General features: G+C 63.3%; 49 protein-coding genes (1 of these 49 running past the window's edge). 38 read left to right on the forward strand and 11 right to left on the reverse strand.

The window, feature by feature from the left end; all coding sequences use genetic code 11:
• The 7 genes from GRX31_RS15365 to GRX31_RS15390 form a co-directional block, all read right to left on the reverse strand.
• Nucleotides 1-730 carry the 5' portion of a hypothetical protein gene (locus tag GRX31_RS15365; protein WP_237426687.1) on the reverse strand. Its footprint begins 323 nt before the window's first position, so the window shows 730 of its 1053 coding nt (coding positions 1-730); its start codon is at nt 728-730; its stop codon lies off the left edge, out of view.
• Nucleotides 731-768: 38 nt separating this feature from the next.
• Nucleotides 769-1524 carry an ERF family protein gene (locus GRX31_RS15370; RefSeq protein ID WP_160853417.1) on the reverse strand — a complete coding sequence of 252 codons (756 nt, stop codon included), beginning with the start codon at nt 1522-1524 and terminating at the stop codon, nt 769-771.
• An 84-nt stretch (nt 1525-1608) separates the two neighbouring features.
• Entirely contained in the window at nt 1609-1767 is a 159-nt protein-coding gene (locus tag GRX31_RS30570) for a hypothetical protein (protein WP_202396596.1), read from the reverse strand.
• Complete coding sequence (locus tag GRX31_RS15375; protein WP_160853419.1) at nt 1764-1973, reverse strand: hypothetical protein; 210 nt, start codon at nt 1971-1973, stop codon at nt 1764-1766. The genes GRX31_RS30570 and GRX31_RS15375 overlap by 4 nt, the downstream gene beginning before the upstream one ends.
• 13 nt (nt 1974-1986) lie before the next feature.
• Nucleotides 1987-2328, reverse strand: a complete 342-nt coding sequence (locus GRX31_RS15380) for a hypothetical protein (RefSeq protein WP_160853421.1) — start codon at nt 2326-2328, stop codon at nt 1987-1989.
• 575 nt (nt 2329-2903) lie between these two features.
• Nucleotides 2904-3242 carry a hypothetical protein gene (locus GRX31_RS15385; protein ID WP_160853423.1) on the reverse strand — a complete coding sequence of 113 codons (339 nt, stop codon included), beginning with the start codon at nt 3240-3242 and terminating at the stop codon, nt 2904-2906.
• 4 nt (nt 3243-3246) lie between these two features.
• On the reverse strand, nt 3247-4077 hold the full coding sequence (locus tag GRX31_RS15390; protein WP_160853425.1) for a S24 family peptidase: 831 nt from the start codon (nt 4075-4077) through the stop codon (nt 3247-3249).
• A 305-nt stretch (nt 4078-4382) separates the two neighbouring features.
• Between GRX31_RS15390 and GRX31_RS15400 the strand changes: the two genes are divergently transcribed.
• From GRX31_RS15400 to GRX31_RS15440, 9 genes are all read left to right on the forward strand, one after another.
• Nucleotides 4383-4712 (forward strand): hypothetical protein, encoded by a 330-nt coding sequence (locus tag GRX31_RS15400; RefSeq protein WP_237426688.1) that lies wholly within the window; start codon nt 4383-4385, stop codon nt 4710-4712.
• Nucleotides 4690-5622, forward strand: coding sequence for a DUF1376 domain-containing protein (locus tag GRX31_RS15405; protein ID WP_160853429.1), 933 nt, complete (start codon nt 4690-4692; stop codon nt 5620-5622). Before GRX31_RS15400 ends, GRX31_RS15405 begins: the two co-directional genes overlap by 23 nt.
• 3 nt (nt 5623-5625) lie before the next feature.
• Nucleotides 5626-6165 carry a hypothetical protein gene (locus GRX31_RS15410; protein ID WP_160853431.1) on the forward strand — a complete coding sequence of 180 codons (540 nt, stop codon included), beginning with the start codon at nt 5626-5628 and terminating at the stop codon, nt 6163-6165.
• Nucleotides 6162-6365 (forward strand): hypothetical protein, encoded by a 204-nt coding sequence (locus GRX31_RS15415; RefSeq protein WP_160853433.1) that lies wholly within the window; start codon nt 6162-6164, stop codon nt 6363-6365. The genes GRX31_RS15410 and GRX31_RS15415 overlap by 4 nt, the downstream gene beginning before the upstream one ends.
• Nucleotides 6362-7072 carry a hypothetical protein gene (locus tag GRX31_RS15420; protein WP_160853435.1) on the forward strand — a complete coding sequence of 237 codons (711 nt, stop codon included), beginning with the start codon at nt 6362-6364 and terminating at the stop codon, nt 7070-7072. Before GRX31_RS15415 ends, GRX31_RS15420 begins: the two co-directional genes overlap by 4 nt.
• Nucleotides 7069-7515 (forward strand): hypothetical protein, encoded by a 447-nt coding sequence (locus GRX31_RS15425; protein ID WP_160853437.1) that lies wholly within the window; start codon nt 7069-7071, stop codon nt 7513-7515. The genes GRX31_RS15420 and GRX31_RS15425 overlap by 4 nt, the downstream gene beginning before the upstream one ends.
• On the forward strand, nt 7508-8008 hold the full coding sequence (locus GRX31_RS15430) for a recombination protein NinB (protein WP_337193923.1): 501 nt from the start codon (nt 7508-7510) through the stop codon (nt 8006-8008). Before GRX31_RS15425 ends, GRX31_RS15430 begins: the two co-directional genes overlap by 8 nt.
• Entirely contained in the window at nt 8008-8574 is a 567-nt protein-coding gene (locus GRX31_RS15435; protein ID WP_160853441.1) for a nuclease domain-containing protein, read from the forward strand. Before GRX31_RS15430 ends, GRX31_RS15435 begins: the two co-directional genes overlap by 1 nt.
• A gap of 83 nt (nt 8575-8657) precedes the next feature.
• The gene (locus tag GRX31_RS15440) at nt 8658-8978 is read left to right on the forward strand and encodes a hypothetical protein (protein WP_160853443.1); all 321 of its coding nucleotides are present in this window, start codon (nt 8658-8660) and stop codon (nt 8976-8978) included.
• Nucleotides 8979-9017: 39 nt separating this feature from the next.
• On the opposite strand, the gene GRX31_RS15445 is transcribed toward GRX31_RS15440, so the two are convergent.
• Nucleotides 9018-10049 (reverse strand): YaaC family protein, encoded by a 1032-nt coding sequence (locus GRX31_RS15445; protein WP_160853445.1) that lies wholly within the window; start codon nt 10047-10049, stop codon nt 9018-9020.
• Nucleotides 10050-10382: 333 nt separating this feature from the next.
• On the opposite strand from GRX31_RS15445, the gene GRX31_RS15450 reads away from it, so the two are divergent.
• The 9 genes from GRX31_RS15450 to GRX31_RS15495 all read left to right on the forward strand — a co-directional run bounded on the left by GRX31_RS15450 (nt 10383) and on the right by GRX31_RS15495 (nt 19333).
• On the forward strand, nt 10383-10661 hold the full coding sequence (locus GRX31_RS15450) for a hypothetical protein (RefSeq protein WP_160853447.1): 279 nt from the start codon (nt 10383-10385) through the stop codon (nt 10659-10661).
• Nucleotides 10662-11337: 676 nt separating this feature from the next.
• The gene (locus tag GRX31_RS31105; RefSeq protein ID WP_227472676.1) at nt 11338-11682 is read left to right on the forward strand and encodes an IPTL-CTERM sorting domain-containing protein; all 345 of its coding nucleotides are present in this window, start codon (nt 11338-11340) and stop codon (nt 11680-11682) included.
• A 1438-nt stretch (nt 11683-13120) separates the two neighbouring features.
• Nucleotides 13121-13789 (forward strand): hypothetical protein, encoded by a 669-nt coding sequence (locus GRX31_RS15465; protein ID WP_160853453.1) that lies wholly within the window; start codon nt 13121-13123, stop codon nt 13787-13789.
• On the forward strand, nt 13786-15129 hold the full coding sequence (locus tag GRX31_RS15470) for a PBSX family phage terminase large subunit (protein WP_160853455.1): 1344 nt from the start codon (nt 13786-13788) through the stop codon (nt 15127-15129). The genes GRX31_RS15465 and GRX31_RS15470 overlap by 4 nt, the downstream gene beginning before the upstream one ends.
• An 84-nt stretch (nt 15130-15213) precedes the next feature.
• The gene (locus GRX31_RS15475; RefSeq protein WP_237426689.1) at nt 15214-15582 is read left to right on the forward strand and encodes a hypothetical protein; all 369 of its coding nucleotides are present in this window, start codon (nt 15214-15216) and stop codon (nt 15580-15582) included.
• A complete protein-coding gene (locus GRX31_RS15480) occupies nt 15569-17932 on the forward strand; it encodes a portal protein (RefSeq protein WP_160853459.1) in 2364 nt (787 codons plus the stop codon). The genes GRX31_RS15475 and GRX31_RS15480 overlap by 14 nt, the downstream gene beginning before the upstream one ends.
• Entirely contained in the window at nt 17929-18255 is a 327-nt protein-coding gene (locus tag GRX31_RS15485; RefSeq protein WP_051940719.1) for a hypothetical protein, read from the forward strand. Before GRX31_RS15480 ends, GRX31_RS15485 begins: the two co-directional genes overlap by 4 nt.
• Nucleotides 18252-18830 carry a glycoside hydrolase family protein gene (locus GRX31_RS15490; RefSeq protein WP_160853461.1) on the forward strand — a complete coding sequence of 193 codons (579 nt, stop codon included), beginning with the start codon at nt 18252-18254 and terminating at the stop codon, nt 18828-18830. Before GRX31_RS15485 ends, GRX31_RS15490 begins: the two co-directional genes overlap by 4 nt.
• Nucleotides 18827-19333 carry a hypothetical protein gene (locus GRX31_RS15495; protein WP_160853463.1) on the forward strand — a complete coding sequence of 169 codons (507 nt, stop codon included), beginning with the start codon at nt 18827-18829 and terminating at the stop codon, nt 19331-19333. Before GRX31_RS15490 ends, GRX31_RS15495 begins: the two co-directional genes overlap by 4 nt.
• Before the next feature lie 23 nt (nt 19334-19356).
• Here the strand turns inward: GRX31_RS15495 and GRX31_RS15500 are convergent, their stop codons facing one another.
• The gene (locus tag GRX31_RS15500) at nt 19357-20427 is read right to left on the reverse strand and encodes a DUF262 domain-containing protein (protein WP_160853465.1); all 1071 of its coding nucleotides are present in this window, start codon (nt 20425-20427) and stop codon (nt 19357-19359) included.
• Nucleotides 20427-21011, reverse strand: a complete 585-nt coding sequence (locus tag GRX31_RS15505) for a hypothetical protein (protein ID WP_160853467.1) — start codon at nt 21009-21011, stop codon at nt 20427-20429. The genes GRX31_RS15500 and GRX31_RS15505 overlap by 1 nt, the downstream gene beginning before the upstream one ends.
• A gap of 324 nt (nt 21012-21335) precedes the next feature.
• Here GRX31_RS15505 and GRX31_RS15510 point away from each other — a divergent pair, with 324 nt between their 5' ends.
• The 15 genes from GRX31_RS15510 to GRX31_RS15580 all read left to right on the forward strand — a co-directional run bounded on the left by GRX31_RS15510 (nt 21336) and on the right by GRX31_RS15580 (nt 34839).
• On the forward strand, nt 21336-22313 hold the full coding sequence (locus GRX31_RS15510) for a hypothetical protein (RefSeq protein WP_160853469.1): 978 nt from the start codon (nt 21336-21338) through the stop codon (nt 22311-22313).
• Between the two features lie 8 nt (nt 22314-22321).
• The gene (locus GRX31_RS15515; protein ID WP_074932133.1) at nt 22322-22528 is read left to right on the forward strand and encodes a hypothetical protein; all 207 of its coding nucleotides are present in this window, start codon (nt 22322-22324) and stop codon (nt 22526-22528) included.
• Between the two features lie 60 nt (nt 22529-22588).
• Entirely contained in the window at nt 22589-23704 is a 1116-nt protein-coding gene (locus tag GRX31_RS15520) for a N4-gp56 family major capsid protein (protein ID WP_013803292.1), read from the forward strand.
• A gap of 26 nt (nt 23705-23730) precedes the next feature.
• Complete coding sequence (locus GRX31_RS15525) at nt 23731-24180, forward strand: hypothetical protein (RefSeq protein ID WP_160853471.1); 450 nt, start codon at nt 23731-23733, stop codon at nt 24178-24180.
• 81 nt (nt 24181-24261) lie between these two features.
• Complete coding sequence (locus GRX31_RS15530; RefSeq protein WP_160853473.1) at nt 24262-24645, forward strand: hypothetical protein; 384 nt, start codon at nt 24262-24264, stop codon at nt 24643-24645.
• Nucleotides 24646-24673: 28 nt separating this feature from the next.
• Nucleotides 24674-25270: a hypothetical protein gene (locus GRX31_RS15535; protein WP_197065141.1), complete on the forward strand. Its 597-nt coding sequence runs from the start codon at nt 24674-24676 to the stop codon at nt 25268-25270.
• Nucleotides 25261-25893 (forward strand): phage adaptor protein, encoded by a 633-nt coding sequence (locus GRX31_RS15540; RefSeq protein ID WP_047472187.1) that lies wholly within the window; start codon nt 25261-25263, stop codon nt 25891-25893. The genes GRX31_RS15535 and GRX31_RS15540 overlap by 10 nt, the downstream gene beginning before the upstream one ends.
• Nucleotides 25894-25984: 91 nt before the next feature.
• Entirely contained in the window at nt 25985-26401 is a 417-nt protein-coding gene (locus GRX31_RS15545; protein WP_047218288.1) for a phage tail fiber protein, read from the forward strand.
• Between the two features lie 3 nt (nt 26402-26404).
• On the forward strand, nt 26405-27451 hold the full coding sequence (locus GRX31_RS15550; RefSeq protein WP_160853475.1) for a phage fiber-tail adaptor protein: 1047 nt from the start codon (nt 26405-26407) through the stop codon (nt 27449-27451).
• Between the two features lie 2 nt (nt 27452-27453).
• A complete protein-coding gene (locus GRX31_RS15555; protein WP_160853477.1) occupies nt 27454-28959 on the forward strand; it encodes a hypothetical protein in 1506 nt (501 codons plus the stop codon).
• Between the two features lie 104 nt (nt 28960-29063).
• A complete protein-coding gene (locus GRX31_RS15560; protein ID WP_160853479.1) occupies nt 29064-29417 on the forward strand; it encodes a hypothetical protein in 354 nt (117 codons plus the stop codon).
• 43 nt (nt 29418-29460) lie between these two features.
• Nucleotides 29461-32040: a hypothetical protein gene (locus GRX31_RS15565; protein ID WP_160853481.1), complete on the forward strand. Its 2580-nt coding sequence runs from the start codon at nt 29461-29463 to the stop codon at nt 32038-32040.
• Nucleotides 32037-33953 (forward strand): phage tail tip fiber protein, encoded by a 1917-nt coding sequence (locus tag GRX31_RS15570; RefSeq protein ID WP_160853483.1) that lies wholly within the window; start codon nt 32037-32039, stop codon nt 33951-33953. Before GRX31_RS15565 ends, GRX31_RS15570 begins: the two co-directional genes overlap by 4 nt.
• Complete coding sequence (locus tag GRX31_RS15575; RefSeq protein WP_160853485.1) at nt 33950-34369, forward strand: tail fiber assembly protein; 420 nt, start codon at nt 33950-33952, stop codon at nt 34367-34369. The genes GRX31_RS15570 and GRX31_RS15575 overlap by 4 nt, the downstream gene beginning before the upstream one ends.
• The gene (locus GRX31_RS15580) at nt 34369-34839 is read left to right on the forward strand and encodes an N-acetyltransferase (RefSeq protein ID WP_160853487.1); all 471 of its coding nucleotides are present in this window, start codon (nt 34369-34371) and stop codon (nt 34837-34839) included. Before GRX31_RS15575 ends, GRX31_RS15580 begins: the two co-directional genes overlap by 1 nt.
• Here GRX31_RS15580 and GRX31_RS15585 read toward each other — a convergent pair.
• Nucleotides 34836-36896, reverse strand: coding sequence for a hybrid sensor histidine kinase/response regulator (locus tag GRX31_RS15585; RefSeq protein ID WP_160853489.1), 2061 nt, complete (start codon nt 36894-36896; stop codon nt 34836-34838). The two genes, GRX31_RS15580 and GRX31_RS15585, sit on opposite strands and share 4 nt — an antisense overlap.
• A gap of 268 nt (nt 36897-37164) precedes the next feature.
• On the opposite strand from GRX31_RS15585, the gene GRX31_RS15590 reads away from it, so the two are divergent.
• The 5 genes from GRX31_RS15590 to GRX31_RS15615 all read left to right on the forward strand — a co-directional run.
• Nucleotides 37165-37962, forward strand: coding sequence for a hypothetical protein (locus GRX31_RS15590; protein ID WP_237426690.1), 798 nt, complete (start codon nt 37165-37167; stop codon nt 37960-37962).
• Nucleotides 37962-38720 (forward strand): phosphoadenosine phosphosulfate reductase domain-containing protein, encoded by a 759-nt coding sequence (locus GRX31_RS15595; protein WP_160853493.1) that lies wholly within the window; start codon nt 37962-37964, stop codon nt 38718-38720. Before GRX31_RS15590 ends, GRX31_RS15595 begins: the two co-directional genes overlap by 1 nt.
• The gene (locus GRX31_RS15600; RefSeq protein WP_160853495.1) at nt 38717-40294 is read left to right on the forward strand and encodes a hypothetical protein; all 1578 of its coding nucleotides are present in this window, start codon (nt 38717-38719) and stop codon (nt 40292-40294) included. The genes GRX31_RS15595 and GRX31_RS15600 overlap by 4 nt, the downstream gene beginning before the upstream one ends.
• Before the next feature lie 62 nt (nt 40295-40356).
• Nucleotides 40357-49101, forward strand: a complete 8745-nt coding sequence (locus GRX31_RS30830) for an LPD38 domain-containing protein (RefSeq protein ID WP_237426691.1) — start codon at nt 40357-40359, stop codon at nt 49099-49101.
• 116 nt (nt 49102-49217) lie between these two features.
• Nucleotides 49218-49857, forward strand: a 640-nt coding sequence (locus GRX31_RS15615) for an IPTL-CTERM sorting domain-containing protein (RefSeq protein ID WP_160853497.1), incomplete at its 3' end; no start/stop codon positions are given.

The following is a 49857-nucleotide window of genomic DNA, read 5'->3' on the forward strand; positions in this document are numbered from 1 at the left end:
GCCAGGGCGCAGTTGGCGAAGCGGCGGGCAGACCATGGGCCGGATGCGTGGCCGCGAATTCTGCGATGCACTGTGTGTAGTAGATCCGGGCCAGTTCCAGCTTCACGTCCATCTGCGCCTCCAACGCACGGTCGCGCTCAATGGCCCAGGTAGTCAGGCGCATGTGCTCGGGGATGTGCTCGACCAGGTGGAGGTGTTGCGGCTCGTGCTGGCTCAGCAGATCCTCTGGCGTGTTGACCATTACGTAGTTCACCTCCCAGCGGTTCAGGTCCCACAGCCTCATGTAGCCACGCATCTGCCAGGCATACAGGGCGTCCTCGCAGTCGCGCACAAAGGCCGGGAAGGTCTGCAGGCTCCAGGAGCATTTCAGGTCGTGGCCGCAGCGGCGCGGCCCCAAGTCCACGGTGTCGGCTTCTCCCGTGATCTGGCCGTCGCTGCGCCGTTCGGTGTTCTTGACCAGGGCCAGTCCGCGCACACGGTTCAGCAGTGCCAGGCCTTCCGCTTCCACAGCCTTGCCCTTCTCGGTGTACTTGCTCGAAAAGTTGAAGTCCACGCCCCATATGTCCTGCCGCACCAGCTCGCGGATATAGGTCTTGGCGCCTTCGCTGAGCGTGCGCAGCTTGAGGTCTTCGAGCAGGGCCTTTTCCTGGTCTGTGCGCTCTTTCTTGGCCTGGATGGCCTCGACCTCGGGCGTGATCAGCGCGGGGTCGATGCTCGCGGGCGCGGTCATCAATCTGCCGATGCTCGAGCAGCGGAACAGGATTTCCCTCATGGGGCACCTCTGGAGGCGGCGGCAGCATTGAAAGCAATGAGACCTGGACGGTCATCGGTGAGGGCGTTGCGCCCCTCCACGCAGGCCTCGGCGAACTTGTCGGTACCGCGCACGCTGATGATGTAGTCCACCCAGCCCTGAGCCAGGGTGGTGAGTGGTGCGGTCGCGCCGCCCTGGCCGTCGTCGTCCTCGCCGGCTTCGGCCACGCCCGTGATCTGCTTGAGCGTGTGGCGCTGCAGGTAGGTCGTGGTGGAAGTGATGGCCTGGATGGCGTTCTTGCCGCCTGTCTCGTCGGGTTGGGCCGTGATCGAGATCTTCTCGCTGTGGCCCAGGCGATGCCGCAGCCAGCAGGTCACGGTGATGTCGCGGCCCGCCTGGCTGGTCTCCCAGGATCGCGAGAAGCCATGGGCGGACAGCTCCGGGCCCACGGCTTGCACCACGTCGTCCAGTTCGGCGTGCATGTAGCTGGTCCTGCCCTTGGCTGTGGGGAAGTCCACGACCTTGCGCTTCACGATGCGGATGTTCTTGGCCTGGAATGCCGCCAAGGCTTCGTTGTAGGCCTTCTCGGCCTCTCGGCGCTCCCCACGCTCCCACAGATCCATCAGCTTTTCGATCTGCTCGGGCGGCACGCCGCGCTCTTGGAGCGTCAGCAGGAAGTGCGCAGCAGGGGACATGACCAGGGCAGCAGGCGCGGCGTTTGTCGTCGGCATCAGGTCAATGGCTGCCGCTTCGGTCTTTGAAACAGCGTTCATGGAAACCTCGCAGGTGATGGAAAAAGAAAGCCCGCAGCAGCGGGCGATGGTCGGCACCGGCGCAGCGCCTGGTGCATCGGGCGGTCATTCCGGGTCTTCCGGATCGCCGCGTATTTCGCGGACGGCGGACAGGTAGCGGCGCCCGCCGGCGGGCCACGCACGGTCCAGTTGTTCCCCTGCCTCTTCAAGCATTTCAAGCAGCAGAGGCACCTTCTCGGCGTCGGTCAGATCAGCCAGATTCATGGCTTTTCGCGGTGGCATTCCACCTGCCTCTCGTCCAGCCATTCCGCATGCATGCCAGGGCACGCCAGCGCGCTGACGGTGGCGGGCGGCGCCTTGCCGGGCTCATCGTCCAGCGTTGCCTGCAGGCACAGCAGGCTGATGCCCAGCAGCATGGCAATCAGCCACGCCATCGGCGGCGGGTCCGGGATTTCGTCACGTTGGTGCATGGTGGCTCCTCGATCAGTGGCGGTTTCGTTGAAGGTCCGCGATGTCTTCGCGGGCACGTTGGCGGGCATAGGCCCGCAGCCACTCGTCCATGGAAATGCCCATGACGGTCAGCTGCGGGTGTTCGGGGTTCAGGCTCTGGCCCATGCGCTCGCTGGCGGCGGCGATCTGCTGGGCCAGCCCGTACTGCGCGGCCTGCAGGGCCTCCTGCACAAACTCGGCAGTGAAGGGCGGGCCGTAGTACTCGCGGACGTAGGTGTCCAGTTCGGAGTCTTCTGTCTCGGCGCGGTCGTAGCGCGCCGCGTTCTCCGCAGCGGCCACTGAGGCCCAGCAGATAGAGGGGAGTCGTGCATTCATAGGCTGGGCCTCCAGAAATGAAAAGGGCCTGCGTCTGCAGGCCCTTGTGGGTGGGTCGATGGAGCCAGGTCAGAACCCACTCCAAAGGTTGAGATTGCCGGATGGCTCCGGCTCCATCGCGGCGGCGTCCTGGGAAAGGGTGCCAGCGTGATGGCCCTCTTGTGAGGGCGTTCCGGATGCGCTCCGGTGGGCGTGTTGTTCTGGGCTTTTCTTTTCTTGGCATCCCAGTGCATGCCTCAAGCCGTATTTCTCCAATCCCCCCAGCTCAGGGTTCTGCGGGGCCTGTCCCAGTCTCCCGGCAGCGCTTACCTGCGTGAGCAGAGGCTGGTTCAGTGAGGCAGTGCGCCGACGACCTTTTGTATCCCGCTGCCGCCCGCGGTGCCTGTGTTTACCCAGCCGTGCGGCTGCATGAACGAGGGCGGCATGTTGGTGGCGCCCGTCGGCAGTGAAATCGCTGTCGACGGATGAAATTTACCAAACAGTAATTTACTTTGCAACACCAAATGGTAAATTTTTTCTCAAAAAAGAAGCCCGCTTAGCGGGCTGTGAAGATAGTTGTGGGTGTGTGGTCGTTGCTACATCGGCGCGGCAAACGTTGCCACCGCTGTGAGAACGGGGGCAAGCACGAGTGAGGCTAGGCCACTGAAGCGTCCTGCCAAAAGTGAAACGATTGGACCACCTACGATCCACCCGCCAACGAGCAGGCCCAGGGGCCACCAGCCGGTACCGATGTACACATGGTAGGCGCCGCAAAACAAAAGCAGTACGCCACAGATTAGGCCGACAGTGCCGGCTTTTTGTGAGGCAAACATCTGTCCTGTTGGCCAGCCACGCTGTTCTGCGACAGAGTTAAAGGTGAGCAGAGCGTATGAGAAGGCGCCGGCGCCCAACATTGTCAGTTCCAAGGTATTCATTTATCTATGCAAAACTTCTTAAAGACCAAGATCCCAGCACACGGCCCTGAATGTGTAAACGATGTGGAACCTCTTTGAGCGGTAGCTCTTCTGGTCTGCGCCCATCATTGCTCTCGATCAGAACATTACCGCTGGCGATTGAGACGCTCAAGCGCTTGACGCGCAAGAGATCATCCAGGGTAAGAATATAGATGCCATCGTCAGTGAATTCATTGGTCGGTTGCACAAACATGACATCACCGTCCTCAATTTGACCAGTCATGCTACTCCCGCGAGCGGTAAGCACCTTCAGATTTCGGGGATTGGCGTTCAGCTTCTGCCTTATATAGCTCTCAAGCACATCCACATGACGGACAACCTCTTGGAGGGGGTGTCTTCCGGGTCCAGCAGATGCCTCAGCAAGCACAGGGAGCCGGGCATAACCATCGGCTGGCGGTTGTGAGTGGAAAGCTGTGATGTCCACCGGCGGTGAGGCTATCCGAGATAGTCCAGAAGCAATTTGCTTGGTCTCCAAGGAGGTGCCTGATGGTCGCTGCTCAAGATAGTGCTCAGGCATTCCCACCTTCGCTTCGAGGTTCCTGGCCTTAGCACTTCCAAAAGACTTCGTTCGTAGCAGGCCCGATATCTCGCCTTGGTTTAGTTGATGAGCCGCAACGAAGTCCGCCTGAACACCTCGATGATGCTCATCGATCCACTGGCGTAGCCGTACCCGCCTGTTTTCTGTGTCGCGTAGTGCCGCGTCGGAAATTGTTGCCATGGTTGCATTTTTGATTACCTTAAGGTAAATCTCCAAAAGGTGTTGCGCAGAATTTACCAAATGGTAATAATGCGGCATGGACAAACTTCTCATCTACCTCAACAGCCTTCCCAAGGCTGCAAGACAGGCCTTCGTCGCACGGTGCAACACGAGCGAGGGCTACCTTCGCAAGGCTGCTAGCAAGGGGCAACGCATAGGTGAACGTCTGTGCATTGCTATCGATCGTGAGTCAGGTGGCGTTGTCCGTTGCGAAGACATACGGCCTGAGGTCGACTGGGCTTACCTGCGCAGGACAGCCTGCCCAGGATCATTGACTTCCCAAGACAAGCTCTCAGGCCATCTTGACTGCGATAGAGACTCTGCTGCTCGTCTTGGAGGCGTCCATGAATAAAGCGGTTCGTCGCTTGATCGCCTTCGCTCGCGGCACGGGCCGCACCAGCTGCTCCGACACCATGGAGCTGCGGCAGCAGTGCGATGCCAACACCCTGCGCGTGCTTGACGCACTGGCCCGTGCCAAGGGCATGGAGCGCCCGGCCTACATCGAGGCGCTGCTGGAAGAGCATGTGAAAGAAGCGTTGCATGAGGCCAGTTTGATCGTGCGCCAGTTGCGCGGCAATCCGCTGATGGTGGAAGCGCTTGGAGCCCCGCCGGAGACCTTTGGTCTGCCTGCGGCCGAGGAAGAGGTGGGGAATGCCCGAGCAACAGCTTCCTGAACCCCTCGTACCCGCTGACTGCGACTTGAGCGACTTCCCGTACATGGAGCTGGATGTTCGGCGCCTGCGCGACTCGCGTTTTGCATCGACCCCCAACGGTGATGCGTTCCGCGCTGGCGTGCTGTTGTGGTGCGCGGCCTGGCACCAGATTCCCGCTGCCTCGCTGCCCGATGACGATGTGGAGCTGGCCAACCTGGCCGGCTACGGCCGCATGCCGATCAGCGTGCGTGAATGGAAGAAGGTGCGGGCCGAGGCCCTGTCTGGCTTCGTGAAGTGCAGCGATGGCCGTCTGTACCACCCCGTGATCGCTGAGAAGGCCGTGGCTGCGGGCGCGGCGAAGCGGCGGCACGCCTACGGAAAGTTCCTGGACCGCCTGCGGAAAGAGAACAAGGCGCGGGAGAAATCCGGCAAGCCCCTGTTCGGAATTCCAACGCCGGAGCAGTGGAATTCCGGCGCCTACCCCCACGGAATTCCGCCGGAGCCCCAAGCGATTTCCGCCGGAAATCGCTCGGAAAACGGTGCGACTTCCGGCCAAGTTCCAGCGGAAAACGCTCTTAGAGGGAACAGAGAGGGAGAGGGAGAGGGAACTCTTTATTCCGTAGCTAACGCTACGGGCGGCACCGCCGCCAAGCCGCCGGGCGAGATGACGAAGGACGAGCTGTGGCGTGCGGGCAAGTCCCTGCTGGCCCAGGCAGGCCTGCCGCCGGCTCAGTGCGGCTCGTTCGTGGGAAAGCTGGTCAAGGACTACGGCGACCAGATCGTGGTCGATGCCGTGCGTGCTGCGGTCGTGGCGCGGCCGGCGGACCCCGTGGAGTACCTGAAGGCGACCTGCATGCGGGAGAAGGGCGAGCGCGCCACCCGGGGCAGCAACAAGCACAGCGCCGCGTATGCGGCCATCGTGGGGGACTGAGCGATGCAGAAAATTTCCGCGCTGGCACCGGCAGCGCTGCGCGATGGTGCGCGAGAGCCGGCGGACCAGGCCGCCGCGAACCCGGCCGTGAAGAACCTGTTCCTCGTGATGCAGGGCTGCTACGGGTCGTTGTTCCTGAGCAAATTCGCCACGGGCGTGCTGGACGACCAAGGCCGCGACCTGGGCGTGCGCGCCGCGATGCGGGTCTGGCGCACGACGCTGGCCAAGTACGCGCCGGACGTGATCGAGGCCGCCGTGGCGCGCCTGACGGCAGAGCACCCGGACTACCCGCCGCATTTGCCGCAATTCGAGGCCATGTGCCGGGCCGCCACGCCGCGCAAGACCTGGGCGCAGGAGCTGGGCCTGCTGGCCCTGCCGGCGCCCAACGCAGCGCCTTTGCACGTGCAGATCGAGCCGCACGGCGACGGCAAGGACTGGGCCCGCCGCATCGTGGCGCGCGTGCAGGCCGGCGACCAGACGCTGACGCGCACGGCCATCCGCGCCGCCATGCAGGCCCTGGGCATGGAGGGCTGGCCGCGATGACCCTGCTGCAGCTGCTCAAGACCGGCGCCGTGTTGCGCTACCGGCCGGGGTTCCGCTTCTACGCGGTCCAGCAGGGCCGCGAAATCTCCGTCGACCAGGTGGAGGCCGAGGCAGCCGTGCGCGCCGGCCGCGTCCGCCCCGAAAGCACCGGCCCCGATGGGTTCGGCGTGTATCACTTCTCGCTCAGGAATTCCCAATGACCCGCAGGTTTGAATTTGCCCGCGACCAGGTGCTGGCCACCATTGAAGCCGGCCCTGTGCAGTACGCTGCCCTGGCCGGCACCATGTCAGATTCGGCACGCGCCCAGCTACGCGCCATCATTGACGCGCTCGTGTCCGAAGGGCGCATACGCCTGATTCAGTTGGACCGTTTCCCTCACTACGTGGCCGCCGATTGGGTGATGTCCGACGAGCTGCGCCTGCAGCTGATCGAGGGCAAATGCCGTCGCACCCTGGACGGCTGCTTGATCTGGACCGGCTACATCGACCCGCGCCGTGGCCCGATGGTGCGTTTCGGGCCGGACGGCCCACCCACGGCAGCCCGCCGCGTGGTTTGGACGATCAAGCGGGGTCCGCTGGGCCTGCAGCAGACAGTCCGTGCGGCCTGCGATGACCCCGCATGCGTGGCCTATGAGCACATGAAGCTGGGCACCCGCGCTGAAAAAGCGCGCGGCCGCAGCCTCACGCCGCTGACCAAGCTGCGCATTGCCCGCGCACAACAGGCAGCGCGCGGCAAGCTGACCATCGAGAAGGTGCGGGCCATCCGTGCGAGCGCGGAATCGGAGACTGTGCTGGCAGAGCGCTACGGCGTATCGAAGCCCACCATCGGCCAGATCCGCAGGAACGAGACGTGGCGGGAGGAGGGCGGCATGTTCACCGCGCTGATCCCGGGGAGGGCGCGGGCATGACTGTGATCCTTGGAATGGACCCCGGAGCCAACACGGGCGTGGCCGTTTTCGTGGACGGCCAGCTGGTGGAGCTGCTGACGATCCCGCCGCACCACATCGAGCGCACGCTGGCCGCGCGCATGCCGTCGCGCGTGGTCTTCGAAGACAGCCGGCTGCAGTCGCACACCTGGACGCGCGGCAAGACCGGCGCTGCCAGCGCCAAGATGGCGCGCAATGTTGGCCAGGTGGACGCGCGCTGTGCGGACATCACGGCGCACTGCGCAGACCTGGGCATCCCGGCCCACGGCATCAGCCCGGCAGGGAAGGGCGGCAAGCTGGATGCGCGGCGCTTCGCGGCTGTCACGGGCTGGACGGGCCCGAGCAACGAGCACAGCCGTGACGCGGCCATGGTGGCCTGGCCCTACCGCCGCGCTGCGGATCTGCGGGGAGGTGGCCGTGGCTGAAATCGCCCTGCACGCCCATTGGGACGGCCCTGAGCAGGCCCGGGCCAACTTCCTGCAGCGCGTGGCGCCCTGGTGCATGCAGCAGTGGGAGGCCGGCCGGCGCCTGGAGGTGTTCGTGCGCTTGCACGAGGACGCCAAGACCGACAGGCAGCGGACCTTCTATCACGACTTCGTGCTGGCCGAGATCGCGCGCCAAGTGGTCATCGACGGCCGCCGGCACTCGAAAGCCACGTGGAAGGAGCACTTCCGCGCCGAGTACCTGGGCAGCCGTGCGGTGACGCACCACGACCCGATCAGCGGCGCCACGACCACCACGCAGGAGCGCATCAGCACGGAGAGCCTGGGCGTGCGCGAGTACGGGGACCTGATTGACCGCGTAATGGCCCACGCCATCAACGACCTGGACGTGGAGTTCCCTGCGACCTTTGAGCAATGGGAGCGCGAGCAGACCCACCCGGACACGGGCGAGGTGATTGGCGGGGTGTGCTCCTGATGCGCCGCACTGCCTTCAAGTTCGGCGGGGCAGGGTTTCGCCGGCGGGCCGCTCCTGCGTCCCATGCTGCTCACGAGCTGGCGCGCGAGCAGCGCCTGGAGGCCCGCGCCGCCCGCGCCATGGCCGAGGCCCGACCGCGCGCTGCCACTGTGGCGGTTATCGACCAGCACCAGGTCGTGCCCGCGCCAAAGACCGTGGCCCAGCGCAACCTGCGCCTGCGCGCCTTGGCCAAGGGCCAGCAGTGCCTGCTGCTGGTACCGGGGATCTGCACCAACGACAGCACCACCGTCGTCTGCTGCCACAGCAATCTGTCCATCCACGGGAAGGGCGACCGCAGGAAGGCAGACGACCACTACAGCGCCTGGGGCTGTGCCGCGTGCCATTCCTGGCTGGACCAGGGGCCTGCACCGGCCGCGCGCAAGGAAGCCGCGTTCATGGCCGCGCACCTGCGCCAGGTCCTGGCATGGCGTGCGCTGGCCGGTGCTCCCGACACCGATGCCCGCGACCGCGCCGCTGTGCTGTGGGCGCTGGGCCTGCTCAACGCCACGCCGATTCTGGATTTTTGAAAGAGGACCATCTTGGAAACCATGGCCGCGAAGACGAACCGCGACGACACGCAACAACAAGAAGGTGGCCCCGCTTGAGCTGCATGGACTGGATGGCTGGCCAGTTGGAAGGTCGGCAGGAGGAGGAGGGCACGCGGCGCAACAACCCGCGTCCTGCGGGCGTCATCCGCCCGGGCAGTGGCACCGACGTGCTGCTGCGGTTTCTACGCCAGGCCCCCGGGCGCTGGTTTTTCCATGCTGAGCTGGTCCTGGCCCTGGGCCGCAGCAAGGGGGAAATCGATTGGGCCCTCCTGTACCTGGTGCGTGAGGGGCAGGTGGAAAGCCGGCTCACGGAGCTGCCAGGGCGTAAACCTGTGTTACGTTACCGACTGAATGGTGAAGTTCAGGGGTTAACAATTAAATAAATAGGTTGCTATTGCCTGTGGCAGCTGAAGTTATTGACTTTATCCAAGCCTTCCATGGACAAGTTTGGGGAAATTTACTTGTATATCCGTAACGCTTGCTAATAGTAGTGGCTGTATTGTATCTCCAACTTGATTTTGAATTAATGCAATCCAGTGGGAAGGAAAGTATCTTACAAGCATTCCCATATAGTATGACAGCAAGAACATTCTTAATAATGTTGACATTATATCTCCATTCGGAAAGTCCTCAATAATATATTGCATTGGCCCTGATTGATGACTTATTATTGGTAAATGCTGCTTTATATCGTTGAAGTCGTTTCCTTTGACAGTAAAGTTGAGTGTTGGTATGGGGAATCGACTATCTATTGAGTTAAATTTCGACTCCATTTCGGGCAGTCTCTTTCCTGCTATTAAAAGGTCTTTGCACATATCCTGAGATTGGATTATGCAGACCTCAGCATGGGTTTGGAATGACAAAATTTGGCCCAGATGGGCCCGTTCATTTCTGCCAGTGCACTCCGAATACATTCCTAAAAGTCGTGAGCTTCGACTCAATAAATCGTCCAGGGAAATTTGGACATTGTCGTCACCTGCAAATAGAGGTCGTTTGAATTCGTAATGATACATGCCTGCATTGCGATCGGGCATGTTGACTACGGAGACGAACTCCATGTTTGTGGTCGCCGATACCAGTTCTCTGAATGTTCCTTTTGTAGTCCTTATTTTTAGATCAAGTACGCTATTTTTTGGCTTTGAGAGGGTTTCTCTCCATTTAACCACTTCCAGTCCGTGACTTTGTGCCATGCTGGATTCTGATTTGTTTTTATCTAAAAGTAAGATTAGTCCTCGACTCAGGGACAGGACTCCATAATATAATAGAAGTGGCTTTACTGTAGTGGCTGAATTTTTGCTGCTGGCAAAATATTCTTTAGCTTGTGTGAAGTTGGAGGTTATCTCTCTGCTTCTTTGCAAATTAAGCTCATACTTGTGTCTTCTCTTATACCATTTTCTTACATAATCTGTGCTCTCAAATAGAGATAATTGTTCCCAATTTTGTCTTTCTTCCATGGATACGCATCTTTCTTAGAAGTAGCATAAGAATTAGATCTCTGATCTTACATGATTTCTATTCAATTGAATTTTTGTGAATGGTATAAGGGTTTAAGATCCGGCCTGATCATTGAAAAGTTGATGCTGGAAGCGCTGTCCCCACCCTGCCGGCTTCGGATGAATAGGCGAGGAACAGAAGCAGGCTCCGCAGTGAAAGCCGGGACATGCGTACAGGATCGGCTATTGCGGTGTGCCCGTAGGACTCTCGTCACCGGAATCTTGCTTTGAGGCCGACAGCCTGCAGCCCGTTGCTGGTCCACCATGAAAGCTCTGAAGAAACAGGAGCAATGAATGGCGATTTCAGAAAAGATCCAGGACCTGCGCAAGTGGGATGACTCTCGCAAGGGTTTCACAGGAGAGCACTGGTTGGTGCTCGGTGCTGGCCTCTTGGCGCTGCGCCACGCGCGGCGGACGGAAAGTGGCGTTGGCCGCTTGGTGAGCGGTGCGCTGGGTACGGCCCTGATTGCGCGGGCGGCAACAGGCCGCGACGGTCTGTTTGGAACGGCAGAGCGCTTGGCTGCAAAGCCCACGCTGGCCGAGCGCCTGCAGATCGCCGCGCGCCGCCTGTAGATGCGCAGATAGAGGAAGCCTGCCTCTCTGCTATGAGGGGAGGGCGCTGCGGGAGCTGCGCTCCCGTGTTTTGACCAAGGAAGCCCTGTGCCAGACCGGCCAGGGCTTTTTCATTCTTGGCATCCGACGTGTGCCCCAGTTCGGTAGCATACTAATGATTAATAGTTTTCGGTAAATGAAACGATGCTATCAATTGTTAATTTTTGTTAACTAAATGCTATTTTGTATCTGATGATCGTGCCGCTCGGGCGTGCACCAGGGAGGTTGCATGCCCGCTTGAAAATTAGGGGGCATGACGCCCCGTCGCGGAGATCATCAAATGGTAGGACTTGGTAAGCGGGGCGTTGCTTCGCTGGTTCTGAGCGCAGCGGTGTGTGGATCGGCTTGGGGGCAGATGGTCGTGCCGCCGGGGAGCAGCATTGATCTTGCTGGGGGCTCTTTTCAGCTTCCTTGCACGGCGGTCATCATGCAGGGCGAGTTGACTTTGGGTACGGGGAGTTTTGACACCGGCTCGTTCGCTTTCGACTCAGGAGCTACGGTCACTGGGACAGGGGGGCAACTGAACGTCAGCGGGGACCTTACGAGCACCGTCCCTCTGAATTTGGGAGCCAGCAGCGTGGTCCTGTCGGACAGCTGTGCGCCCGGTTCTGTTCTTCAACTGAGTGGAAACATCATCGTGAAAGATCTCACGCTGATCAGCACCACAGCCACCCCGCCCACCATCGTCTTGCCGGCGGGTACCAACCTGACGGTTCTTGGAACGCTGACTCTGGGCACTCCTGGTCGGCCGGTCGTGCTGACTTCGTCTGGCCCTGGCACTGCCGTCGTCACGATGGGGCCTGGCGCCACGTTGTCGAATCCCAGCGGTAGCGCCGTACCTGGAAATGTGCAGATCGGGGCACCGGTGGTGACTTCTCCGGCAAGCATTCCCACGCTCAGTACCTATGGGCTGATGTTGATGAGCTTGATGCTTGGTGGACTGGCCCTGGCTCGCCAACGTCGTAGCCGTACAACACTCTGAGCTGTTCATTCTCTCTCTTCATCCTGGGCTCGTAGGTCTGGCGCAGGGTGCCCAAGTGCTTTATCTCAACGGCAGCTGAACTATGTCCCGTAAAGAAATCAACGTACCTTCTCGCCTGATTTTTGCTTTGTGCCTGAGCGCTGGCTTCCTCGCGCCTGTCGCGCACGCTGCTGATGTCAGCATCACCATGCCTCCAGGCGGAAATTTCATTATCAAAAATTCGGCAGGGGCCGAGCGTCTGCGTGTACAGAACACAGGTGAAGTCGTGGTTCCGGCTTTGCCGGCCGATACAGCCACTGGCAGCCAGCTGCTGTGTGTCGATGGCTTGACGGGACAACTGGTGCATTGCGCTCCAGGCATTGGCGCAGGAGCCACGGGTGCGACGGGGGCAACAGGACCCACGGGCGCCACAGGGGCTATCGGTCCCGTGGGTCCTACAGGCGCAGGGGCGACGGGAGCCACGGGCTCGACAGGTGTTACTGGAGCGACAGGCGTAACGGGGCCGACAGGCGCCACGGGCGTGACGGGAGCCACGGGTCAGACGGGCGCTACTGGTGAGACAGGAGCGACAGGCCCAACAGGTGCGACGGGCGCCACGGGTGCCACCGGCCCCACGGGCAATACCGGTGCCATAGGTCCGCAGGGTCCTCAGGGCTTGCAGGGTATACAAGGCGTCCAGGGTGTCCCCGGCACCACAGGAGCTTCGGGCAATGTGGGTGCGACGGGTCCCCAGGGTATTCAAGGCGAGACCGGTGCCACGGGCGCGACAGGGCCTGCTGGTCCTGCCGGCGGTGGCGTGACTTTGGTTGATGCCAACAATGTGACCCTGGGTAAGGTGGTGAGCGCGGCGCGGAATAACATCACTCTCGTGACCAGCACGGGCCACCTGATGGTGATGTCCTGGGATGGGACGCTTCCCAACGCTCAGATCTATTACAAAGGCACGGGCCCTGGCAACTGCTCAGGTGAAGGTTACTTGAATTCAGGCAGTCCCACGACGGCAAGCTCCATCTACGCCAAGACGGTTGTATGGTCGCTTTCGCTGGGCTCATTCATGGTGACCTCGGCGACACCTCAGTCCAACGGAACGGTCCTGGCCGTTATGCCGACAGGTATCACAGGGTTTGACAATTCGAGTTGCGGAACCTCTACCGGGGGCCAGTACGGCTGGCTGCTGCAGCCCGTTACGGCAGCTCAGATTGGCCTTCCCTCGCCGATCGTTGCGCCCTTGAGGCTGCAGTAGGCGCAAAAGCTAGTCTGTGATGGAAGCAGGGCCCGCAATTGCGGGCCTTGTTTTATGTTACGTGTCATCAGGACTCCGCGCCAGGATCGGCACACGACTCGTGTTCAGCGCAGTACGCCTGTATGCCCTGCGACAGAGCTGCTTCCTCAGGGTTGTTTTGCGGAATGCCGTCCCAAGCCTGCCAGCTTCGGGAGGATGAGCAAGGAACAAAAGCAGGCGCCGCAGTGGGAGCGCATCGAGCTGGACTACAGGGCTGGCATCAAGAGCCTGAGGCAGATCGCAGCGGAGCAGGGCATCAGCGAGGGGGCGATCCGCAAGCGGGCCAAGCGTGACGACTGGAGCCGTGACCTGTCGGAGCGCATCCAGGAGAAGGCAGAGCAGCTGGTACGCAAAGAGGCGGTACGCAGCGAGGTACGCGCGGAGCGTACTGCGTCCGAACGTGAGGTAGTGGACGCGAATGCGCAAGCTGTGGCCACCATCCGGCTGGCGCACAGGCGGGACATCCAGCGGGCGCGCAAGATCACCAACGCGCTGCTGGACGAGCTGGAGCAGATGGCAGACGCGGACACAGTGGCCTACCTGCAGGAGCTGGGCGAGATGCTCCGCTCGCCCGACGACAACGGCATGGACAAGCTGAACGACCTCTACCAGAAGGTCATCAGCCTGCCGGAGCGCTCCAAGACCATGAAGGTGCTGGCCGAGAGCCTGCGCATCGTGGTGGACATGGAGCGCCAGGCCTTCGGCATGAACGACAAGGACGCGGGCAAGGGGCCGAACGGCGGCGGCAACGTGGGCCACTTCGAGCTGCACTTCGTGGACGCGCCGGCGCGCGAGCACGATCCGCGAGACGAGGAGGGCGCATGAACCTGCTGTCCGACAGCATTCAGGCCGCGCACCCGGCTGATGAGGAGCCGGACTTTGCCGAGGACTACGAGGTAGACCGCGCGCGCGTTCGGGTCGAGTTCCCCTCGAAGCTGCGCGGCCTGTTCCAGCCCAAGCGTTTCAAGGTCATGTACGGCGGGCGCGGCGGGGCGAAGTCCTGGTCTGTGGCCATGGCCCTGCTGGTGATGGGCAGCAATCGGCCGCTGCGCATCCTGTGTGCGCGCGAGATCCAGAAGTCCATGCGGGACTCGGTGCACCGTCTGCTGTCCGACCAGATCGCGGCGCTGGGCCTGGGTGGCTTCTACGAGGTGCTGGACACGGAGATCCGCGGCGCCAATGGCACGCTGATTCTGTTCGCGGGCCTGCAGAGCCACACGGTGGACTCGATCAAGTCCTATGAGGCCATCGACATCGTGTGGGTGGAAGAGGCCCAGAGCGTCAGCGCGCGCAGCTGGGAGGTGCTGGTGCCGACCATCCGCCGGCCTGGCTCGGAAATCTGGCTCACGCTGAACCCCGACCTGGCCACGGACGCCACCTATGCCCGGTTCATTGAGGCGGCCGACAGCGACACCTGGCTGTGCGAGATCAACTGGCGGGACAACCCCTGGTTCCCCGAGGTGCTGGAGAAGGAGCGCCGCCGGCACTTCAAGCGCGACCCGGACACCTACTGGAACGTCTGGGAGGGCCGCCCGAAGCGCACGCTGGCCGGCGCGATCTACGCCAAGGAAGTGGAGCGCCTGTACAACGACGACCGCGTGTGCCTGGTGCCGTACAACCCCAAGCTGCCCGTGCACACGGTCTGGGACCTGGGCTGGGCCGACAACATGGCCATCGCGTTCGTGCAGCGCACGGCCATGGATTTCCGCGTCATCAACTTCATGCAGGACAACCAGAAGACGCTGGAGTGGTATGTGGAGCAGATGGAGAAGCTGCCCTATCGCTGGGGCACGGACTTCCTGCCGCACGACGGTGCCCACGGCGACTTCAAGACCGGGCAGACAGCCCAGCAGATCCTGGAGGACATGGGCCGCGAGGTGGAGGTGCTGGAGCGCGCGGGCCTGGAGTCGGGCATCCGCCTAGCGCGCGGCATCTTCTCCTCGGCGTACATCGACGCCCAGCGCTGCGGCAAGCTGCTGGACTGCCTGAGCCGGTACAAGCGCAAGATCGACCCGCGCACCAATGAGCCGGGGCCACCGCTGCACGATGACGCCAGCCACGGCGCGGACGTGTGGCGCTACATCAACATGGCTCTGCCGCTGATGGACAACGACACTGCGGGCGCTGTGCCTCTCAGGCGACGCGCGGGCGGCATGGCACGCTGATCCCGTACCAAGCCTGCCACTTTCGCGGGCATGCCTGCATGTATCGACCTGCGCAAAGCGCACCTTCACCGCCAGCATGGGGACTTGCTGGCCGTCTACACCTGGATCAACGCCGAGCGCGCGCTGGTCCTGATCCCGGCCTACCGCCCCAAAGCCCCGTGGTACGTGGTGATGGAGAGCGCGGCCTATCTCTACGATGACCCCGCCTATCTGGCCCGCGCCTGCGTCAAGGCCTGCGAGGTGCTGGGCATCGAGCCCAACCGGCCGAACTGGGTGCGCGTGGCCACCATCGTCAACGAGGGCCTGCCCGACCTGGTGAGCATGCCCAGCGAGCCCGCCTGGCAGCGCCCGGGCCGCGAGTTCGGCAGCTTGGTGGTCAAGTCCGAAGGCCGGGAGATTGCGGCCGAGGCCCTGACCATCCCGGACGCGGGGGCCGAATATGTCCCAGCTTGAGGCCCGCTTCAACCGCCGCGCGGGCGTGGGCGAGCGCACCCTGAACGACGAACCCCTGACCTTCGACCTGGTGGACACCACGCCCCAGCACCCGCTGGACCAGGCCGAGGCCCGCAAGACGCTGCGCAAGCTCCTGAGCTGGTACTACCGCGAGCGCGAGATCCAGGCCGAGAACCGCCTGCAGATGTCCATCGACGCCGACTACTACGACGGCGACCAGTGGGACCCGGCCGACGCGGCCACGCTGGAGGAGCGCGGCCAGGTGCCCCTGGTGTTCAACGAGGTGGCCGTGATGTGCGACTGGCTCATTGGCACGGAGCGCCGCGCGCGCGTGGACTGGAGCGTGCTGCCGCGCGCCGAGCACGACGTGCAGCTGGCCGACGTGAAGACCAAGGTGCTCAAGTACGTCAGCGACGTGAACCGCACCACGTTCAACCGCTCGCGCGCCTTCGAGGACACCGTGAAGGTGGGCGTGGGCTGGGTGGACTCCGGCGTGCGCAACGACCCCACCAAGGACATCATCTACGACAAGTACGAGGACTGGCGCAATGTGCTCTGGGACTCGATGGCCATGGAGCCGGACCTGAGCGATGCGCGCTACCTGTTCCGCACGCGCTGGGTGGATGAAGACGTGGCCATCACCATGTACCCGCAGCGCCGCGACGTGCTGGAGCGGGCCGTGCTGCGCGAGGAGGAGTTCAGCGCCCAGCAGTGGGCCGAGGACGAATTCTTCTTCCAGGGCCACACCAGCGAGCGCCATGTCAGCGGCACCAGCGGCAGCTACCTGGCCGGCGGGCGCGGCAACATCGACAGCGAGGCACGGCGCCGCGTGCGCCTGATCGAGTGCCAGTTCCGCATGCCGGCGTCTGTTCAGGTGGTGACCAGCGGCCCTTTCAAGGGCTCGTTCGTGGAGCCCTGGGACCATGCGCTGCGCGCCGTGGTGGGCGCTCATGGCGGCTCTATCGTGGAGCGTGTCGCCATGCGCATGCACGTCGCGGTCTTCACCGAGGGCCATCTGCTGGCCCTGGGCCCAACGCCCATGCGCCACAACAGTTTCAGCCTGACGCCCATCTGGTGCTACCGGCGCGGCCGCGACCGCATGCCCTATGGGGTGGTGCGCCGCGTGCGCGATCTGCAGATGGACCTGAACAAGCGGGCCAGCAAGGCGCTGTTCCTGCTGTCCACGAACCAGATCTTTGCGGAGAAGGGCGCCTTCGATGACATCAACGAGGCGCGCGAGGAGGTCAACCAGCCGGACGGCGTGGTGATCTACAAGGCCGGCAAGAAGTTCGAGGTCCACCGCGACAGCGAGATGGCCGCCGGCCAAGTGCAGATGATGACGCTGGACGGCCAGGCCATCCAGAAGTCCGCGGGCATCAGCGACGAGAACCTGGGCCGGCGCACCAATGCCGTCAGTGGCCGCGCGATCGAGGCCCGCCAGCTGCAGGGCTCGGTCGTGACCACGCAGCCCTTCGACAACCTGCGCTTCGCCGTGCAGATCCAGGGCGAGAAGCTGCTGAGCCTGGTGGAGCAGTGGTACACCGAGGAGAAGGTGATCCGCCTGTCCGGCCACAAGGGCCGGCTGGACTGGGTGAAGGTCAACCAGCCCGAGGTCCAGCCAGACGGGAGCGTGCGCTACCTGAACGACATCACGTCCAGCATGGCCGACTTCGTGGTGGCCGAGCAGGACTATTCGGGCACGCTGCGCCAGGTCATGTTCGAAAGCCTGAACCAGTTGGCGGGCCGTCTGCCGCCCGAGGTGGCCATCCGCATCATGACGCTGGCCATGGAGTACTCGGACCTGCCGAACAACGACCTGGTGGCCGACGAGCTGCGCAAGCTCACGGGCGAGCGCGACCCCAACAAGCCCCTCACGCCCGAGGAGCAGCAGCAGGTCCAGCAGCAGATGCAGGCCCAGGCCGAGGCCCTGCAGATGCAGCAGGAGAGCGCGCGCCAGGCGCTGGCCGAGCAGCAGGCCAAGGTCCGGGAGATCAATGCCCGTGCCGAGAAGCTGGAAGCCGAGGCCGAGCAGCTCCGCGCCGCCGGCGGCAACCCGGCGCTGGCCCAGCAGATGGAAGGCGTGGCCGCCACCGTGCGCCGCGACGCCGACATGGAGCTGGACGAGCTACGCCGCAAGCTGGCCAAGACCCAGGCAGACCTGGCCAATAAGACGCTGCAGATCAAGGGCGACCAGGACGTGCGCCTGCAGGTGGCCCACATCGAGGCCGATTCGCGCGAGCGTGTGGCCCAGATCCAGGGTGCCAGCCGCGAGCGGCTCGAAGTCGTGGGCGCCCAACTGAACCGCTTTCCCTCCGCAACCACCGACAGCCAGCCGGCCACCGAAAAATGAACATCGACACCCTCAAGGAAGTGCTCGGCCTGGCCAACGGCCTGACCGCCGAGCACAAGAACGACCTGATCCTGGCCGGCGTGAAGTCCGCGCCTGCCGTAGGCGCCAGCGCGGGCGCCGTCGCCACCCAGCAGACGGAGGCCACGCTCCTGGGCCTCACGGGCAATGCTTGGGTGATCGTGGCCACGCTGATCCTCATCGCCCTGCAGGTGGCTCATCTTGCCTGGAAGTGGCGCCGCGACTACCGCATGGACCAAGAGCACCAGACGGACCGCGCGCGCATCGTGCGCATGGCGGGCGGCCGCGAAGGAGACGAGCAATGACCGGCCGTGTGCCTGCTGCAGGCCTGCGCGTGGGTGCGGCCATCCTGGCCGGCTGGATGCTTGCCGAGGGTTTCAGTTCCAGTCCCATCATCCCGGTACGCGGCGATGTGCCAACTATCGGCCATGGCGCCACGCGCTACGAGGACGGCACGCGCGTGACCATGGCAGATCCGCCCATCACACGCGAACGGGCGCGCGACCTGGCTGCCAACCTGCTGGACCAGGAGTACGGCGCCTGCGTAAGGGCCTCGCTGGGCGACACGCTGGTGCACCCGGCCGAGTTCGCCCAGGCGGTGGACTTCGCGGGTCAGTACGGCTGCGGGGCCTGGCGCGGCTCCTCGATGCTGTCGCGCACGCGGGCCGGGGACTATGCCGGCGCCTGCCACGCCTACCTGGCCTATCGCTTCATGACCAGTGCCCAGCCGCTGCAGGGCTACGCCGCGTACCAGTGGGGCACGGGCGGGCAGCCCACCCGGTGGCGCTTTGACTGCTCGGCGCCAGGCAACAAGGTTTGCCGCGGCGTCTGGACTCGCCAGCAGGCGCGGCACGCCGCGTGCATGGACGTGCAGCAATGAGCGTGCGCGCCGTCACCCATCTTGCCGCAGCAGGCCTCGCCGCGTTCCTGGCCTGGAGCTACCAGGGCGCGCGCCTGGGTGCCGACCTGGCCGATGCTCGCGCTGCAGCTGTGGGCGAAAAGCTGGCTGTCAGCACAGCCCAGCGCGCGGCCGACGCCCGCGTGCGTCGGGCAGAGCAGTCCATCAACACCAACTACCAGGAGGCGCTGAATGCCGCCCGAATCCGCGAGGCGCTGCTGCGCCGTGATCGTGACCAGCTTCTCGTTGTTGCTGACGGCCTGCGCGAGCAATCCGCAGATGCCGCCCGCCGACTTGCCAGCGCTCCCCCCGCCGCCGTCCTTGAGTACGCCACTGCCGTCAACGCCGTATACGACGACTGCCGCGCAGCGTATGGGGACATGGCAGCAAAAGCTACAGGGCACGCAGCTGATGTCAAAACCCTCGGTAGTGCATGGCCTTTGGTGACCAATTTAAACGCGGCTGCACTACGAGTAGCCCGATAAGTTGAGGGTAGGAAATGTAGAAATTAAAGCTCGTGCGCCTTAACTATTAGATCTGTTAAGTACTCGCCTCTGAGTTGTCGAGCTTTTCTACCATTTACGGCTTCCGATGCAGCAAGTTTGTAGTCAGCAGGAAGGTCGTCCTCAAAAGCATCCAAAGCATTGCGTGCTATAGCAGGATCAAGTTTATGCCCTTCTTCCCTCAGTTGAACAATAGTAACAAGTAAAGAAAAAATATTGGTTTTATTCATCCAATATGTTTTTCCGCGATATCCCATTTTTAATATAAACTCAGCTGCTTGATCTAATTTTTTTATCACGTCATCGCGTTGCGGGAATAGAAGTGCATAGTCATCAAGGAGTTCTATTGCCTTTTCGTTACGATTTGAATATCCTGAGAGAATCGTCGCCACTACGTTGAGTGCGTGCATTAAATTCGTTTTACGTGCAACTTCTTGTATGCTGAAAACGTTCTTGTCATTAACAAGTTTTTGGTAATTTTTTACCTTCTTTTTTGACGCCCAAGCGTAAAATTCTTCAGGGATATTGGGGTCTTCTCTAAAGTCCTCGTCGCCGTTTCTTTCGAGCAAGATCTGATCTGTTAGCAGTTTTCCTACTAGCATGAACTCTGAGGTTGAATACTGAGATGCCAATTTCTCGATAGAGGTTAACGAATTCGATGTTCTATTGATACGTTGAAATATCTCTTGAACTTTAGGGTCATCGTTCTCTAGCTCCAGCTCTATTACCGCTACCTCATACTTTAATAGATCAGACTTCTGGGTGTCAGAAAGATCTGCGTACGTTATTCCTTCTACATCAAAGTCTCCATTTATGAAGCCAGAAATTGCATTACAACGTTGTTGCCCATCAACAATGCAAGATATTGTTGACATCGTCTCCACATCTACCTTCCCTTTTGAAATAAATATTTGTGGAAAAGGGTAGCCTTTAAGGAGGGTATCTATGAAATCTCTTTTATGAACTTCCCTCCATACCAAATTTCTTTGAAAATAGGCATCAGGGATTAATCTGCCGGCGCGTATATCGTTAAGCAGGTTTAATAGAGACACTGAGCGAACACGATATTCAATCATTATAAAACTTCCATTGATAAGCGAGCCTTAATTGCAGTACGCTGTTTGCTTTCAAAACATCCCTGCGATAAATAAATTGCTCCTGAGATAGATCCAAAAAATGAAGAATGCTTGTCAGATAATCTACCGAAAAAATTTAGCCAAGCTGCTTTGTGTGTTCCAGTTGGCATTAAATCGGGTCTAAATATTCCACGGCTTAGATACTGCAAATACTCGTCTTTTCGTGATTTATCTTGGCGGACTGGGAATTTTGTGCCATCACTGTATCCTTTTGAAGTATTTAAACCAATTTCTACATATTTTGCAAAAAGATGGCTGTCAATTATTGCTAAATCTAAGTCGGACGTTCCTCGAGTAAATGATCTATTTTTGTGGATGCTGTGGCCCAGTTTTGCCGATCCTGCAACATGGATGCATGTGATTGCAATTTCGAAGTGCTCCGAAACTTCATTTAGTATTTCAAATTGCAATTCCTCTTCGCCAACGAATGCTTTTGTTGGGTATGTGAGAAAAATTTTCCTTGCAATTTCATTGTGATTTCTACCAGAAGACAACCCGATGTCAATTGCTTTTAGATGTTCCATTTATACTTCGGATTATATGAAATGCTAAATAATATATTTAGCGATTAATCTGTATCGGTGCCTACTTTTTCTTGCTATTAACTATGATTGTAACTGAATGCGTTTGGCATGCTTTCCTGCTTCTAGGAAACGACGCTTTGATGAAGTCTTGCAACATGACTCGGAAGAGGTTGACAACTGAGTCTTAACGACCTTTTTCTTTGGCAGTCCTTCGAGTGGCTCACCCATTTACAGTTCTGCTGCCTAGATCGCGTCCTTGACTGGCTGGGCTTCCGTACCAAGCTTGCCACCCTTCTGTGATCCAAACCACGAAAGGACGCACACATGAGCTTGAACGACGACCACCTGCGCCTCCTGTCCGACGCTGAGCGCGAGGCCATGGAAGCCGATGAAAACGACTACGACCCCGAGGAAGACAACGCTGCAGCACTGGCTGCCCTGGGGCGCGGACCCCTCGATGCGGAAGAGGAAGAGGAAGAGGAGGGCGACGACGCAGACGCGGGCAAGGGCAAGCCCGAGACCAGCACTCCCACCGAACCCACTGAAACCACCGCTGCGCCCGCTGCAGCGCCTGCAGCCGCTCCTGCTGCAGCGCCCGCAGAACCCACCGATGCCACGCAGCCGACCGACGCGCCGGCTCCGAATCCGCAGGCTGCCCCGCAGGCCGGCGGCTACCGCGCAGAACTGCCAGCCGACTACGACGCCCAGGTGAAGGCCAACAAGGACGCCGTGGCTGCCGCCCGCGCCAAGTTCAACGAGGGCGAGCTGGAGCAGGCCGAGCTGGACGCGGAGCTGGACCGCCTGCAGGACGAGCGCGACCAGTTGCGCGACATGAGGACGCGGGCCACGGTATCGGCCGAGATGCAGCAGCAGTCGGTGCAGCAGGCCTGGAACAACACCATCAACACCTTCTTCGAGGAAGCGGCCCAGAGCGCAGAACTGGGCATCGTGGACTACCGCAAGGACGCGGCCAAGCAGGCGGACCTGGACGCGATGGTGCGCGCCCTGGGCGCGGCGCCGGGCAACGAGCACAAGCCCATGCGCTGGTTTCTGGAAGAAGGGCATCGCCGCGTGGTGGCCCTGCATGGCATTGCCACGACAAAAAAGCCGGCGGACGTGCGGCGCAAGCCTGACGCCTCGGCCGTGGTCACCAATCTGGCCGACGTGCCTGGCGGCGCGGGCGATGCCGACCCCGTGTGCGACGAGTTCGCCGAGCTGGACAAGCTCACCGGCCTGGACTACGAGCGCGCACTGGGCCGCCTGTCTGAAGACAAGCGCGCGCAGTACCTGCGTTCGCTGTGAAGGAGCCCATGGCACAGACAACTGCATCGGCGCCCGACATGCGCCGCATCTTCATGGAGCTGCGCACGGGCGATGTGCTGGAGGTGGGCGGTGTGCGCATCCAGCTGGAATACAAGAAGGGGCAGGCCGCACGCATGGTGATCGCGGCGGCGCCGGAAACCTGCGTTCGCAAGATCGCGGCGTCCTCGCGGCCCGTACCAAGCCTGCCATCTTGAGGGCTGAACCATTTTTCAACCGGGGCGCTGGAGTGCTCGCTACCACACAGGAGCACTCCTATGGGCAAAACAGTGGTGGGCGTGAACAGCCCCCGCGCGGTCAAGCGCTTTTCCGGCGACCTGGCTCTCGATGTCTCTCAAGCCTCGTACTTCGGCAAGCGCTTCGCGGCCGTGGGCCAGGGCGCCAAGACGCCAATCCAACTGCTGACGGATCTGGAATCCGAAGCCGGTGACCTGGTCAGCTATGACCTGCTGGCCGAGCTGCGCATGGCGCCCGTCGAGGGCGACGATGTGCTGGAGGGCAAGGAAGAAGGGCAGCGTTTCTACACCGATGAGCTGTACATCGACCAGGCGCGTGGCGGCGTCAACACGGGCGGCCGCATGTCGCGCAAGCGCACGCTGCACGATCTGCGCATGCGCGCCAAGCAGCAGCAGGCCAACTGGTGGGGCCGCTTCCAGGACGAACTGACTTTCACCTACCTGTCGGGCTCGCGCGGCGTCAATGCCAACTTCATCCTGCCGCTGGGCTACCAGGGCCGTGCCAAGAACCCGCTGACGGCGCCTACGCCCAACCAGCACCTGTTCGGCGGCGATGCCACGGCGGTGGCCAACCTGGATGCCACCGACAAGATGTCGCTGGCCGTGGTGGACCGTGCCCGCGTGCGCGCAGACAGCCAGGGCGGCGGCGCCACCAACATCCCCGTCATGCAGCCCTGCGTGGTCGATGGCGAGGAAGTGTTCGTCATGGTCATGCACACCTTCCAGGAAGACGACCTGCGCAAGGAAACCGGCACGGGCGGCTGGCTGGAGCTGCAAAAGGCCGCGGCTGCGGCCGTGGGCTTCAAGTCGCCGCTGTTCAAGAGCGCGCTGGGCATGTACCGCAACGTGGTGCTGCACTCGCACCGCAACGTGATCCGCCACAACACCCACGGTGCCACGGGCGACCTGGAGACGGCGCGCGCGCTGTTCATGGGTGCGCAGGCCGGCGTGATGGCGTTTGGCTCGCCGGGCACGGGCATGCGCTACGGCTGGCACGAGGAAACCCGCGACAACGGCAACCAGGTCGTGATCACCACGTCGTCCATCTTCGGCGTCAAGAAGTCGGTCTTCGAGATCGAGGGCGAGAAGCAGGACCACGGCGTCTACGGCATCGACACGGCCGCTGCGTCGCGCTGATCCCCACCGAACGAAAGGAGTCATTCATGGCTTTCAAGCAACTCAGTGCCGTGGCCGCAGGCCATCAGGCCCCCATCACCCCCGGCGGCTCCGAACTGGTGCGCTCGCGCTTCGGCCAGCCCCTGGCCGTGGCAGACCACGCAGTCGGCGCCCGTGGCGTCATCGGCATCCTGCCCGCCGGCACGCTGCCCGTGTCCCTGTTCATCCGCGTGCCGGCCGCCCTGGGCGCGGGCTTCAAGGCCTCCATTGGCCTGGCGGATGCGGCCGGCGACATCAGCACGGCGGCCGACGACGGCGGCGGTGCCTGGGTGACAGACAACGACGCGGGCGCGGCCGGCGGCTATGTGCACCTGGTGCCCGCAGCCTTTGCCAAGCTGGTGCCCAAGGACGAAGACCGCCGCATCGTCCTCAAGGTCACAGGCGCGGGCACGGCCGCAGGCCTCTTCGCCCTGGACCTGATCTACACGAACGCCTGACAGCGTGTGCGCGCCCCGCAAGGGGCTTTTCCCCGGTGGCATCCGCTGCCGGGGCTTTTTGAACCCCGGAGAACCATCACCATGAAGCTGTTCACTTCGCTGCCCGCACGCAAGGACGGAACCCTGATCGTGCGCCTCAAGGGTGCCACCTATGTCTTCAATGGCAAGCCGCTGGCCTGCGACGTTGAGGACGAGGCAGATGCCAAGCACCTGCTGGCCCGCAACTTCCAGACCGAGGAGGAGTTCGAGGCCGAGCAGAAATTCCTGCGCCTGTCTGCCGAGCGCGAAGCCCGCCGCGCAGCCCAGGACGGCAAGGCTCCATCCTCGCGCGGCACCTTCTCGCCCGGCGTGGGCCCGGACGATGACGACGACCTGGACGGCGGTACGGGCATGCCCCAGGAATCCGACTCGGCCCCCACCGGCCGCGTGCGCAAGGCCTCGCGCGCTTCCAACGTGACCGGCTGATCGCACCATGGCCAGCTGGGAGAACTGGATGCCTGAGCTGGTACTGGCTGCCCCCAAGGCGCCGGTACCGCTCATTCACCTGGCGTTGAACCGCGCCGCGCGCACCTTTCTCAAGGCAACGCGCGCCTGGCAGGAATGGCTGGAGCCCACGGACGTGACTGGCGAGGCCTTCGCCGAATACACCTTCGAGCTGCCCCAGGGCGCAGAGCTGCTGCGCCTGGAGCGCGCCACGCTGGACGGCCGTCCGCTGGAAGTCGCCCAGAGCCGCGACCTGCCGGCCGACCCATGGCAGCACGAGTTGCGCGGCCGGGCCTACTTGGTCACGACCAACCTGCGCGAGTTCACGGTGCGCACCAGCAGTGCCGGCCGCCTGCAGGTCTACGCCTCGCTGATGCCGTCCCTGCGCGGCAACAGCGTGCCCGACGAGGTGGCCTCGCTCTACCATGAGGCGATCCGCGAGGGCGCCAAGGCCGAGCTGCTGGCCACCGAGGGCACGGACTACTACAAGCCCGACCAGGCCGGCGTGGCCCTGGCGTTCTTCCAGCGCGCCATGGATGACGCCACGGCCGACGTGTGGCGCTCCAACACCAGCCGCGGCTCGCGGGGGAGGGCGTCATGGCTCTGACGGTGGCCCAGTTGCTGGACGATGCAGCGCGCGACCTGCAGGACAAGGGGCACATCCGCTGGACGCGCCAGGACCTGCTGGACTGGTTCAACGCCGCGCAGCGTGCCTTTGCCGAGCAGCGGCCCGACCAGATGGCCCAGCCGCGCGACCTGGTGCTGGCCGCCGGCTGGCGGCAGGAGCTGCCGGCCGACGTGCTCACGTTGATCGACATCACGAACAACGCCAACGCCACGCAGCGGCGCATCACCAAGACCGACCTGTGGGTGCTGGACGCCGTGGCCGGCGCCTGGCGCTCTGGCTCCCCCGGCCGCGAGGTGCAGCACTACATGCACGACCTGGGCACGCCCCAGGAATTCCTGGTCTATCCGCCCGTGGCCGCTGGCACCAAGGTGCGCGCCATGGTGGGTGTCGCGGCTGTGGACCTGGCCGACGAGAGCGGAACGCCCAGCGTGCCCGAGCGCTGGATGGACGCCCTGCGGCACTTCGTGTTGTTCCGTGCCTGGTCCATCGACGCCGAGTTCGGCGGCAACGCCACCATCGCGGCGGCGCACCGTGCCCTCTACAACGAGGCGCTGGGCATTCAGGCCCAGGCAGCAGCAACGACGGCCGTGGCGCAGAAGTAAGCGCAAGAAATCCCCGGTGGTGACCAAGCCTGCCTATACTGCGGGCAATTTCCACTGGGGCGCTGGAGTGCTCGGAACCATAGGAGCCGACATGGCTGGTTTCTCGACCTCCCTCGCCAACGCGATCATCAGCGCCACGCTGCGCAAGCAGGCCTTTCCGGCCATCCGCAACACCTTCTTCGCCCTGTTCACGGCGGACCCCACCGACGCCTTCACTGCCGGCACCGAGGTGGCTGCACCGTGGTACCAGCGCGTGCCCACGGGCGCCTTTGCCGCGCCCAACAACGGCGCCACCTACAACGCCGTGCGCGCGGAGTTTCCGCCCGTCACGGGCGCCCAGGTCACGGTCACGCACATCGGAATCATGGAAGGTGACTCGGCCACCGATGGCACGGCCACACTCATGTATTCCGAGCCGCTGCCCACGCCGCGCACGCTGCAGATCAATGACGTGTTCCTGGTGGACAGCCAGGCCCTGACGGGCGACTTCACGCTGCAGCTGCTGTAAGCCATGAACCGGGGAGCACTCAATGGCTTTGCGCTGAACGGGCGGGCCTCCGATCCCGTGGTGCGCATCCGCGTGGACGCCAAGGGCTATGCCCGCGTCCGCGTGGGCGGGAGAGTGCTCGCCTATGCCGTGGTCCACTCGGCACCAGCTGCTGCGCTGACCGGCCCGCTGGGCCGCGTGCACGCCAAGCTCTCGGCCGATTCCGTGGCGCGCGCAGCTGTCGAGGGCGTGCTGGGCCGGGTCCATGTGCGCAGCCTGCTGGCAGCCACGGGTCGCGCCATCATCAAGGTCACGCTGCCGCCCGTGCGCGGGCGTGTGGCCGTCCAGGCCCGGGCCAGCGCCACGGTCAACGCCCATGTGCAGGCACGCATTGGGGTGGACGCGACCGCGCGTGCCAGCTTCAAGCCCCAGGCGATCCTGCTGCGCCGCAGCCCCGTGCAATCCACGCCCACCGCCCGTGGCACAGCCGATGGCCGCATCTACGTGCGCCGCTGGCTGCGTTCGCCCGTGGACGGCAAGGGCCAGGCCTTTGTCGTCACGCAGGGGAGGGTCGAGGCGCGTCTGGCCGCGCTGGTCCAGGCCAAGGCTGCGATCACGGCCCGTGGGCAGCGCCTGGTGCGCGCGCCGCTGCAGGCCCAGGGCGTGGCCTTCATCGACATCGATCCCGCCGTGCACAAGCGCCTGCCCTTCGATGAGCAGGCGCCCGAATCCCGCACCTTCCTCGTGCCCGCAGGAATGACCACCTTCTACGTCACCGACCAGGGGCAAAGCATGTTCCGCACTTCCCCCATGCAGCCTGCAGACACGCAGGACTACGACATCGAGTTCGCCGACTGGTTTCCGCCCGGCGACGAGATTGTTTCCGTGCAGCTCAAGGTGCAGCCGGCCATGCCCATGCCGCCGTCCTTTGCCTTCGTGGGCCAGCGCGTGAAGGTCTGGATCTACGCGGGCGGCCTGAGCGGCCAGAAGTACCAGATCAGCGTGGCCGCCACGACCAACGACGGCCGCACCAAGGAGGTGGAGCTGATCGTGCCCATCAAGGAAAAATAGAAATGCCGCAGCTGTTCCTGAACAACTTCCAAACCCAGTTCATTGCCGACGTGCGCGCGGCGCCGCAGACAGGCGCCCCGGCCAGCGAGCTGGACTATGGCGTGCTGCGCGTGTCCGATGGCGCGGCCGGCACGCTGCTGAATCCTCCCGCCGGCGGCTGGTACGTGCTCACGGCCTACAAGCGCAGCGGATCGCTCGAAACCGATTACGAGATCCTGCGCGTTACCGCCGTGGACAACTCGGTGATCGGCGAGTGCCGCCTGACGGTGCTGCGCGGCCAAGAGGGCACGGCGCCCCGGGCCTACAACTCGGGCGACCTGCTGGAGATGCGCATGACGGCCGGGGGTATGCGCGAGGTGGTGCAGACCACGGATGAGCGCATGTCGAATCCGCGTGCACCGACCGGCGCGGCCGGTGGCGTGCTGGCCGGCCAGTTCCCCAACCCTGAGTTTGCCCAGCCCATGGCTTTGGCGGCGGACCTGCTGGGTAAGGTGGACAAGGTGCCAGGCAAGGGCCTGAGTGCCAACGATTTCAGCGACGAGGCAGCGGCAAAGCTCAGTGGCGTGGCGACGGGTGCCACCAAGAACGCGACCGACGCGCAACTGCGGGACCGCAGCACGCACACGGGTGAGCAGGCGATTGCTTCCATCACGGGCTTGCAGACGGCGTTGAACGCAAAGCAAAACAGCAGCACGCTGAAAAGTGATGTCGCATCAGCGTTGAATGCCTCGCCCCAGAAAAGCGTAGTAGACGAGGCAGATGCCTTTTGGTTGGAAGACAGCACTCTGTCTTGGTCGTGGAAAAGAATATCCTGGGCGAATATAAAGAATTCACTCGCTAGCGTATTCATGGCCAGAAGGAGCCTCGGCGGTACTGCTGATAAAAGCCGGCTCATGTCCGATGCAGGAATAGGTACGTTCGATGCCTATGCCAGCGTTACGGGATCAGGGGCTGACTGGCCCCCGTCACCCACGGAAATTGTTTGGTGGAATGTTTTGAGTTACGGGGTTTTTGGGCGTGTCACGCAATTTGCAGCCCAGGCATTCAATACATCACTTGGCCAGCTTTGGGCGAGAAACAAACATGATCTGAGTTGGTCGGATTGGTATCGAATTATCACTACGAAGGCGACTAGTGGATTCATCTCCCATGATGGCGGCCCCATAGGCTATGGGCCAGGCTCGGGTGCCACCGTTGTGCAGGCAGGTAACAAATCCAGCGCTGTTTATATTAATAAAGTCACTGGGAAGATCACGACACACAACCAGAGCCTTCCTGCTGGTCAAGGTGTCTATTTTGTGGTCTATAACGACTTTGTCACTTCAGATGATGTTGTTCACGTTACTTTGAATAACTACGGAAATATTAATGGATTGAACTACAACGTATGGGGTACTGCTTCTTCCTCAAACGGTGTGTTTTTTGTGTGTTTGAGAAATATTTCTAGTGCGGCTTTGGCGGAATCGGTTGTACTTAATTTTGTTGTTCACAAGGGTTCTTCAATATGAACAAAGTTAAATTAATTGTCTATAAAAACAAAGTCGCTATCGAGGTCACTTGGTTCAATGAAGATGATTCGATACACAAGTGCCGTATCTATGCCAACAGCCAAATGCAGGAGTTGAGGGCCGACCTGGGGGCTGTGTCAGCAGAGCATGAAAAGACCATTGCCGAAGTCGCTGAGGCCCATCTGCCAACTCCTGGCGAAACGCTGCCCGTGCCCCTGACCATCACCCGAGCCCAGGGCAAGGCGGCGCTGATCCAGGCCGGCCTGTGGCCGCAGGTGCTGGCTTTCGTGGCCGGCATCGAAGATCCCAACGAGAAGCTGCTGGCCGAGGTCGCGCTGAACGACACGGTGAACTGGGAGCGCAGCAGCCCCTTCCTCGCGCGTGTGGCCGTGGCGCTGGGCCTGAGCGAGCAGCAGCTCGATGAGCTGTTCATCGCGGCGGCGGCCATCGTGCTGTAGCGGCCTGTCCGAGCTGGTGCCAAGCCTGCCACGGTAGCAGGCCATGACCACCTACAAGCTGTCCGCATTCCCGGGCGAGGCGCCCAGCGTGTCCGACCGCGCGCTGGGCGCGAACTTCGCCCGGGAGCACTTCAACCTCTTTCTGCCCAGCGCCGAGTTCTGGCCGCTGGCCACCGACCGGCGCCACTCGGCATGCCTGGCCGGCACCCGCACGCTGCACCGCTTCGCGCGCGATGCCAGCGGCGCCGTGGTGCAGAACCCGGCCGCGCCCATCCGCTCCTGGGTGCAGGAGCTGTCCCTGGTCAAGGGCCAGATCAACGACGAGGCCACCGAGCGCACCTACCAGACCACCAACGACGGCAGCGCGGCGCCGCGTGCGCTGGACGTGCGCGGAAACGACCGGCTGCTGGGCGTGGTGCGCCCGGTCAAGCCCACGGTCACGCTGCAGGTGGTGGACGAGTTCACGACCGAGGAGGCCAAGACCTGGCTGTATGGCGAATTCGCCGAGCTGGTGCGCGCGGACCTGCTGGCCACGGTGATCCAGCACGAGGGCCACCAGGAGGCGATCCGCTGGGATGCCAATGGCAAGGCCTACGCCGGCGCCACGTCCAACTACGGGCTGTCCCTGTCTACCGCCGTAGGCGCTGGCGCCTTGGCTGGCAACCTCTACGCCGTGGTCACGGCGGCCCGTGCGGCTGCGTGCGAGATGGACACTACACGCCTGGGTGCCGTCAAGACAGCCAGCGGCTGGGCCATCCCTTTGGCCGCCATGCCCTTCAGTTACCCGTTCCGCCGGCCCGCTCTGGTGGAGGCGCTGCAGCAGCATGAGTTTCCGGACACGGCCGGCGAGCGCTCCGGTGAAACCGTGCTCACGGCCGACCATGCCGCCAAGCTGGCCGACTTGGTGGAGGAGGCCGTGGCCCCGGGCACCAAGTGCGCCAACTGGCGCAGCGAACTGGACAAGCTGGTGAAGGAGTTCGCCGACCTGGGCCTGGCCAAGGCCTGGGCCACGCCCGGCGCTGCGCCCGTGAAGCCCAGCGAGCCCAAGGCCGCGCAGTACTACTTCGACTCCGACAACAACGCCATCGAGCACGCCGACTGGGTGCAGTACCGGCGCGACCTGGAGGCCTACTACAAGTCCCTGGACACCTACACGGAAGGCAAGACCGCTGCCACCTCGCAGGCGGCCAGCCTGAACGCCCGCATGGTGGAGATCCAGCAGCGCTGCAGCACGCTGGTGTCGAGCATCCAGACCCAGCTGGCCAGCCAGTACATCGCGGCCACGGGCGATACGGCCGTGATCGGCACCTGGCTGGACCAGCTGGGCGGCGTGGCCGACCTGGCGGGCAAGACCGTGGAGCGCGTGGTGGACTCGCGCTTTTACGTCGTGGCCTTTGTGACCGACTGGGGCGAGGAGTCCGAGCCGTCGCCCATCTCCGACATGCTGGAGGTGGACCAGAACGACACCGTGACCATCCAGCGGCCCCAGGCCATGACGGGCGAGCAGCATGCCGCGCGCCACGTCGTGAAGTGGCGCATCTACCGCAGCAACGCCTCGGCCGCGGCGGCGGCCTGGCAGCTGGTGCAGGAGCTGCAGATCTCCGTGGCCAGCTTCCTCGATGACAAGAAGGGCGAGGAGCTGGACAGCCTGCAGCCGCAGTTCACCTGGGCCGCGCCCCCGTACCGCATGGACAGCCAGTACGAGGGCGACAACAAGCCCAGCGTGGGCGCCAACCCCTACCTGCGCGGGCTCACGGGCATGCCCAACGGCATCATGGCCGGCTTCATCGACAACACCGTGGCGTTCTGCGAGCCCTATGTGCCCTACGCCTGGCCCGTGGACTACCAGGTCACGACCGAGTGGCCCATCGTGGGCATGGCCGTGTTCGACCAGACGCTGTTCGTGGGCACGGCCGGCAATCCGTACTTCGTGACGGGCGCGCACTCGGCGCAGATGTCGGCCATCAAGCTCGACAGCAACCAGTCCTGCAGCGCGCGCCGCTCCATCGTGCCCGTGCAGGGCGGCGTGCTCTATGCCTCGCCCGATGGCCTGTGCCTGGCCAGCCCGGGCGGCGTGCAGGTGGTGACGCGGCAGCTGATCGCGCGCCAGGACTGGCAGCGCATGCAGCCGGCCAGCATGTTCGCGGCCGAGCACGAGGGCGTCTACTACCTGTTCTACGCCGGGGCCGGTGGCGGCTGCCTGGCGTTCAGCGCGCAGGACGGGGCCAAGCTCGGCCATACCGACCTGGGCGGCGCCACAGTGACGGCGGTTTGGGTGGACCGCTTCAACGACCTCATGTACGTGGCGCGCGGCCAGGACATCCTGGAATGCTTCACGGGCGAGGCGCTGCGCACGGCGCGCTGGCGCACAGGCCTGGCCACCCAGGGCCAGCAGCTGCCGCTGGCCTGGGCCAAGGTCTACGGCCTGCAGGACGTCCAGCACCCGATCACCCTGCGCCTGTGGGGCGACGGCCAGCTGCAGCACACGGCCCAGTTCACCGACCTGCAGCCGCAGCGCCTGCCGCCCGGGCGCTGGCTGGAGCACCAGGTGGAGATCGAGGGCGCGGCCCGCGTCACCAGCGTGGTGCTGTGCTCGACCACGGAGGAGCTGCGCAGCGTATGACCAACCGCAAGAAGATCGACACGGGCGCGGCCCGCCTCCCGGCCCTGGCCCGGGTCAACGTCCAGGACAAGGCCCTGTCCAACTGGATGCAGGCCGTGACCGAGCACCTGGAAGTGCGCTCCGGCGCCCGGGGCAACGAGTTCGAGCGCGGCGTGACCCTGCGCGAGCTGCTGGACCTGCAGGGCTCGGTGCAGGGCGTCACCCAGCTGCTGGCCACCGACAAGACGCCGGGGGAGGGCGAGATCGTCATCGACCTGGGCGGCGGGCTGTCGGCCACCGTGGCCGTGGAGCGCTTCGCCCAATCCATCATCGAATCGCGCCTGTTCAAGAGCCTGGCCAAGACCCTGGACGACCCCAGCCGCTTCGACCACCTGGCGCAGGAGATCCGCGACGAGCTGCTGCGCTCCATCGCCGACGAGGCCGCCAAGCGCGGCGCCGAGGTGCGCGAGCTGCAGACCGTGGTGCAGACCAACGAGCGCAGCCTGGCCATGGCCGTGCGCGAGGTCACGGCCAGCCTGCGCAACGCCAGCGCAGGCCTGCGCGCCACACAGGCGGCGTTCGCGGACGGCCAGCGGGCCATGGCCACCAACGTGCTGCAGCTGCAGGCGTCGCTGGGGAACTACTACCAGGACGGCAAGCCGGGCCGCGCCATGCTGGAGCAGGAGATGACGGTGCTGGCCGGCTACAGCGAGGGGCTGCGCGCGCAGTACACGCTCAAGGTGCAGGCCGGCGGGGCACTGGCCGGCTACGGCATTGCGGCCGAGGAGGTCAACGGCAAGACCTCCAGCGCCTTCATCATCATGGCCGACAAGTTCGCCATCGTCTCCCCCAGCTACAACGCCGGCCAGATGAGCACGCCGCGGCCCGAAGACGTGGTGTTCGGCGTCGATGGCGATGGCATCTACCTGCAGCGCAACGTCTATCTCAAGGGCAATATGCGCATCGACGGCCTGGGCAAGAAGCTCGTGGACGGGCTGCGCGGCTCGGTGCAGCTGGCGGCCAGCGGCAGCTTCTGGAGCGATGCCACCGCGCGCCAAGCCGTCTGGCAGGCCCTGGGCAACAGCGGCAGCGCGCCCAACACCAACCACCTGATCGTGGGCGATGCCGTGACCATCAGCAACGGCGCCGGCTTCACCCAGACCCGCCACTGGATGGGCACGGCCTGGCTGATCCCGGCGGCCATGCTCAATGGGGACCTGCTGGTGGACGGCACGGTAGCGGCGCGCAAGGTGGACACGCGCGGCCTCACCGTGCGCGACAACGCGGGCAACGTCATCCTGGACGCGAACGGCCTGGACGCGCAATGGCTGCGCAATCTCAAGGCCGCCCAGGTCAATGGCCTGGGGCCGCTGGCCACCAAGGACAAGGCCCGCATCGGCGACACCGTGGCGTTTCCGGACGGCACGACGCTGAACACCAGCGACTTCATCAACCGGCTGCAGCGCATCACGTCCAACAACATCGGCGTGTTCATGGACACGGCGGCCATTGGTACGGCCTATATCGGGCAGGCGGCCGTGGGCACGCTGCAAATCGCGGGCGGCTCGGTCACGTCCATGGCCAGCGGCGCAGGCGGCATGACCACGATCTACGGCGATAGAGAGGTTGAGCTGTGTTCGGCCTGGGTGAACAACGCCGCTGGCGGCTCCGGCGTGGTGGTCATCGCCCTGGTCAATGCCATGCCCGTGAACAGCAACGGCAGCCTGAGCCTCACCATATACCGGGGCGATATTGGCTTGCAGTACACCGGCACGTCGATGCCCAACGGCTACCGGACTTCGGCGCACAACAGCTGCTTCGACAGCAGCCCGCCGTCTGGCTGGACCTCCTACCGCCTCATGGCGCGGGCCGGCCCCGGCGAGACGGTCACGGTGTTTCTGTCCAACATCGTGGCCACGGGAGGACGCCGATGATCCACTTTATCCAGATCGACGGCGCCGGCCGCATCCTGCGCTCGGGCAGCGCGCCGTGCCGCCACCTCAAGGATCTGCCCGGAGCGAACGGCAGCTTTCGCCGCGTGCCGCATCCCGTGCCGGACCCGAACGGCTTCTATTGGGACGGTGGCCTGGTGGCTGTGCCGGCGGCGCCCAGCTCGTTCCACCGCTTCGACGTGGCCAGCAGGTCCTGGACCCTCGACCTGGCCCAGGCCTGGGCGGCCGTGCGTGCCCAGCGCGACGCGCGCCTGGCCGCCTGCGACTGGGTGACGCTGCGCGCACAGGAGACGGGCGACCCTGTGCCCGGCCGGTGGCTGGCCTACCGCCAGGCCCTGCGCGACATCACCGACCAGGCCGACCCGCTGGCCATTGTCTGGCCCACTCCGCCGGCCTGATGCGTGCCAAGCCTGCCACCGTGCTCGGCATGCCCCATTCCCTCGAATATGACCTCGACGCGGTGCTGCCCTTCATGCAGGGCCTGGTGCCGGGCTTGGCCCGCTCCCAGGACATGCGCGCCATTGGCCTGCGCCGTGGTGGCCAGCTGGTGGCTGGAGTGCTCTACGAAGGCTTTAACGGCCGCAACCTCTGGATGCACGTCGCGGCCGAGCCCGGCGCGCGCTGGCTCGTGCGCGACTACCTGCGTGCCTGCTTTGCCTATCCATTTTTGGTGTGCGGCGTGGAGCGCGTGAGCGGCTACGTGAACGAGAGCAACGCCTTGGCGCGGCGCTTCAACGAGCACCTGGGATTTCGTGAGGAGGCCCGGTTAAATGGAGCGGCGCCGGATGGCAGCGATGTCATCATAATGACTATGTGGAAGCAACAGTGTGCGTATCTGCACATATATGGACACACAGTGAGTGTCTAGGTTTTCTGAAGATTCTTGGATTTTATGGATTGCCAAATTGAATATGGGTTCGCTGGTTTTGTCAGGTGAGCATCAAAGCCCATTTCTGTTGTTCTTTCTCTTTCTTTCTTTTCGCCCCATCCAGTCAAAGCGATTAATTGGATGTTAGAGAATTTTCTATTGCTGCGGATTGTTCTGGCAACTTCGTAACCGTCCATATTGGGCATACCAAGATCTAACAGCACTACGTTGAATTCCCTTATTTCAAGTATATTAAGCGCGTCTACGCCGCTATAGCAGGTTTCCGTTTTCGCCCCATGTGTCTGCAAAAGCATTGACATTGACATTGCTGCATCATGGTTGTCGTCAACCACAAGAATTTTTAGGCCTGTGAAAGCCTTTGCGGGCATTGACTGGACTGTTGAGGAAGTTGGCGCGGATATGTTTGCAAGCGGAAGCAGAACGGTGAATGTTGTTCCTTTATTCAATCCTTGACTAAACGCGGAGATGGAGCCATTATGCTTTTCCACTAATCGTTTGGCTAAATTTAGCCCTATTCCCAGACCACTTGTACTGCCTCCGGGACTTGCGACTTGACTGAATAAGTTGAATATTTTTTGAAAATTATCTTCTTGCAGACCAATACCGGTATCTGTTATTTGAACAATAACTTCAGAATCTATGACTTTAACAACTGCATCAATATTTCCCCCAGTAGGAGTAAATTTGCAAGCATTATTGATTATGTTTGTAAACACCTGCGCCAAGCGTACGCTATCACCATATATCGGAATAGATGTATCTTCCATGTGAAGGCTAAATGCATGGTTCTTTTTATCTATCTCAGGCTTGCAAGTTTCGTAGGCGGAATGTAGTATATTTTTTATGTCCGCAAGTTCCGGCTTTATGGTAACTAGCCCTCTATTTATTCGCATGACGTCTAGCAGCTCATCTACAAGCCGAGTCATATGCTTAGTTTGCCGAAACATCATTTCAAAAATGCGAGCTTGCTTTGAATTGTGTTCGCTTCTTGTTAATAACTGAAGACCAGCGCTTATTGGCGCAAGCGGGTTTCTTAGCTCATGGGCTAGCGTAGCAAGAAAAATATCCTTTCGTTCGTTCGCTTCTCTTAAGTATTTTTCGGCGCGTGCACGTTCAACAGCATCCCAACTACGGGAGGCTATTTCTCTAAGGAGTACCTGTTCACGCTCGCTCCATTTTCGCGGAGAGGTTTGTTGGGCAAAGAAAGAGCCAACCCATGATCCTTGCTTCATCAACGGTGCAGTGAGGCAAGCACGAACACCCCCTATTGCGTCGAAAGCTGTGCGTGAAAGCTGTGTGCGCGGGTCTGTGTCAACGTCGTCTATTACAACATTATTGCCGAGACGATAAAGGGAAATTAAGTCTTCCCCAAAATCTGCGCACTGATGTCGTCCAAGCGCATTGGCCATAACGCCGTCGGTCCAGCATGTTGTAATATCCAGATATTTCCCGCAAGTTGAAACCTCGGCAAAGCCGCATCGTCCTACTCCAAGCATAAGCCCCATGCTCTCGGAAGCCCGGGCCATTATTGATTTATCATCGCTTAGAGCGCGGAGGTCATCGGTTAGCCATAGGGAGAAAGTACGTATTTCTTGATAGCTTCGTATATTGGCGTCGAGATTGCGTCGGAGTGAAATATCTTTCATTGAAACCATAATCCTAGGCTTATTGCTGTTGGATAATAGTCGGGTAACTAAAACTTCAAGAAAAACGGAAATAGATTTGGCGTCCTTTTCAATTCTTTTGGCGGTGCCGCTGGTAAGAACCTCGTCGAATACATCGTACCAAATCTCGTCGCTATTTGGAAAGGATTGTCTAAGCGTTTTGCCGATTGCAACGGTATTGCCCAAAAGTTGAATAGCGTTTTTATTTGCAATAATGTAGCGCCAATCTCTTTCGGAATTTGACCCCGCGTCAATACGTTCCAGAACGACAATGCAGTCATCGGTACATTCTACAATCTCACGAAGTAGATCTAGCTCTTCGAGTGCGTTTGGGTTTTTTTTGTTGTCGCTGGAAAGGCTTTGGGGCTGCATTAGAAAATCGATTCTTTTGTAGAATTAAGATCCGGAATAAAAAAATTTTGCCACTTTCTGCTTTCACGGAAAGTATTGCACTATTGATAACATAAAAGGTCAGTAAATAGCGGAGTAAAAAGTTAATTCTTTTGTAGGCTATTGCCTACACTCTCCCGTGCCAAGCCTGCCACGCTGGGAGGCGAAGGAGTTTCCGATGGCACGTTGGCACAGAACTGAGTTTGAATTTTTGCCCTCTCTGGCATTTCGTCCACGAGGCGGGGGCTCAATGACGCTGGAAGGCGGCAAGGGTAGCAGCACGCCTGCCCCGGACCCGCGTCTGGTAGAAGCCCAGGTGAAAAACCTGGGCATCCAGGACGACATGATTCAGCAGATCATCGGCAACGCGAACGACATGGCGCCGCTGCAGAAGGAGCAGACGCAGTTCGCGCTGGACACGTCCCGCACGGCCTGGGAGCAGTCTCAGGCCGACCGCGACTATGCGCTGGGGCGCCGCGACAAGCTGACGGGCCTGCAGGACACCATGATCGAGGATGCGCGCACCTTCGACACGGAGGGCAAGCGCGAGGAACTGGCCGGCCAGGCGGCTGCCGATGTCTCCAACGCCTACGAAAGCGCCAAGCGCACGCAGGGCGCAGAGATGGCCCGCATGGGCATCAACCCCGCTGATGGAAAATATGGTGCCGCGTCCAATGCGCTGGCCGCTGGTGAAGCGCTGGCCACAGCGACAGGCAAGAACTCGGCCCGAACCGCTGCGCGTGCAGAAGGGCGGGCGCTGACGGACCGGGCCTCGAATGCCTTGGCCGGCTATCCTGCCATGGGCATGCAGACGACGGCGGCCACGGCCGGCTACGGCGCCTCGGGCCAGAACATCGCCAACACCGGCCTGGCCGGCCTGAACTCCGGCTACGGGCAGGCGGCGGGCATGGCGGGGAGCGCCGGCAACAGCGCGGCCAACATGTGGGGCCAGCAGTCCCAGGCCTACCAGCAGTCGCAGGCCACCCAGGGGGCCGGGACGGGTGCCATCGTGGGCGCGGGCTTGTCTGCTGCGGCCATGTTCTTCTGATGCGGGCTGCAGACATTGCCGACAGCGTGGGCCAGGCGATTACCGGCCGGCGCGCTGCATTGCATTTCAGTGGGGGCAAAGACTCGCTGGCATGCCTGTATCTGCTGCGTCCTCTGGTGGAGCAGGGCCTGCCGGTCTACTGGCTTTCCACGGGCGACACCATCCCGGAAACACGCGCGGTCGTGGACCAAGTGCGCGCGTGGATTCCAGATCTGCGCACCGTGCAGACGGACGTGCTCGCCTGGAAAGCAGCCCATGGCATCCCGAGCGACGTGACCACGGCGCAATCGAGCTGGATCGGCCGCGCCTACGGCATGAGCGACACGCCCCTGGTGGGCCGCATGGACTGCTGCGTGGCCAACCTGATGCAGCCCATGCACCAGCGCATGCTGGCCGACGGCATCGAGGTGGTGATTCGCGGCACCAAGTTGGCCGACACCGGCCAGGTGCCGGCGCGCGGCCCAGGCGATGCCTACGAGGTTTTGCTGCCGCTGCTGCACTGGAGCCATGACCAGGTGTTCCAGTTTCTGCAGGACGTGGGCGCCCCGTGCAATGCCGTCTACGACACCTTCCGTGCCATCAGCGCGCCCGAATGCCTGCACTGCAGTGCATGGTGGGACGACGGCAAGGCCGCCTATCTCAAGCAGCTGCACCCCGACAAGGTGGGGCAGTACCGAGTGAATCTGCAGACCATTCGCGCCGAACTGGCGCGCCGGGTGCAGGAGTTGGACAGTGAATTGAAGGAGTGCGAACAATGAATTTGGGAAGTGGTTTCGCTGCAGGCCTGGCACAGGGCCAGCAATTTACGAGGGGCATTGCTGATGCCTATCGCGCCGGTCAGCAAATGAACGATGCGCGCGACCAGGCGGCGCAGAAAGAGGCGTTGAAGGGCATTGCCAGTGCCACAGCCGTGGAGTCCACGGGCTACACCGCCGACCAGGGCAAGGAACTGGAAGGCCTGGCCTCCAACGGCTACAAGATCGACTTTGATGGCGCGCAGAAGGCCTATGTCGCGCGCAACGATGCGGGCGACACCAAGACCATCGCCATGCAGGGGGTGACCGACTTCATGGGCGAGCGCTCGGCGGGGTCGATGAGCCGCGAGCAGCAGGACAGCACGCGCATGCTGGCCATGGCCGACGTGGTCGGCCGCACGGACCCCGAGCGCGGCCTGCAGATGCGTCAGCAGTTCCGCCAGGGCCAGCACGCTGAAAAGCGCCAGGCGCGCGAGGAAAAGCAGTGGGCCAGAGAGGATGGCATCGAGGCCCTGGACAAGGAGCTGGGCCAGGCCTTCGAGTCCTCGCTGATAGGAGAGGACGGCAAGCGCCGAGCCCCCACGGCCACGGACTACCTGCAGTCCAACCAGCAGCGTGCGTTCAAGCTGGCCCAGGGCGGCTACATGGCCGAAGCGGAAAAGGCGTTCAAGGACAATCTTTCGACCGCCCACATCAAGATCCAGATGGACGCGGCCGAGCGCAAACAGGCGCTCGGCCCCGCGATGGCCGCATTGGGCAGCGGGGACTATGGCGCCGTCGCCGAGTTCTACAACCGCTTCGTGCCCAGCGGCGCGAAGGTCACGGGCATCGAGGCGGACAAGGACGGCGGCCTCGTGATGAACCGCACGGGCATCGATGGCAAGCCCTTGGCGCCGCTGCGTGCCAAGGACCAGCGCGAGGCTATGGCCATGCTCCAGTCCCTGGAGAACCCCGGCGCTCTCTACCAATACAGCCAGGACGAGTTCCGCAATCAGCTGCAGTTGAAGGCCGACAAGCGGGCCGATCAGGCCAGCCGCATCGCAGCCGGGGCTGATGCACGCGCTGCAGCAGCACACAAGCTCACCATGCAGGAGAAAGCCGAGAATCTCAAACAGAAGCGAGAGTTGCCCAGCATCCGCGAGGCACTGGCAAGGGAGGCAGACCCATCCATCTCGGAAGCCAAGATCCGGGGTGTGCGCGCGGGCATCGTGCCGGCACCAGGGGCTGACAAAGCCAAGGCCAAGTACGACTACGACCCTGTGAAGGTGCAAAAGGCATTTGGGGAAACCATCTCCGCCCGGTATGCGGGAGAGAAGGACACCGTGAAGCGCGATATGGACAAGGAGCGGCGCTTCCAGGAGTTCATGGCCGACAACCCGAATATTCGGGACGTGGACGAGGGGCTGGTGAAGTTCAACGCTGTTGACGTGAAGCGCACGAGGAGCGAGAAGGCGGGACGTGCCTCGGCCGTGCAGGCCGCCATGACGCCGGAAGCAATTGCTGCGACAGCTAAGAAACACAGCATGTCTGAAGATCAGGTGCGCGACATGCTGCGCTCAAAAGGCCTCATCAAGTAGGCGTGTCTGGGGGGCGTACCAAGCCTGACAGCCTCGACGGTGTTCCATCCGCGAGGTAATGCATGCCCCAGACCCCAAAAAGCACCACCGATGGCGGTGTTGACCTGTTCGAGATTGCCGGTATCGATCCCAGGCCGAAGAAGGAAGCCCAGGCCCCTGCCGGTGACGTGGACCTGTTCGAGTTGGGCGGCATCTCCATCGATGTGCCCAAGCCCAAGCCGCAGGGCATAGGCGGCTATGTGGCAGATGCTGTCACCGACGTGTTCAAACGCGCGGGCGCCGCCGCCCTCTCTGGCGTGGCTGCCGTGCCCGAGGCTGCACAGTCGGGCATTCGCGCCACAGTGCGCAGCGGCGCCGGTGGCGACCCTGCCACTGTCATGCCCGGCGGCGCCTTCATCCCAGGCATTGACACAGACGAGGCCATCAACGGCCCCATGACGCAGCAGCAGCGCGACCGCCGTGAGTTGCAGGCCGAGCGCGCGGCCGTGGGCGTGCGCCTGCCGGGCGCCGAGACGCTGGCCCGTGCCGGCCGCGATGCGCAGAAGGCCATCAACGACACGACCAGCCAGGCCACGCAGGACGCTGTGGCCAACTCCCAGATCACGGGCAACCTGCTCAAGGGCGAGATCGACTTCGGCAAGGACCCGTCCGTGCGCGGCTTCCTGATGCAGGGCGCAGACGTGTTCGGTTCGATGTTCCCCGTGGTGGCCACGGCGCTGGCCACGCGCAGCCCGGGCGCAGCCGGCGCGGTGGGCGGCGCCATGGCAGCGGGCGAGGGCGTGGAGAACGCGCGGGAGTTCATCGCCAAGCAGTCGCACGAGCAGCTGCTGGACACCAGCCCACTGTACCGCCGCATGATCGATGCCGGCGCGGCGCCCGACGAGGCACGCCGCATCACCAGCGCCAAGGCCGAGGACGCCTCGGCGCTGCTGCAGGGCGCCGTGGCCACGTTCGGCGACCGCTTCACCGGCAAGCTGGTGACGGGCGGGCTCGACCCTCTGCTGGCCCGCGTGGCCGGCCGCTCGGTGCTGGGCAAGACAGCGGCCGGTGCTGGCATCTCGGGGCTGGAAGAGGGCACGCAGGAGCTGGCCGAAGGCGTGGCCTCGGACCTGGGCACCAAGAGCGTTGCCCACGGCAAAGAAATCGGCGAGGACTCGGCCGCCAACTTCGTGCTTGGCGCGCTGGGCGGATCTGCACCAGGTGCTGCCCGGGGCGTGGTGGCCGGCGTGAAGGATCGTAGGGGCGGCCAGGCGGATGCTGGCGGGCGCAACACGGTCATCGACGTGACCTACAAGGATGCCGAAGGCAACACGGTCACGGACGTGGCCACGACCGCAGATGCTGGCCAGAGCGACGGCGCTGCAGCTGCGTCTGCTCCGGCACCGGCACCGGCGCCGGCACAGACGGAGCAGCACGCCGAGCAGCAGCGCGTGCAGCAGCCCGATGGCACGCCCGAATCCATGGACAGCACCACGGCTGCCACGCGCCTGGCCGAGCTGGAGGTGATCGACAGCACCACGGGCCTGAACCCGGTGCAGCAGGAGGAGCGTGCAGCACTGGCCCAGCGCCTGGAGCAGGATGCTGCGCGCGAGGCCGAGCTGGAAGCCCTGGGCGATGAGCCCCAGGCCGTGGCCGCCGAAGCTGCTGCGGCCGAACAGGCCCCGGCGTTTGATCCTGGTGCAGTGCGGTCCAAGACCTGGCCCCAGTTCGTGCACGAGCGCGGCGAGAAGGTGGCCACCCTGCGCCGGGGCACGCCCATCTGGGACCAGCTGCAGCACGAATGGGCCGCAGTGAAGACACGCCGCGCCGGCGCCAACCCCGAGGGCACGGGCGCCGCCGGCACGCCCGTGCAGGAGATCCAGAACCGCGACCGCAGCCGGCCGGCCAGCGTGGTGCAGATGCAGGGCATGGCCCAGAACCCCGACTACCTGCGGCTGGGCGTCTCGCGCAGCCCCGAATCTGGCGCGCCCATGGTGTTCGCCGTGGGCGACCAGGCCGACGCCGTGCAGGCGCTGGGCCGGGCCGACGTGGCCGTGATGAGCGATGGCCAGCGCGTGCCGTTCCGCTACGGCGTGATGGAGGCGGCCGACGTGCAGCCGTCCAACTTCGCGGACGGCGCCGTCAATCCGCTGTTCGACGCAGCGCACCCGGGCACGGTCAAGGCCTTGAACAACGGCCGCGTGGCAGGCCTGCGCGCTGCCTACGAGCGCGGCACTGCCGACGCCTACCGGCAGGAGCTGGCCGCCGACAGCGACATGCACGGCATCGATCCTGTCTCCATTGGGAACATGCAAGCCCCTGTGCTGGTGCGCCTGTATTCCGAGAAGGACAACCAGATCAACATGGGCGCCAAGAGCCAGAGCCAGGCCCTGGGCCTGTCCGCCACGGAGCAGGCCGCCACGGACGCCGCCCTGGTGGACGGCGGCGTGCTGGATGTGTTCGACAGCGGCGCCCTGGACAGTGCGGCAAACCGGGACTTTGCCCGCGCGTTCATCGGCAAGCTGCAGGAGCAGGGCCAGGACGTGGCCGGCATGATGGATGCGAGCGGCGCGCTCTCACCGGCCGGCGTCACCCGCCTGCAGGCGGCTCTGGTGCACAAGGCCTACGGCGATGGTGACCTTGTTGAATCGCTGTTCGGCTCCACCGACAACGACATCCGCGCCATCGGCGAATCCCTCAAAACCGTAGCTGGAGAGTGGGCCAACCTGCGCCTTGCGGCCGAGCGCGGCGCCATCAACGCCGAGGTGGACGTGACCGAGAACCTGCTGCAGGCCATCCGCCTTGTGCAGAAGGCCCGGCGCGAGCGCGCGGCCCTGCACGATGCCGTGCAGCAGGTGGACATGCTGACGGGCGACGTGCCCGATGCCCTGACGGTGGGCGTGCTGCGCCTGCTGTACAGCGGCCACTACCTAACCCGGCCCGTGGGCCGTGACCGCCTGGTGGAGTCCCTGCGCGCATACATCGCAGCAGCTTTGGCGACCTCTGCCAGCGGTGATATGTTCGGCGAGCAGGTTGGACCTGCCGCAATCCTTGCTGCCCTGAGCGGCCAACCCGTCCCACCGCGACAACAGACCAATGACACAAGCACCGACTCCCAGCAAGCCCCAGCCCCGCAAGGCAGCAGAGAACCCCCTGGCAGCGATGCTGCTGGGGAGCGTGCTGATGCAGCAGGGCCAGAAGCACGGCGACAAGAGCCAGACGGAGCAGGGCGAGCAGCTGCTGGAGATCGCGGAGACGGCCCAGGGCAAGAAGCAGACGCCGCCAGCGGCGCCTTAGCGCCCGCGCTGGAGCTTTCCAGCTACACCCCCGACGAGATCCAGGCCCAGCAGGCTCAGCAGGAGCAGGCCGAGCACAGCCGTGCACGCGATGATGCCAAGGCAGATGCGGACGCGCGGGCCGAGCGCGAACGCAAGGAAGTGGCCGAGCGCCAGGCCGCCAGCGCTGAAAACTTCCAGTTGGGCCAAGACGCGAAGGATGCCCTGAGCGGGCAGCAGGGCGTTTTTGACAAACCGGCCGCCGCTGGGCCAGCGCGGCCAGACACTGCTGCAGCACCTGCAGCACCTGCAGCACCTGCAGCACCTGCAGCACCTGCAGCACCTGCAGTGAGCCAGCGGCCCAAGCTGCGTGACACGCGCGGTACGGGCGTGCGCCTGCATGGCACCAGCCGTCCGCTGCCCGCAGGCGGCCCCACGAATGATGGCGTCTACCGCGGCAACGTCCTCAACATTTACGGCCAGGGCTTCTACACCACAGACGCCGCCGACATCGCCGCCGGCTACACCCGCAAAGGGCAGGGCGGCGAGCCCACGCTGTATGAGATTGCCGAGCACTCTCCTGTCCGCCTTTATGACATGGATGCTCCGATGGAGCCAGAAGTGCAGTCCATGGCCAAGCGCGTTCTGGACGGCCTGGCCCGCGATGAGAACACGGAGACGGGCGAGCGCATCACCACGCTGGCCCAGCTGTTCGACGAGGCGCGCGCCGAGTCTCGCTACGAAGGCGTGAGTGCGGACGAGCTGCAGGAGCGGTTCGACGGCATTCGCTACAACTTGGAGGACATGGGCTATCGCGGGTTTGCGCATGTGGGCGGAGGAAAAACCGGCAGCCAGGCCCACAAGGTGAACATCTATTGGTATCCCGAGGATGATCTGTCCGTCACGCGCAGCGAGCTGTCCCGCTTTGAGGAAGGGGCTCAGCAGCCGGCGGGCGTGCCGTTCAAGCGCGCGGAGAGTTCCGTGGCGCCCACCATGACGGCCGACCTGGCCCAGGAACTGCTGCGCATCGCTGGTGGCTCGGTGCCGGCGGGCGCGCGCCGTGCGCCCCAGGCGCCCATGGCGCGCGTGCAGAAGGTCGTGGACGAAGTGCGCCAGGCCTGGGCCAATGCGCCGCGCATCAACGTGGTGTTCGACCTGCAGGATCCGCGCGTGCCCCAGGAGGCGCGCGACACGGAGCGACTGCAGGCGGCCGAGGGCGCGGAGGGCGTGCCCAAGGGCTTCTACTTCGATGGCGAGGTCTACCTGGTTGCGAGCCAGCTGGCCACGCCGGAGGAAGCGGCTCGCGTGCTGTACCACGAGGCGCTGGGCCACCACGGCCTGCGCGGCGCCTTCGGCGAGAAGCTGGATGCGGTGCTGGACCAGCTCATCGTGGCCCGCCCCCGCGAGGTGCGCGCCAAACTGCAGGAGTATGGCGAGCTGGACGACCTGGTGGGCCGGCGCTACGCGGCCGAGGAGGTGCTGGCCGAGATGGCCGAGACACAGCCGCAGCTCGGCTTTGTCCGCCGCGCCGTCGCCGCCATCCGCGCCTGGCTGCGCACCCATGTGCCCGCGCTGCGCGACCTGGCCATGACGGACGCGGAGATCATCCGCGACTTCATCCTGCCTGCGCGCCGCTGGGTGGAGCGTGGTGCGGCGGCCGCTGCATCGGCGGTGTCGGCACGGCCCAAGTACAGCCTGGACAGCGGCGCTGGCCGGCGGGCGCTGCAGGAGCTGTCCCAGCTGGACGACTTGTTCACCTTGCCAAAGTCGAAGCAAACGGATCTGAAGGCCATCGCCAAGGAGCACGCTCCGGACATCGAGGTGAGCAGGCCGGTGAGCATTGCCGGTCGGCAGGAATACACGTTGAAGATGCCGGATGGCAAGAAGGCCACGCTGTCGGTGCGCCAGCCCAATCCCTACGGAGAGCAGGTCTACGACATGCTCTACACGGCGGAGGGCATGGAGGCCGTGGCCGGCCGGCCAGGCGAGAACCCGGAGGATGTGCCTCCTACCACGGACGTGTGGCTGGATGTGTCCAAGCTGTCCCAGGGGGACTCGGGTGCCATGGCGTACAGCATCGCCGCCACCTTCGCGCACAACACGGACAGCATCTTCATCGGCGATCCTCACGGGCTGAGCAAGACCGCGCTGCGTCGCCGGCTGGAGCAGATGCTGTCCAGCGCCTTGAAGTTCGGCACCACGCGCCACCTGGCGCCACACCCTGACCAGGTGCGCGGTGGTCACGGAGTGCCGGGCCTGCGCTGGATCTACGGGGATGACGTCGGCAATGTGGAGCGCATGATTGCGGCGAGCGTGGCTGCCACGGATAATGCGTTCCCAACCTCCAACCAGATTGAATATGACGCAGACAGTGGATCGTTCCGACTTTCCAATTCCGGGAAGCAACTATCAAGACAGCAACTGGCTGGCTTGGTTGGACAATCCATCCGAGCAAGACGTGCAGTGGCTGGAAGCGGACCGGCAGAAGCGGAAGCTGGCTGGCGAACAGTTGCGCGAGCGGCTGTCTGGCGTGCCCTTCTACGCGGAGAGGGCAGCGCGGGTGAAGGCAATCGACGGGGACGAGGCGCTGTACTGGGAAGGTTTGCTGAGCGGCACGCACAAGTTCTAGGCGACCCCAGCCCCAAGCTGCGCGTTTTCTACAGCCGCGGCCCCGCTGCCGGCGCGGCCACGCCAGAACCCTCCAAGGGCAGGCTGGGCCGTCTGCAGGACAAGGTGGCGGACCTCACCGGCTACCGCTCGGTGGATGACTTCCTGTATTCCTGGCAGGACAAGTTCATCGATCTCAAGCGCATCCAGGAACACATCAAGGCCCTGAACGGCACCGTCAGCGAGACGAACGACGCGTATAGGGGCGAGGAGCTGTACCACAAGCGCGTGGCCAAGCGCACGGCAAACTTCCTGCGCGACGAAGTACAGCCGCTGCTGCGGCGCCTGAACGCCACGGGCATCGCCATCGAGGAGTTGGAACGCTTCCTGCACGCCCGCCACGCTTCCGAAGCCAACCGCGTCATGGCCGAGCGCAACCCCGGCGCCCAGCAGCTGCAGGCCCAGCGCGATGCCGCTGGCAAGACGGTGGAAGATCTACGCCGCCAGCTGCAGCGCGCCCAGGCCCGGGGCATGGCCACTGGCCCGGTGCAGAAGGCGCTGGGCCAGGCCCTCATCGACCAAGACCGCTGGAACAGCGCCGAGGCCTTCGATGGCACCGAGGAGGAACGCCTGTCCCTGTCGGGAATGAGCGATGCTGAGGCCAAGGCGATCATGGACGGCTACAGCCCCGAGCAGCGCCAGGTGCTGGACGAGTTGGCCGCGCGCGTGGACCGCATGAACGAGGGCACCCTAAAGACGCTGGAGAGCTACGGCCTCATGGACCAGGCCACGCTGGCGGCCTGGCGCAAGACCTACCAGCACTACGTGCCCCTGCACCGCGACGAAGCCCATCCGGACAGCAAGGCTCATCCCATCGGCCAGGGTTTCAGCACCAAGGGAGATGCATCGAAGAGGCGCACGGGCTCGAACGAGCGCGTGACCAACATCCTCAGCCACATCGTCATGCAGCGAGAGGCGGCGCTGACGCGCGGCGAAAAGAACAACGTGGTCAAGCGCATGTACCTGCTGGCAGCGCAGAACCCGGACAAAGAGCTGTGGAGCCTGGAACTGCCCAAGAAGAAGGCACTGGACACGGATACGGGCCTGGTCAAGACCATGGTGGATCAGGGCGCCAAGGCGCGCGACAACGTGGTGACGGTGCGCATTGGTGGCAAGGATCGGTACATCGTCTTCAACGAGCGTAACGAGAAGGCCGTGCGCCTCGCCATCGCCATGAAGAACCTGGATGCCATGGAACTGGACCGCTTCACGCGGATTGCGGCCTGGATCACGCGGTGGTTCTCCTCGGTCAACACCCAGTACAACCCTGTGTTCGGGGTCATGAACCTGGCGCGCGACCTGCAGGGCGCCATGCTGCAGCTGTCCACCACGCCACTGGCCGGGAAGCAAGCCGAGGTGTTCCGCAACATCCGGCGAAACACGCGCGCCATCTACAAGGATCTGCGCCGCGAGCGTCGGGAGGAGGGCGCCGGCACGAGCGAATGGGCCAAGCTGTGGGAGCAGCTGCAGCTGGACGGCGGCACCACTGGCTATCGCGACCTGCATGCCGATCCCAAGGACCGCGCCAAGGCACTGCAAAAGGCGCTGGACCAGGCTGGCCTGGGCACGTCAGCTGCCGCCGGCGGCCGGGCCCTGCTGGGCTGGCTGTCCGACTTCAACGAAACGCTGGAGGCGACCACGCGCCTCGGTGTCTACAAGGCCGCGCTGGACCAGGGCATCAGCCGCCAAGAAGCTGCCAGCATCGCCAAGAACATCACGGTGAACTTCAACCGCAAGGGCCGCAACACCTCCGTGGTGGGGGCGCATTTTGCGTTCCTGAATGCGGCGATCCAGGGCAACAAGCGCATGCTGGAGACGCTGGCGGGGCCTGCCGGGCGCAAGATCATGATGGGTGGCGTGGCCCTGGGCATGGCTTCGGCCATGGCGGGGCATTTGATGATGGGCGGCGGCGATGGTGCCGACGACGAATGGAAGAAAATCCCCGAGTTTGTGAAGGAGCGGGCGATCATCATCCCCCTGGGCAGGCAGGACTACGTAGCAATCCCGCTGCCGCTGGGGTTCCATGTGTTCCCAAACATCGGCCGCACCATTGTGGAGATGGCTGTTCATGACGACCCGACCAAGAGCCGAATGGGGCACGTCCTGGACATGGCCGTGCTGGCCCTCGATGCCTACAACCCGCTGGGCGGGTCTGCTGATCTGGGGCAGATGGCGTCGCCCACCTGGTTTGATCCCGCGCTGGCCCTGGCTCGCAACAAGGACTGGACAGGACGGGAGATCTACCGAGAGGACCGGAATTCAAACGACCCGACGCCGGGCGTGAGCCGGGTGAAGGATTCGACTGCGGAGCCTTACCGCTGGATGGCCACCTTTGCCAATGCCGTGACGGGCGGCAACGAATGGCGGCCCGGCGCTGCCAGCCCGACGCCAGAGGCCATCGAGTACTTGGTGGAACAGATCACTGGCGGCGTGGGCCGCGAGTTGAACAAGGCCGTGGCCATGGCCACGTCCGCCTTCACTGGCGAGGAACTGGCGCCGCACCAGGTTGTTCTGGCAGGCCGGCTCTATGGGAACACGCGCGGCGCCAACGGCCAGAGCAACGCCTATTACGAGAACCTCAAGCGAATCAATGTCAGCGAGAACGAGTTCAAGGCCCGCGTTCAGCGCGGCGAGGATGCAGATGCGGTGCTGGCTGACGTTCCTCTGGCCAGGGCCCATGACGCAGCCAAGGCACTGGACAAGAAGATTTCGGATCTCCGCAAGTTCCGCCGCAGCGTACAGGCGAGCGAGGCTGCGGACAAGCGCGATCAGGTCAGGGCTATCAATCAGGAGATTGAGCTGTCCATGCGTCTGCTGAATCACGAAGTACACCGAACGCTAGGGTCAGCGAAAGTCTCTCAATCGTGGGAAGGCAAACGCGAATGACTTCTTGATTAAAGAGTTCAATGTTTTGCATATTGTTTCAGTTGACAATGCTTGACACTTTTAACGCATAACTGTGACCGTGCCCTGCGGTCCTGATGCCCAGCGGAGCTTGCTTGATGACGTTTTCTCTTTCGCGATGGCTGGCAGGGGTCGGCTTTGCTTTCCTACTCTCCTCCAATGCCGCGGCCCAGTGGTCCTACCCACCGGGCAGCTCTCTGGTTGTCCCGCCCGGCGGGGCGGTGGACCTGTCCTGCTCTTCTCTGGACATGCAGGGAACCTTGGATCTGGGCGGCGCGCTGACCGTCGATTCGTCGGCTACGTTCTCCAATACCGCTGCCATCACGAACAGTGGCGGAACGCTGTCGGTGGGCGGGGACCTGCAGATCAACGGATCACTGAATGCCGGCAACAACACGATCGAGCTGCGCGACGGCTGCGATCCGGGCAACACCAGCCAGCTCAGCGGCACCCTGGTCGTGCAGAACCTGACCATCAGGAGCAGCACGGGCCGCACCTTTGTGCTGCCTGTCGGGGCAAATATCACCGTGCTCGGGACGCTGACCGTCGAGGGAGTGCCTGGTCAGCCTGTGGTGCTGCAGGCTGCCAGCGGCACTGCGGTCATCAACCTGGGTCCCGGTGCGACGGTGGTACGCACCAATGCGACGGTTCCGCCCACTGTGCAGATCGGTGCAGGTCCCGGCCCATCGGCTGCGGCCATTCCCACACTGAGCGAGTATGGGTTGGTGCTTCTCTCTC

This window comes from Delftia sp. CH05, assembly GCF_009827015.1.
Lineage (GTDB): Bacteria > Pseudomonadota > Gammaproteobacteria > Burkholderiales > Burkholderiaceae_C > Comamonas > Comamonas tsuruhatensis.

Bases quoted from the DNA above. Each gene is read 5' to 3' on its own strand.
- GRX31_RS15580 (WP_160853487.1), top strand. From the start codon at position 34,369: ATGCGTGCCAAGCCTGCCACCGTGCTCGGCATGCCCCATTCCCTCGAA.
- GRX31_RS15525 (WP_160853471.1), top strand. From the start codon at position 23,731: ATGGCTTTCAAGCAACTCAGTGCCGTGGCCGCAGGCCATCAGGCCCCC.
- GRX31_RS15480 (WP_160853459.1), top strand. From the start codon at position 15,569: ATGTCCCAGCTTGAGGCCCGCTTCAACCGCCGCGCGGGCGTGGGCGAG.
- GRX31_RS15530 (WP_160853473.1), top strand. From the start codon at position 24,262: ATGAAGCTGTTCACTTCGCTGCCCGCACGCAAGGACGGAACCCTGATC.
- GRX31_RS15375 (WP_160853419.1), bottom strand. From the start codon at position 1,973: ATGCACCAACGTGACGAAATCCCGGACCCGCCGCCGATGGCGTGGCTG.
- GRX31_RS15400 (WP_237426688.1), top strand. From the start codon at position 4,383: ATGAATAAAGCGGTTCGTCGCTTGATCGCCTTCGCTCGCGGCACGGGC.
- GRX31_RS15585 (WP_160853489.1), bottom strand. From the start codon at position 36,896: ATGCAGCCCCAAAGCCTTTCCAGCGACAACAAAAAAAACCCAAACGCA.
- GRX31_RS15495 (WP_160853463.1), top strand. From the start codon at position 18,827: ATGAGCGTGCGCGCCGTCACCCATCTTGCCGCAGCAGGCCTCGCCGCG.
- GRX31_RS15485 (WP_051940719.1), top strand. From the start codon at position 17,929: ATGAACATCGACACCCTCAAGGAAGTGCTCGGCCTGGCCAACGGCCTG.
- GRX31_RS15520 (WP_013803292.1), top strand. From the start codon at position 22,589: ATGGGCAAAACAGTGGTGGGCGTGAACAGCCCCCGCGCGGTCAAGCGC.
- GRX31_RS15555 (WP_160853477.1), top strand. From the start codon at position 27,454: ATGCCGCAGCTGTTCCTGAACAACTTCCAAACCCAGTTCATTGCCGAC.
- GRX31_RS15550 (WP_160853475.1), top strand. From the start codon at position 26,405: ATGAACCGGGGAGCACTCAATGGCTTTGCGCTGAACGGGCGGGCCTCC.
- GRX31_RS15445 (WP_160853445.1), bottom strand. From the start codon at position 10,049: ATGGAAGAAAGACAAAATTGGGAACAATTATCTCTATTTGAGAGCACA.
- GRX31_RS30570 (WP_202396596.1), bottom strand. From the start codon at position 1,767: ATGAATCTGGCTGATCTGACCGACGCCGAGAAGGTGCCTCTGCTGCTT.
- GRX31_RS15405 (WP_160853429.1), top strand. From the start codon at position 4,690: ATGCCCGAGCAACAGCTTCCTGAACCCCTCGTACCCGCTGACTGCGAC.
- GRX31_RS15490 (WP_160853461.1), top strand. From the start codon at position 18,252: ATGACCGGCCGTGTGCCTGCTGCAGGCCTGCGCGTGGGTGCGGCCATC.
- GRX31_RS15415 (WP_160853433.1), top strand. From the start codon at position 6,162: ATGACCCTGCTGCAGCTGCTCAAGACCGGCGCCGTGTTGCGCTACCGG.
- GRX31_RS15510 (WP_160853469.1), top strand. From the start codon at position 21,336: ATGAGCTTGAACGACGACCACCTGCGCCTCCTGTCCGACGCTGAGCGC.
- GRX31_RS15500 (WP_160853465.1), bottom strand. From the start codon at position 20,427: ATGATTGAATATCGTGTTCGCTCAGTGTCTCTATTAAACCTGCTTAAC.
- GRX31_RS15470 (WP_160853455.1), top strand. From the start codon at position 13,786: ATGAACCTGCTGTCCGACAGCATTCAGGCCGCGCACCCGGCTGATGAG.
- GRX31_RS15505 (WP_160853467.1), bottom strand. From the start codon at position 21,011: ATGGAACATCTAAAAGCAATTGACATCGGGTTGTCTTCTGGTAGAAAT.
- GRX31_RS15425 (WP_160853437.1), top strand. From the start codon at position 7,069: ATGACTGTGATCCTTGGAATGGACCCCGGAGCCAACACGGGCGTGGCC.
- GRX31_RS15440 (WP_160853443.1), top strand. From the start codon at position 8,658: ATGGACTGGATGGCTGGCCAGTTGGAAGGTCGGCAGGAGGAGGAGGGC.
- GRX31_RS15545 (WP_047218288.1), top strand. From the start codon at position 25,985: ATGGCTGGTTTCTCGACCTCCCTCGCCAACGCGATCATCAGCGCCACG.
- GRX31_RS15535 (WP_197065141.1), top strand. From the start codon at position 24,674: ATGCCTGAGCTGGTACTGGCTGCCCCCAAGGCGCCGGTACCGCTCATT.
- GRX31_RS15600 (WP_160853495.1), top strand. From the start codon at position 38,717: ATGAATTTGGGAAGTGGTTTCGCTGCAGGCCTGGCACAGGGCCAGCAA.
- GRX31_RS30830 (WP_237426691.1), top strand. From the start codon at position 40,357: ATGCCCCAGACCCCAAAAAGCACCACCGATGGCGGTGTTGACCTGTTC.
- GRX31_RS15420 (WP_160853435.1), top strand. From the start codon at position 6,362: ATGACCCGCAGGTTTGAATTTGCCCGCGACCAGGTGCTGGCCACCATT.
- GRX31_RS15410 (WP_160853431.1), top strand. From the start codon at position 5,626: ATGCAGAAAATTTCCGCGCTGGCACCGGCAGCGCTGCGCGATGGTGCG.
- GRX31_RS15465 (WP_160853453.1), top strand. From the start codon at position 13,121: ATGAGCAAGGAACAAAAGCAGGCGCCGCAGTGGGAGCGCATCGAGCTG.
- GRX31_RS15390 (WP_160853425.1), bottom strand. From the start codon at position 4,077: ATGCCGCATTATTACCATTTGGTAAATTCTGCGCAACACCTTTTGGAG.
- GRX31_RS15560 (WP_160853479.1), top strand. From the start codon at position 29,064: ATGCAGGAGTTGAGGGCCGACCTGGGGGCTGTGTCAGCAGAGCATGAA.
- GRX31_RS15570 (WP_160853483.1), top strand. From the start codon at position 32,037: ATGACCAACCGCAAGAAGATCGACACGGGCGCGGCCCGCCTCCCGGCC.
- GRX31_RS15380 (WP_160853421.1), bottom strand. From the start codon at position 2,328: ATGAATGCACGACTCCCCTCTATCTGCTGGGCCTCAGTGGCCGCTGCG.
- GRX31_RS15450 (WP_160853447.1), top strand. From the start codon at position 10,383: ATGGCGATTTCAGAAAAGATCCAGGACCTGCGCAAGTGGGATGACTCT.
- GRX31_RS15540 (WP_047472187.1), top strand. From the start codon at position 25,261: ATGGCTCTGACGGTGGCCCAGTTGCTGGACGATGCAGCGCGCGACCTG.
- GRX31_RS15515 (WP_074932133.1), top strand. From the start codon at position 22,322: ATGGCACAGACAACTGCATCGGCGCCCGACATGCGCCGCATCTTCATG.
- GRX31_RS15575 (WP_160853485.1), top strand. From the start codon at position 33,950: ATGATCCACTTTATCCAGATCGACGGCGCCGGCCGCATCCTGCGCTCG.
- GRX31_RS15435 (WP_160853441.1), top strand. From the start codon at position 8,008: ATGCGCCGCACTGCCTTCAAGTTCGGCGGGGCAGGGTTTCGCCGGCGG.
- GRX31_RS15385 (WP_160853423.1), bottom strand. From the start codon at position 3,242: ATGAATACCTTGGAACTGACAATGTTGGGCGCCGGCGCCTTCTCATAC.
- GRX31_RS15590 (WP_237426690.1), top strand. From the start codon at position 37,165: ATGACGCTGGAAGGCGGCAAGGGTAGCAGCACGCCTGCCCCGGACCCG.
- GRX31_RS15565 (WP_160853481.1), top strand. From the start codon at position 29,461: ATGACCACCTACAAGCTGTCCGCATTCCCGGGCGAGGCGCCCAGCGTG.
- GRX31_RS15370 (WP_160853417.1), bottom strand. From the start codon at position 1,524: ATGAACGCTGTTTCAAAGACCGAAGCGGCAGCCATTGACCTGATGCCG.
- GRX31_RS15595 (WP_160853493.1), top strand. From the start codon at position 37,962: ATGCGGGCTGCAGACATTGCCGACAGCGTGGGCCAGGCGATTACCGGC.